General features: G+C 58.4%; 49 protein-coding genes, 3 tRNA genes and 3 pseudogenes (2 of these 55 only partly in view). 46 read left to right on the top strand and 9 right to left on the bottom strand.

The genetic code is table 11. From position 1 onward, the window contains the following. From HXX25_RS04180 to HXX25_RS04190, 3 genes are all read right to left on the bottom strand, one after another. Nucleotides 1-2,054 carry the 5' portion of an autotransporter outer membrane beta-barrel domain-containing protein gene (locus HXX25_RS04180; RefSeq protein ID WP_187167260.1) on the bottom strand. It extends 1,150 nt beyond the left edge of the window, so the window shows 2,054 of its 3,204 coding nt (coding positions 1-2,054); the start codon lies at nucleotides 2,052-2,054; its stop codon lies beyond the left edge, outside the window. Nucleotides 2,055-2,214: 160 nt separating this feature from the next. Next, nucleotides 2,215-3,618 (bottom strand): type I glutamate--ammonia ligase, encoded by a 1,404-nt coding sequence (gene glnA / locus HXX25_RS04185; RefSeq protein ID WP_187167261.1) that lies wholly within the window; start codon nucleotides 3,616-3,618, stop codon nucleotides 2,215-2,217. Nucleotides 3,619-3,671: 53 nt separating this feature from the next. Continuing rightward, nucleotides 3,672-4,010 (bottom strand): P-II family nitrogen regulator, encoded by a 339-nt coding sequence (locus HXX25_RS04190; protein WP_187167262.1) that lies wholly within the window; start codon nucleotides 4,008-4,010, stop codon nucleotides 3,672-3,674. 96 nt (nucleotides 4,011-4,106) lie between these two features. On the opposite strand from HXX25_RS04190, the gene HXX25_RS04195 reads away from it, so the two are divergent. Then, a complete protein-coding gene (locus HXX25_RS04195; RefSeq protein WP_187167263.1) occupies nucleotides 4,107-5,639 on the top strand; it encodes an NAD(P)H-hydrate dehydratase in 1,533 nt (510 codons plus the stop codon). A 29-nt stretch (nucleotides 5,640-5,668) separates the two neighbouring features. After that, a complete protein-coding gene (locus HXX25_RS04200; protein WP_187167264.1) occupies nucleotides 5,669-7,948 on the top strand; it encodes an NADP-dependent malic enzyme in 2,280 nt (759 codons plus the stop codon). Nucleotides 7,949-7,994: 46 nt separating this feature from the next. Here the strand turns inward: HXX25_RS04200 and HXX25_RS04205 are convergent, their stop codons facing one another. Beyond that, nucleotides 7,995-8,375: an endonuclease domain-containing protein gene (locus tag HXX25_RS04205; RefSeq protein ID WP_187167265.1), complete on the bottom strand. Its 381-nt coding sequence runs from the start codon at nucleotides 8,373-8,375 to the stop codon at nucleotides 7,995-7,997. A 217-nt stretch (nucleotides 8,376-8,592) separates the two neighbouring features. Between HXX25_RS04205 and HXX25_RS04210 the strand changes: the two genes are divergently transcribed. After that, nucleotides 8,593-9,933 carry an MATE family efflux transporter gene (locus HXX25_RS04210; protein WP_233346874.1) on the top strand — a complete coding sequence of 447 codons (1,341 nt, stop codon included), beginning with the start codon at nucleotides 8,593-8,595 and terminating at the stop codon, nucleotides 9,931-9,933. On the opposite strand, the gene HXX25_RS04215 is transcribed toward HXX25_RS04210, so the two are convergent. Continuing rightward, nucleotides 9,911-10,516: a methyltransferase domain-containing protein gene (locus HXX25_RS04215; RefSeq protein WP_187167267.1), complete on the bottom strand. Its 606-nt coding sequence runs from the start codon at nucleotides 10,514-10,516 to the stop codon at nucleotides 9,911-9,913. The genes HXX25_RS04210 and HXX25_RS04215 overlap by 23 nt on opposite strands. A 123-nt stretch (nucleotides 10,517-10,639) precedes the next feature. Here HXX25_RS04215 and HXX25_RS04220 point away from each other — a divergent pair, with 123 nt between their 5' ends. The 11 genes from HXX25_RS04220 (at nucleotide 10,640) to HXX25_RS04270 (ending at nucleotide 20,730) form a co-directional block, all read left to right on the top strand. Further along, nucleotides 10,640-10,822: a hypothetical protein gene (locus HXX25_RS04220; protein ID WP_187167268.1), complete on the top strand. Its 183-nt coding sequence runs from the start codon at nucleotides 10,640-10,642 to the stop codon at nucleotides 10,820-10,822. A gap of 59 nt (nucleotides 10,823-10,881) precedes the next feature. Continuing rightward, nucleotides 10,882-11,637 (top strand): polyphosphate kinase 2, encoded by a 756-nt coding sequence (gene ppk2, locus HXX25_RS04225; protein ID WP_187167269.1) that lies wholly within the window; start codon nucleotides 10,882-10,884, stop codon nucleotides 11,635-11,637. A gap of 60 nt (nucleotides 11,638-11,697) precedes the next feature. Further along, a tRNA-Leu gene (locus HXX25_RS04230) sits at nucleotides 11,698-11,777 on the top strand. Between the two features lie 435 nt (nucleotides 11,778-12,212). Further along, entirely contained in the window at nucleotides 12,213-13,757 is a 1,545-nt protein-coding gene (tig, locus tag HXX25_RS04235; protein WP_187167270.1) for a trigger factor, read from the top strand. Between the two features lie 137 nt (nucleotides 13,758-13,894). Then, nucleotides 13,895-14,524 carry an ATP-dependent Clp protease proteolytic subunit gene (locus tag HXX25_RS04240; protein WP_187167271.1) on the top strand — a complete coding sequence of 210 codons (630 nt, stop codon included), beginning with the start codon at nucleotides 13,895-13,897 and terminating at the stop codon, nucleotides 14,522-14,524. A gap of 159 nt (nucleotides 14,525-14,683) precedes the next feature. After that, a complete protein-coding gene (gene clpX, locus HXX25_RS04245) occupies nucleotides 14,684-15,970 on the top strand; it encodes an ATP-dependent Clp protease ATP-binding subunit ClpX (protein ID WP_187167272.1) in 1,287 nt (428 codons plus the stop codon). A 160-nt stretch (nucleotides 15,971-16,130) separates the two neighbouring features. Then, nucleotides 16,131-18,539: an endopeptidase La gene (lon, locus tag HXX25_RS04250; protein WP_187167273.1), complete on the top strand. Its 2,409-nt coding sequence runs from the start codon at nucleotides 16,131-16,133 to the stop codon at nucleotides 18,537-18,539. A gap of 127 nt (nucleotides 18,540-18,666) precedes the next feature. After that, nucleotides 18,667-19,827 carry a prephenate dehydratase domain-containing protein gene (locus tag HXX25_RS04255; protein WP_187167274.1) on the top strand — a complete coding sequence of 387 codons (1,161 nt, stop codon included), beginning with the start codon at nucleotides 18,667-18,669 and terminating at the stop codon, nucleotides 19,825-19,827. 22 nt (nucleotides 19,828-19,849) lie between these two features. After that, a tRNA-Val gene (locus HXX25_RS04260) sits at nucleotides 19,850-19,925 on the top strand. A gap of 163 nt (nucleotides 19,926-20,088) precedes the next feature. Further along, the gene (locus HXX25_RS04265; RefSeq protein WP_187167275.1) at nucleotides 20,089-20,325 is read left to right on the top strand and encodes a GIY-YIG nuclease family protein; all 237 of its coding nucleotides are present in this window, start codon (nucleotides 20,089-20,091) and stop codon (nucleotides 20,323-20,325) included. Nucleotides 20,326-20,653: 328 nt separating this feature from the next. Then, nucleotides 20,654-20,730: transfer RNA gene (locus tag HXX25_RS04270), tRNA-Asp, on the top strand. Nucleotides 20,731-20,793: 63 nt separating this feature from the next. On the opposite strand, the gene HXX25_RS04275 is transcribed toward HXX25_RS04270, so the two are convergent. Then, nucleotides 20,794-21,996, bottom strand: a complete 1,203-nt coding sequence (locus tag HXX25_RS04275) for a hypothetical protein (RefSeq protein WP_187167276.1) — start codon at nucleotides 21,994-21,996, stop codon at nucleotides 20,794-20,796. Nucleotides 21,997-22,135: 139 nt separating this feature from the next. Here HXX25_RS04275 and HXX25_RS04280 point away from each other — a divergent pair, with 139 nt between their 5' ends. Further along, nucleotides 22,136-22,834: an IS6 family transposase gene (locus tag HXX25_RS04280; protein WP_187167277.1), complete on the top strand. Its 699-nt coding sequence runs from the start codon at nucleotides 22,136-22,138 to the stop codon at nucleotides 22,832-22,834. Nucleotides 22,835-22,885: 51 nt separating this feature from the next. On the opposite strand, the pseudogene HXX25_RS04285 reads toward HXX25_RS04280, so the two are convergent. Next, nucleotides 22,886-23,230 (bottom strand): annotated as a pseudogene (locus tag HXX25_RS04285) (transposase); the annotation flags it as partial. 144 nt (nucleotides 23,231-23,374) lie between these two features. On the opposite strand from HXX25_RS04285, the gene HXX25_RS04290 reads away from it, so the two are divergent. Beyond that, the gene (locus HXX25_RS04290) at nucleotides 23,375-24,298 is read left to right on the top strand and encodes an endonuclease/exonuclease/phosphatase family protein (protein ID WP_187167278.1); all 924 of its coding nucleotides are present in this window, start codon (nucleotides 23,375-23,377) and stop codon (nucleotides 24,296-24,298) included. Between the two features lie 114 nt (nucleotides 24,299-24,412). Here the strand turns inward: HXX25_RS04290 and HXX25_RS04295 are convergent, their stop codons facing one another. Continuing rightward, nucleotides 24,413-26,059 carry a hypothetical protein gene (locus tag HXX25_RS04295; protein WP_233346876.1) on the bottom strand — a complete coding sequence of 549 codons (1,647 nt, stop codon included), beginning with the start codon at nucleotides 26,057-26,059 and terminating at the stop codon, nucleotides 24,413-24,415. A gap of 550 nt (nucleotides 26,060-26,609) precedes the next feature. Between HXX25_RS04295 and HXX25_RS04300 the strand changes: the two genes are divergently transcribed. The 26 genes and pseudogenes from HXX25_RS04300 to HXX25_RS04425 all read left to right on the top strand — a co-directional run bounded on the left by HXX25_RS04300 (nucleotide 26,610) and on the right by HXX25_RS04425 (nucleotide 52,096). Further along, nucleotides 26,610-27,335 carry an endonuclease/exonuclease/phosphatase family protein gene (locus HXX25_RS04300; protein WP_187167280.1) on the top strand — a complete coding sequence of 242 codons (726 nt, stop codon included), beginning with the start codon at nucleotides 26,610-26,612 and terminating at the stop codon, nucleotides 27,333-27,335. A 291-nt stretch (nucleotides 27,336-27,626) separates the two neighbouring features. After that, on the top strand, nucleotides 27,627-28,772 hold the full coding sequence (locus HXX25_RS04305) for a N(5)-(carboxyethyl)ornithine synthase (protein WP_187167281.1): 1,146 nt from the start codon (nucleotides 27,627-27,629) through the stop codon (nucleotides 28,770-28,772). 127 nt (nucleotides 28,773-28,899) lie between these two features. Continuing rightward, nucleotides 28,900-30,405: a SulP family inorganic anion transporter gene (locus HXX25_RS04310; protein ID WP_187167282.1), complete on the top strand. Its 1,506-nt coding sequence runs from the start codon at nucleotides 28,900-28,902 to the stop codon at nucleotides 30,403-30,405. A gap of 10 nt (nucleotides 30,406-30,415) precedes the next feature. Next, complete coding sequence (locus HXX25_RS04315; RefSeq protein ID WP_187167283.1) at nucleotides 30,416-31,285, top strand: universal stress protein; 870 nt, start codon at nucleotides 30,416-30,418, stop codon at nucleotides 31,283-31,285. A 91-nt stretch (nucleotides 31,286-31,376) separates the two neighbouring features. Then, nucleotides 31,377-32,042, top strand: a complete 666-nt coding sequence (locus HXX25_RS04320) for an SDR family NAD(P)-dependent oxidoreductase (RefSeq protein WP_187167284.1) — start codon at nucleotides 31,377-31,379, stop codon at nucleotides 32,040-32,042. A gap of 102 nt (nucleotides 32,043-32,144) precedes the next feature. After that, a complete protein-coding gene (gene yghU / locus HXX25_RS04325) occupies nucleotides 32,145-33,017 on the top strand; it encodes a glutathione-dependent disulfide-bond oxidoreductase (protein ID WP_187167285.1) in 873 nt (290 codons plus the stop codon). Nucleotides 33,018-33,281: 264 nt separating this feature from the next. Then, nucleotides 33,282-33,647 (top strand): NADH-quinone oxidoreductase subunit A, encoded by a 366-nt coding sequence (locus HXX25_RS04330; RefSeq protein ID WP_187167286.1) that lies wholly within the window; start codon nucleotides 33,282-33,284, stop codon nucleotides 33,645-33,647. A 3-nt stretch (nucleotides 33,648-33,650) separates the two neighbouring features. Beyond that, entirely contained in the window at nucleotides 33,651-34,217 is a 567-nt protein-coding gene (locus HXX25_RS04335) for an NADH-quinone oxidoreductase subunit B family protein (RefSeq protein ID WP_187167287.1), read from the top strand. Beyond that, nucleotides 34,214-34,826, top strand: a pseudogene (locus tag HXX25_RS04340) (NADH-quinone oxidoreductase subunit C). Before HXX25_RS04335 ends, HXX25_RS04340 begins: the two are co-directional and overlap by 4 nt. A gap of 26 nt (nucleotides 34,827-34,852) precedes the next feature. Then, a pseudogene (locus tag HXX25_RS14245) lies at nucleotides 34,853-36,040 on the top strand (NADH-quinone oxidoreductase subunit D). Continuing rightward, complete coding sequence (locus tag HXX25_RS04350; RefSeq protein ID WP_187167288.1) at nucleotides 36,037-36,402, top strand: nuclear transport factor 2 family protein; 366 nt, start codon at nucleotides 36,037-36,039, stop codon at nucleotides 36,400-36,402. The pseudogene HXX25_RS14245 and the gene HXX25_RS04350 overlap by 4 nt, the downstream one beginning before the upstream one ends. Beyond that, nucleotides 36,399-37,073 (top strand): NADH-quinone oxidoreductase subunit NuoE, encoded by a 675-nt coding sequence (gene nuoE / locus HXX25_RS04355; RefSeq protein ID WP_187167289.1) that lies wholly within the window; start codon nucleotides 36,399-36,401, stop codon nucleotides 37,071-37,073. The genes HXX25_RS04350 and nuoE overlap by 4 nt, the downstream gene beginning before the upstream one ends. A 2-nt stretch (nucleotides 37,074-37,075) precedes the next feature. Next, on the top strand, nucleotides 37,076-38,386 hold the full coding sequence (gene nuoF, locus HXX25_RS04360; RefSeq protein WP_187167290.1) for an NADH-quinone oxidoreductase subunit NuoF: 1,311 nt from the start codon (nucleotides 37,076-37,078) through the stop codon (nucleotides 38,384-38,386). Between the two features lie 9 nt (nucleotides 38,387-38,395). Continuing rightward, a complete protein-coding gene (nuoG, locus tag HXX25_RS04365; RefSeq protein WP_187167291.1) occupies nucleotides 38,396-40,486 on the top strand; it encodes an NADH-quinone oxidoreductase subunit NuoG in 2,091 nt (696 codons plus the stop codon). Between the two features lie 14 nt (nucleotides 40,487-40,500). Then, the gene (nuoH, locus tag HXX25_RS04370) at nucleotides 40,501-41,556 is read left to right on the top strand and encodes an NADH-quinone oxidoreductase subunit NuoH (RefSeq protein WP_187167292.1); all 1,056 of its coding nucleotides are present in this window, start codon (nucleotides 40,501-40,503) and stop codon (nucleotides 41,554-41,556) included. Next, nucleotides 41,553-42,041 (top strand): NADH-quinone oxidoreductase subunit NuoI, encoded by a 489-nt coding sequence (gene nuoI / locus HXX25_RS04375; protein WP_187167293.1) that lies wholly within the window; start codon nucleotides 41,553-41,555, stop codon nucleotides 42,039-42,041. Before nuoH ends, nuoI begins: the two co-directional genes overlap by 4 nt. Before the next feature lie 29 nt (nucleotides 42,042-42,070). After that, the gene (locus HXX25_RS04380; RefSeq protein WP_187167294.1) at nucleotides 42,071-42,682 is read left to right on the top strand and encodes an NADH-quinone oxidoreductase subunit J; all 612 of its coding nucleotides are present in this window, start codon (nucleotides 42,071-42,073) and stop codon (nucleotides 42,680-42,682) included. After that, the gene (gene nuoK / locus HXX25_RS04385) at nucleotides 42,679-42,990 is read left to right on the top strand and encodes an NADH-quinone oxidoreductase subunit NuoK (RefSeq protein WP_187167295.1); all 312 of its coding nucleotides are present in this window, start codon (nucleotides 42,679-42,681) and stop codon (nucleotides 42,988-42,990) included. Before HXX25_RS04380 ends, nuoK begins: the two co-directional genes overlap by 4 nt. Before the next feature lie 4 nt (nucleotides 42,991-42,994). After that, nucleotides 42,995-45,145, top strand: a complete 2,151-nt coding sequence (gene nuoL / locus HXX25_RS04390) for an NADH-quinone oxidoreductase subunit L (RefSeq protein ID WP_187167296.1) — start codon at nucleotides 42,995-42,997, stop codon at nucleotides 45,143-45,145. Next, nucleotides 45,146-46,639, top strand: coding sequence for an NADH-quinone oxidoreductase subunit M (locus tag HXX25_RS04395; RefSeq protein WP_187167297.1), 1,494 nt, complete (start codon nucleotides 45,146-45,148; stop codon nucleotides 46,637-46,639). An 11-nt stretch (nucleotides 46,640-46,650) separates the two neighbouring features. Next, entirely contained in the window at nucleotides 46,651-48,102 is a 1,452-nt protein-coding gene (gene nuoN / locus HXX25_RS04400; RefSeq protein ID WP_187167298.1) for an NADH-quinone oxidoreductase subunit NuoN, read from the top strand. Further along, nucleotides 48,103-48,846 (top strand): biotin--[acetyl-CoA-carboxylase] ligase, encoded by a 744-nt coding sequence (locus tag HXX25_RS04405; protein WP_187167299.1) that lies wholly within the window; start codon nucleotides 48,103-48,105, stop codon nucleotides 48,844-48,846. It abuts the gene before it with no gap. Nucleotides 48,847-48,856: 10 nt separating this feature from the next. Then, entirely contained in the window at nucleotides 48,857-49,636 is a 780-nt protein-coding gene (locus HXX25_RS04410; protein WP_187167300.1) for a type III pantothenate kinase, read from the top strand. Then, entirely contained in the window at nucleotides 49,636-51,306 is a 1,671-nt protein-coding gene (locus tag HXX25_RS04415; protein ID WP_233346879.1) for a ribonuclease J, read from the top strand. The genes HXX25_RS04410 and HXX25_RS04415 overlap by 1 nt, the downstream gene beginning before the upstream one ends. Nucleotides 51,307-51,317: 11 nt before the next feature. Further along, the gene (mce, locus tag HXX25_RS04420; protein WP_187167301.1) at nucleotides 51,318-51,731 is read left to right on the top strand and encodes a methylmalonyl-CoA epimerase; all 414 of its coding nucleotides are present in this window, start codon (nucleotides 51,318-51,320) and stop codon (nucleotides 51,729-51,731) included. After that, complete coding sequence (locus tag HXX25_RS04425) at nucleotides 51,731-52,096, top strand: DUF1467 family protein (RefSeq protein WP_233346880.1); 366 nt, start codon at nucleotides 51,731-51,733, stop codon at nucleotides 52,094-52,096. Before mce ends, HXX25_RS04425 begins: the two co-directional genes overlap by 1 nt. Here the strand turns inward: HXX25_RS04425 and HXX25_RS04430 are convergent. Next, nucleotides 52,093-52,887, bottom strand: a complete 795-nt coding sequence (locus HXX25_RS04430) for an enhanced serine sensitivity protein SseB C-terminal domain-containing protein (protein ID WP_187167302.1) — start codon at nucleotides 52,885-52,887, stop codon at nucleotides 52,093-52,095. The genes HXX25_RS04425 and HXX25_RS04430 overlap by 4 nt on opposite strands. 142 nt (nucleotides 52,888-53,029) lie before the next feature. Here HXX25_RS04430 and proS point away from each other — a divergent pair, with 142 nt between their 5' ends. The 4 genes from proS to dnaE form a co-directional block, all read left to right on the top strand. Then, a complete protein-coding gene (proS, locus tag HXX25_RS04435; protein ID WP_187167303.1) occupies nucleotides 53,030-54,367 on the top strand; it encodes a proline--tRNA ligase in 1,338 nt (445 codons plus the stop codon). Then, nucleotides 54,360-55,667 (top strand): lipoprotein-releasing ABC transporter permease subunit, encoded by a 1,308-nt coding sequence (locus tag HXX25_RS04440; RefSeq protein WP_187167304.1) that lies wholly within the window; start codon nucleotides 54,360-54,362, stop codon nucleotides 55,665-55,667. The genes proS and HXX25_RS04440 overlap by 8 nt, the downstream gene beginning before the upstream one ends. After that, on the top strand, nucleotides 55,660-56,352 hold the full coding sequence (locus HXX25_RS04445; RefSeq protein WP_187167305.1) for an ABC transporter ATP-binding protein: 693 nt from the start codon (nucleotides 55,660-55,662) through the stop codon (nucleotides 56,350-56,352). Before HXX25_RS04440 ends, HXX25_RS04445 begins: the two co-directional genes overlap by 8 nt. Before the next feature lie 240 nt (nucleotides 56,353-56,592). Then, on the top strand, nucleotides 56,593-57,671 hold the 5' portion of the coding sequence (gene dnaE, locus HXX25_RS13970) for a DNA polymerase III subunit alpha (RefSeq protein WP_255466970.1). Its footprint extends 325 nt past the window's final position; only the first 1,079 of its 1,404 coding nucleotides appear in the window; its start codon is at nucleotides 56,593-56,595; the stop codon falls past the right edge of the window.

Here is a 57,671-nt window from a genome sequence, read left to right on the forward strand (position 1 = left end):
TAGAGATAAGGGGCGTTGGCATCTTGAAGGCTGTCGATTGCCGAATTGATGACCAGATTGCTGGCTTCCAGAACGATATATTCAGCACCGTCGCCGATCAGGTTGGCGAGCGAAGCCGTGACCGTCGAACCTTCATTGAAGGTAACCGTTTCAGATGCCGTGATAAAACGGGAATTCTCATCCAGTGTATCCACCTCGAACACGAGCCGCGACCCGTCGTTGAATGTCGCCTGACGGATATTCACGCTGGACGTGTTCTGCAGTTCCAGTTGTCCGTTCTCGACGAAAATGTCGAGATCACCATCGGAATCATTAATTGCGCCGACGACAGCCGCATTACCAGTAATGCTCAGCCGGTCAGCACCGTCGCCAAAATAGATATCGCCCTCAACGAGTCCGCCCTGGATGTCGGCAAAGTCATTTCCGGACCCGAAACGGATGTCGCCGCGGACCTGCCCGGAACCCTCGCGAGCAATCTCATCCGGCAAAAGCTGGCGGAAGGTCACGTCAATTGTAGAACGAGATACATCGATCGCGGTCCGGTTGACGACGGAAACGGGAGAACTGCTTGCGGTGCCATCGGGATCACTCTGAACTTCGGTCGACAAGGATCCGACGGTCGAGAAGATCAGACCGGTATTCTCGATCAGACCAACCGTGTTGGATTGATCGACAATGGCTGTTGCGCTTCCGACACCGAAATTCTCGACAAAGAAGTTGGACGCATTGCGGATGATCGGGACATTGGCACCGGCGAGAATGATCAGGCCAACGCTGCTTGAATTCTGGCCTGTTGCTGTCGCGCGGATGCCACCGGAGTTCTCGAAGACCGCCAGGGTCGCGCCATTGCCGATTTCCACGGAGCGGGCTTCAGCTTCATTGGCGCGGGCCGAAATCAGATTTTCGTTCAGAACGCCGCCTTCAATCGTCGTCGTCCGCAAGACATTATCGATCATCGAGCCGGAGATTCTCAACGCCGTCGAATTGAATCCGTCAAAGCGGCCATCCCCGGAAATCACGCCGCGATTCACGAAGCCGTAGTTGAACGTAATGTCTTCACTGCCTTCGACATCCGGGTCGGCCCCGAGGAAGACATTGCCGATAACAATATCGTTTCCGTTTCCAAGTTCGGGGGCAATCCAGAACGCCGGGGCTGTGGTGGCCGAAGCAATGCTGGCGGTCGTGCTGTCGCCGGTATATTCCGAACCCGCAAGAAAAATTCCGTTTGCGATATTGCTGCCCACCGTGACGGCCGAACCCGATATGAGCGTGTCGTCTTCATCCAGCAGGTTTTTGAAATTGTCCGGGACATTGCCTGCATAGCGGTAAGCCGTTGAATTGACCTGGCCGGCAACAACAAAGGCACCGCCGACATCACTCCTGATACGGATGCCGCTGGAGCCCGGTCCAATCGTGGCAATGTTGCCATCTACAACAAAATCACCGCTCAACCCGCCTCCCAGATCAATACCGTAGCTGTTTTCGCCGGTCACGGAAATCGTTCCGAGGCTTGTCAGATTGCCATCGATCATGGTCAGCAGGCGGATCCCGGCCGAATTGTTTCCGACCACGTCGATCACGCCGTTCGAGGTGTTCAGGACATCACCGATGAATGCTCCGGGACCAACGATCAGAATACCGGCGCGATCGCTGGCATTGGCAAACGGACCATCATTGTCACCATCGCCATCCTCATCGTTATTCACGAGCGCGCCCGTGACGGCGATTCGGCCATTATTCGTGATACCACCCGTCGTTCCGCCATTCACGAGAACGCCGGTCGCGCCGTCATTTCCCGTGGTATCTTCAATGGTTCCGCCATTGGCGAATGTGTTGTCGCTATCGACGGTCACGGCGGGCCCCGTGCCGCCATTGTCGGTCGTGATGGACACGCGGCCATTGGAACCGATGATCAGATTGTCCGGCGCACCGTCATTGATCGTGGACGTCCGGATGCCGTCATTGCGTTCTTCATCAACCGTGGTGTCGGCAAAGACCGGAGCCGAGGCAAAGGCAGCGCAAAGCGCGGTTGAGATCAGAAAACGATTCCGCATGGACAACTCTCAATTCGTAACAATCAAAGGCGTTAAGATGCACTTGGCCGAAGGTTTAGCCGAGCAGAAGCCGTCCGTCGACCACCCAACGCTGTTTGCAAATAAAAACGGCTGAAGCCCGAAAAGGACTCCAGCCGTAATTTCGTCGATCCGGAAAAGGTCAGACCTTGTAGTACATGTCGAATTCGACCGGGTGGGGATGCATGTCGTAGCGCAGCACTTCCTCCATTTTCAGCTCGATAAAGGCATCGATCTGATCATCGTCCATGACATTGCCCTTTTTCAGGAAGTCACGGTCCGCATCCAGCGCATCCAGCGCTTCGCGCAGCGAGCGGCAAACCGTGGGAATATCCTTCAATTCCTCTGCCGGCAGATCATAGAGATCCTTGTCCATGGCATCGCCCGGATGAATCCGGTTCTCGATACCATCAAGGCCCGCCATCAATAGCGCCGAGAAGGTGAGGTAAGGGTTGCCGGCCGGATCCGGGAAGCGGGTTTCAATCCGCTTGCCCTTCGGCGAGGTCGAATACGGAATACGGATGGAGGCCGACCGGTTGCGTGCGGAATAGGCCAGCAGAACCGGGGCTTCAAAGCCGGGCACCAGACGCTTGTAGGAATTGGTCGTGGAATTCGCAAACGCGTTGATCGCGCGGGCGTGTTTGATGATGCCACCGATGTAGAAGAGGCAGTTTTCCGAGAGGTCGGCATATTTGTCGCCAGCGAAAAGGGGGCTGCCATCTTTCCAGATCGACTGGTGCACATGCATGCCGGAGCCATTGTCACCGACAACCGGCTTCGGCATGAACGTGGCCGTGCGGCCATAGGCGTGGGCGACATTGTGCACGATGTATTTGTAGACCTGCATATTGTCGGCCATGCGGGTCAGCGTGTTGAAGCGCATGCCGAGCTCGTGCTGGGATGGTGCGACCTCGTGGTGATGTTTTTCCGGCTCCAGACCCAGTTCGGTCATGACGGCCAGCATTTCGGAGCGCATGTCTTGCGCGCTGTCGATCGGCGGGACCGGGAAATAACCGCCCTTGGGTCCCGGGCGGTGGCCCATATTGCCGCCTTCCATCTGACGGCCGGAATTATACGGGCCTTCCTCGGAATCAAAGGCATAACCCGTGTTCTGCTGGTCCGTTGACCAGCGCACATCGTCAAACACAAAGAATTCGGCTTCCGGACCCACATAGACCGTGTCGCCAATACCGGAAGACTTGAGATAGGCTTCGGCCTTCTTGGCGGTCGTCCGCGGGTCGCGGCTGTAGGCGTTGCCCGTGCCGGGCTCCAGAATGTCGCAGAACATGTTCAGCGTCTTGTTCTGGAAGAAGGGGTCAACGGTTGCGTTCTGGACGTCCGGCATCATCGTCATGTCGGAATCATTGATGGCTTTCCAGCCATTAATGGACGAGCCATCGAACATCACCCCGTCTTCGAAGAAATCATCATCGGCCATGGAGGCGTCAAATGTGACATGGTGGAGTTTTCCGCGCGGATCCGTGAAGCGCAAATCTACGAACTCGATTTCTTCGTCTTTGATTTTCTTTTGAATGTCGTTTGACATTGGGGGTAGGCTCCCTTTTTGGGGCTGCTGGGATTGAGGGGTGAAGTCGGACCCTAAATGGCATTCTCATCGGCTTCGCCGGTCCGGATGCGGATCGCCTGATCAACGGGGGATACGAAAATCTTGCCATCGCCAATGCGTCCGGTGCGGGCGGCAGTCTGGATGGCTTCGACGATCGCTTCGACGCGGGATTCGGGGGCAATGATCTCCAGCTTCACCTTGGGCAGAAAGTCGATGACATATTCTGCGCCGCGATAAAGCTCCGAATGACCTTTCTGGCGGCCAAAACCCTTGGCCTCGGTTATGGTCATTCCCTGCACACCGATCTCCTGGAGCGCATCGCGCACATCATCCAGTTTAAACGGCTTGATGACGGCTTCAATTTTTTTCATGGCCCCCGCTCACGATTGTCGACGTATGTTGAAACGTGCGAGAATCAAACCCGCCACGCTTTACGCACTTGCAGCATAAACGGAATTTGATCGAAAATGCATCCCCTCGCAAACAAAATTCTTTCCGTAGACGGTCATCGGGCTGCAGATTCTTTTGCAATTGAAAACGGTGTTGCCGGATTAGCGCTGATGGAAAGGGCCGGGCAGGCAGTGGCGCGGGAAGTCACAAGGCGTTGGGCGCCGCGTCCTGTCATCGTCCTTTGTGGTCCCGGTAACAATGGCGGCGACGGTTTTGTCATGGCCCGCCAGCTGGCCGAAGCGGGCTGGCCGGTTGACGTTGCTCTGCTCGCCGATGATGCGGATTATGGCGGAGATGCTGCCGCCATGCTCTCGAAGTGGCAGGGCCGCACTCTGCCCATGGCTCAGGTCGACTTGGCTCAATATGAACTCATTATCGACGCTATCTTTGGCGCTGGTCTGTCGCGGCCGCTTTCCGGAATTGCCTTTCAACTGGCGCACAAGCTGGATGAAGCGGGCGGCCCCATCATCGCGATCGACATTCCCAGCGGGGTTGTCGGCGATACGGGCGAAAATGGCGGGTGCTGTTTCAGGGCCGACCTCACAGTCACTTTCAACTGCCTCAAGCCGGCGCATGTGCTCGAGCCCGGTCGGTCACTGTGTGGCGAAGTGGTTCTGGCAGATATCGGCATCCCGGATGGATGGGAGGACGGTATCGAGGCTGAGGCAGAGCTGAACGCGCCATCGCTATGGCCGCGCCTGCCACTTTCTGATCCCGGCCACATTCACAAGCACCAGAAAGGACGGCTGTGTGCGGTCAGTGGTCCATCGACCGCGACCGGCGCAGCGCGCCTGGCGGCGTCAGCGGGACTGCGGTCCGGGGCCGGGCTGGTGACCCTTTTGAGTCCGCCATCCGCCCTGCAGGTCAACGCCATGCATCTGACAGCGGTGATGCTGGACAGGTTTGAAGATGCCCAAAGCCTGATCGATGCACTGGACGCGCGCCGCGCGACGGCAACCATCATCGGTCCCGGATGCGGCGTGGGGGAGCAAACCCGCCAACTCGTTGTGGCCGCTGCGTCCCGTGAGGGCTCCCTGTTGCTGGATGCCGATGCGTTGACCAGTTTCGAGGAGGATCCCGGAAGTCTGTTCTCGCATTTGCGCACACATGACGTTCTGACGCCGCATGAGGGTGAATTCCGCCGCCTTTTCCCGAAGCTCTTCAGTCACCATCGCAGCAAGATTGAACGGACCCGCATGGCGGCCGGGCTTGCCGGTTGCGTGGTGCTGTACAAGGGCTCGGATACGGTGATTGCGTCGCCTGACGGGCGGGTTCGGGTCAATACCCATGCCAGCGTTCACCTCGCCACAGCCGGGAGCGGGGATGTCCTGGCCGGAATTATTGGCGGCCTGCTGGCGCGCGGATTTTCATCCTTCGATGCCGCCTCCATTGGTGCCTGGGTCCATGGAGAGGCCGCGATCCGTCTTGGGGCAGGGCTGATCGCAGAGGACCTGCCCCGCATTTTGCCCGAAGTATTTGCAGATGTGTCGCGCCGCCGCCGGATTTTCGCCATGCGGGCGGCTTTAAACGCGCGCCACAACAACGCATAAAGAAACCGAATCTGACAGATTGAGTCGAAATGCCTGACCATTCAAAACGTGACGACCTCTCGGCCTTCGATCGTGAAGCGCTGGATTTCCACAGCCGGCCCACGCCGGGCAAGCTGGCCCTGCAACCCACAAAGCCGATGTCGACGCAGCGGGATCTGTCGCTGGCCTATTCGCCGGGCGTTGCTGTTCCGGTAAAGGAAATCGCGGCCAATCCGGATGCGGCGTATGACTATACGTCCAAGGGCAATATGGTCGCCGTGGTCTCCAATGGCACCGCCATTCTGGGCCTTGGCAATCTGGGGGCCATGGCCTCCAAGCCCGTTATGGAAGGCAAGGCGGTTCTGTTCAAGCGCTTTGCCGATATCGACGCCTTCGATGTCGAGGTCGAATACACCGATCCGGACCAGTTCGTGGAATGTGTGGCCGGTTTCGGCAACAGTTTCGGTGGCATCAATCTGGAAGACATCAAGAGCCCGGAATGTTTCGAGATCGAGCAGCGCCTGCGCGAACGGCTCGACATCCCGGTCTTCCATGACGACCAGCACGGCACGGCGATTATCGCCGCGGCGGGCCTTCTGAATGCCTGTGAACTGACCGGCAAGAAGCTGAAAGACCTGAATGTGGTTCTGGTCGGGGCTGGCGCGGCGGGCCTGTCCGTGATCGAGCTGCTCCAGTCCATGGACGTGGACAGGGACAAGACCATCGTCGTCGATATTGATGGCGTCGTCTATGAAGGCCGCGAGGGGCTTTATCCGCGCCTCGCGACGCAGGCGGTGAAGACGAAACTCCGCACGCTTGAAGAGGTCGTGAAAGGCGCCGATTGTCTGATCGGCCTTTCGGCTGCCGGCGTGATCAAGCCGGACATGGTCAAGTCGATGGCGAAAAATCCGATCATTTTTGCCATGGCCAATCCGGAACCGGAAATCCGCCCGGAAGTGGTGAAGGAAATCCGTCCGGATGCCATCATGGCGACAGGCCGGTCGGACTTCCCCAATCAGGTCAATAACGTGCTGGGCTTTCCCTATATCTTCCGGGGTGCGCTGGACGTGCGGGCCCGCACGATCAATGAAGAAATGAAAATTGCTTGCGCCAGGGCGCTGGCCAATCTGGCGCGGGAAGATGTGCCGGATGAAGTCGCCGCAGCCTACGGCAAGGGCCGGATGAAATTCGGTCCGGACTATATCATCCCGACGCCGTTTGATCCGCGCCTGATCTCGCACATCCCGCCAAGTGTGGCCCGCGCCGCCGTCGATTCCGGCGTTGCCCGGATAGAAGCGCGCGACGATGAGAACTATCGCCAGTCACTCGCCCGCCGCGCCGACCCGACCGCTGCCTTGCAGCAGCGCGTGGCGGCGGCGATCCGGGCGGATCAGAAAACCATCGTGTTTGCCGAGGGCGAAGCGCCCAGCGTCATCCGCGCCGCTCATGCCTTCCAGACCCAGGGGCTGGGAAAGGCGATTCTTGTCGCCCGCGAGAATATCGCCCACGAAAACATGCGCGAACTCGGCGTCCCGGAAGATTCGCTTGAAATCTGGAATGCACGCCTGTCGGATCACAATTACGACTATGCGCAATATCTCTACAAGCGCCTGCAGCGAAAAGGCTATCTGAAACGGGACGTGCAGCGGATGGTCAACACCAACCGCAATGTCTTCTCCGCCTGCATGGTCAAGATGGGGCAGGCGGATGGCATGGTCACCGGCGTCACGCGCCACACCAATGTCGCGATGGATGATATCCGTCTGGTGCTGGATCCGGTGCCGGGCGGCCGCATTGTCGGCATCAATGCCGCCATTTCCCGCGGCCGGACCTTGCTGATCGGGGACGTCATGGAAACCGAGTTTCCCTCATCCGAAGAGCTCGCCGACATTGCCGTTGAAATGGCGGCCACGGCGCGCCGCTTCGGCCTGACACCGCGCGTCGCCTTCCTGTCCTATTCCTCCTTTGGCAATCCGCCAGGCGAGCGCACCGAAAAAATGTCGGGCGCGGTCCGCCTGCTGGACGCGCGGGGCGTGGATTTCGAATATGAAGGCGAGATGGCGGCCGATATCGCGCTCGACCCTGACCATCATGAGCTCTACCCGTTCTCCCGCCTGTCAGAGCCCGCCAATGTGCTGGTCATGCCAGCCGTGCATTCCGCCTCCATCGCCACGCGCCTGTTGAAAGCGGCGGGCGCGGCGACGGTGATCGGGCCGATACTGGTCGGGCTGGAAAAATCGGTTCAGGTCGCGCGTCTCGGCGCCAAGGTGTCCGACATCGTCAATCTGGCGGGGCTGGCGGCGTATGATCCTTCAAGGGCAGCGCTGTAGTTGTACTCTTTTCCCTCTCCCTTGAGGGAGAGGGGGAGGATGGCTTTCATTCCTGAAAGCAATCCTCAGGGTGAGGGGGCGGCTGGACGTGCTGCAACGCTCGCAAGGCATCCGCGATCTGGTCAAAAACACCGTCCATGGATTCATGCACCTCGACATTCCACAACCGGATGACAGTCCAACCCGCTGCTTCAAGCTTGAGTGTCCGAACGTCATCCTTCGCATTCTCGAAATGCTGCCCGCCATCGATCTCGATGATCAGTTTCACCTCGAAGCACGCGAAGTCAGCAATATACCCCTCGATGGGTTGTTGCCGCCGGAACTTGAAGCCGAGTGGCCGCTCGCGAAGCATGTTCCACACCTTGCGTTCGGCATGTGTCGCATCGCCGCGCAATCGCCGGGCCAACGGTGTCAGACGCTCTGGCACGCGCCAAGGTTATCACAAAGACCCCTCACCCTGACCCTCTCCCTCGAGGGAGAGGGGAATTTTACCTCACACCCGCCTCATCACATCGTGAGGTGCAATCGCGCGCGAACGCTCCTATATCCGACCTTCGAATGAGGGGAATTTGATGGCTGGGCGCGCATCTCGTGACATGACGACAGGACCAGTCTTTGGTCACATTTCAAGAATGATGATCCCGATGAGTTTCGGAATCGTCGCCATGATGCTGACCGGCGTCATCGACACCTACTGGGTCGGTACGCTCGGCACGGCTCAACAGGCTGCCGTCCAGATGAGCTTCCCGGTCACCATGCTGGTCATGAGTGTCGCCATCGGCCTCGGGGCCGGAGCGGTGTCCGTTGTTTCCCGCGCGGCCGGTGAGAAAGACGATAGCGTCATCAAGCGCACAGCGACGGATGCCCTGTCACTGTCCATTCTGGCGGTCGGCGCGGTCTCTATTCTCGGCATCCTCTTCATCGAACCCATTTTCCGCACGCTTGGCGCATCGGAAACCATGATGCCGCATGTGCTGGACTATATGTCGGTCTGGTTCGCTGGCATTGTTCTGATTGTCGGCCCGATGGTCGCCAGCAATATCCTGCGCGCGCTCGGCAATGCGGTGTTGCCGTCGATGATGATGATCGGCGCGGCGGTCGTGAACATGGTGCTCGACCCCTTCTTCATTCTGGATGAATTCATGGGTCTGCCGGGCCTCGGCTGGGGCGTCTCGGGCGCAGCGCTGGCCACGGTGGCGGCCAATGCGGTGACCTTTATCCTGATCAGCCTTTATCTGGTGTTCCGCGAGAAGCTGATCGACTTTTCCTGGAACGGGTTTGACGATCTCTTCCATAATTGGGGCGAGATCGCCCGCGTCGGTGCGCCCGCAGCGGCCTCGAACACATTCAATCCCTTTGCCCTGACGGTTGTCATGTCCGGCCTCGGCATGGCGCAATTTGGCGATGCGGCGGTTGCCGGCGTCGGTGTGGGCGCGCGCCTCGAAGCCTTCGCCATTGTGCCTCTGTTTGCCCTGTCAGCCTCGATCGGACCGGTCACGGGGCAAAACGGTGGAGCGGGGATTACATCGCGGGTCCGCGAAGCCTTCGCCAAGAGCTTCCTTTTCTGCATCATCTGGTCGCTGTCTCTGGGCGCGGTGATCTTTCTGACCCAGCAATGGCTGGCACCTGCCTTCCTGCCGAGCGATATGGGTCAGGACGTGGCGCGCACTTACTGGTCCTTCGTCACACTCACCATTGGCGGGTATGGCATCACAATGGCGGCCAGCGCCGGTTTCAACGGGCTGGGCCGCCCATCCTTCGGCGTCATGATCACGTCCAGCCGCGCGGTGATGATGGCGGTCTTCGCGGTCACGGGTGGTATGGTCATGGACGCCCCCATCGGCGTGATTCTCGGAATTGCACTGGCCAATATCCTGTCCGGCGTCGGCACGGCAGGCTATGTCCTGTTCCGTGCGCCCATGGAGGCCCGCAAGCGCCGTATGCGCAAGGCACCGGAACCGGTCAGCGCCGCGTCAGAATCGTAGCCAGTTCCGGTTTTCCGCTCAGTGACGGGTGCGGATAGGGGACGGGCTCGCCGTCCGGCCAGACCCATCGATCCTCCGGAAACAAGTCCTGCATCGCCGGGATGGCGCAGCCATAGGGCGGGCCGCCCGGCTCCTCTTTTTGCATGAAGAGGGCGAACAGCTTGCCGCCCGGCTTCAGCCAGGCATGGACCGCCTGCTCGTATTCCTCGCGCAAACGCGGCGGGATGGCGCAAAGGAAGGTCTGCTCGTAGACGGCATCCAGTGGCGCGTCCGGTCGCCAGAGCAGGATGTCGGCCTCGATCAGTTCGGCTGACAGCCCGGCTTTCTCCAGATGAGCTTTTTGCCAGGCCAGCGCCGTTTCCGAGAGATCTGCGCCAATGGCGGCCTTGCCCTGAGCTGCGAACGCCTGAAGTTCGTGCGAGCGCCCGCATCCCGGCACAATCACGCGCGCCACATCATCGAACGCGCCATTGTCGCGCCAATCCTGGAATGCCGGATGCAGACCTTGCCGTTCCCAGGGTGTGGTCTCGTCGCGAAAACGCTGGTCCCAGTCCATCGGTGTGCGTTCTGAAGTTTTGGTCATGGCGCTCGCTTTCCACAGAATTTGTCCCCGATTATTTCCGTTCAGGTTGAAACAATCGAGCGTTGGCAACAGTTTACGGATCGGGTTGGGGATTGGCGGCATGATCAAGGAGGCTGACCTGACATGCGGGACGCCATTCGCACAGGCATAGCGCTCATCTGTCTGACCATCGCCATCTGCCTGGCTCTGGTTTTCGGACTGGCCTACATGCGGGGCGAAGGATGGTTCGACGGGCCCGGCGAGCGTTCGCTTTTCATCCAGCCGGAACCCGGCGAAACAGAAAGCGGGGATGCACCTGACCGCTAGCGCTGGTCCTGAACCCTGTTTTGGCCCAGTTTGCAGAAGCCAGAAACGGAGAGGTCGATTTGGACAAGGAGACATATCGCGCAGCATTGCGGCAGGCGCAGATCAACCTCGTCGATTTACAACGGCATGTCATTTCCCGGGGAAAGCGCCTTTTGGTCATCCTCGAAGGCCGCGATGCCTCCGGCAAGGATGGCACGATCAAGCGCATCACCGAACATCAGAGCCCGCGCGAAACCCGGGTCATCGCACTCGGCAAACCCAGCGAGCGCGACCGCTCATCCTGGTATTTCCAGCGCTGGACCTCTTTTCTCCCGGCGGAGGGCGAAACCGTTCTGTTCAACCGCTCCTGGTATAACCGCGCCGGCGTCGAGAAAGTCATGGGCTATTGCTCGGACGCGCAATATGAAAGTTTCCTGTCGGATGTCGGGTCGTTTGAAAAAATCCTGATTGATGATGGGCTGATGCTGCTAAAATACTATCTGGATATTTCAAAACGGGAACAGATTGAGCGTCTGGAAGATCGTCGCCAGAATCCGCTGAAAACCTGGAAAATCAGTCCGATTGACGCCGTCGCCGTGGAAAACTGGGATGCCTATTCAGCCGCCCGCAACCGCATGCTGATCGAGACTTGCCAGCCCTTGCCCTGGCGGGTCGTGAAAGCGGACGACAAGCATGTCGCACGGCTCACAGTGATCCACGATATCCTCCGGACGATCGATTGCGGCGGCTATTCCCACCCGGTGCCCGAACACGACATCAATCATCTGCGATACTGGGGCCAGCCCGACATCAGCCGATCATTCCTGGTGCCCTGAGCAAAAGCGGTTGCACGGCCCGGCAATCTGGCATTATGAACCCGGCCACCGGAATACTGTGCGGGTGTGGCGGAACTGGTAGACGCGCTGGATTTAGGTTCCAGTATCTCACGATGTGGAGGTTCGAGTCCTTCACCGTAGTTATCTGCGCGCCAAATTTGATCCGCTGGATCAAATTTAGGCGCGGAATGCCCCGGCAGGGGCCGTCGCTCTCTTCGAGAGCTTCGGCTCGGCCAGCCAGCTCCTTTTTGGTTGTTTCCGTTGCGCGCCCCCCGGGCCCTTGTCATCGTCGGTCGTGCTACGGGCCGTGCTCACATGAAACACGCTCAGGGCTGGGGCGCTGGCGGGTTTGATCACTCACGCGCACCGAACGTCAGAGCGAAAGCTGTCGCGCCGTAGCCTTGGCGAAGTCGGGCTACCACGTTTCATCCACTAAAAACGCTGTATGGATGCGGCAGATGAACCGGATACAGAAGCGGCGTTGCGTGAATAAAGCGGGCATGACATAACCCGCGCCTTCAACGCGGCGGAGTCGCATTGCCCCGCTGATCGCCAACCTTGCCAGGACCGTTTAAATGCAAGTTACAGAAAAAGCCGCCGAAGGCTTGAGCCGCACTTTCGAGATTGTGATCCCGTCCAAGGATCTGCAGGCTCGCCTCGACGCCAAGATCATGGAAATCCGCCCGCAAGTGCGCCTGAAGGGCTTTCGCCCGGGCAAGGTGCCGGCGGCGCACATCAAGAAGGTCTTTGGCGAGTCCATCCTCGGCGATCTTCTGAATGATGAATTGCTGCCGCAATCCATCGATTCCACGCTGAAAGAGCGCTCCATCGAGCCTGCCTCCCAGCCGCGGATTGAAATCAAGAGCGATCCCAAGGCTCTGGTCTCCGGTTCCGACTTCGAGTTCAAGATCGAGCTGGACATCATGCCGTCCTTCGAGGCGCCGGACCCGAAATCGCTGAAAATCACGCGCCCGGTGGCCGAGGTCGAAGACGCCCAGATTGACGAGGCGCTGGCCGAACTGGCGAAGGAAAGCCGCGCGTTTGAAGAGAAAAAAGGCAAGAACGCCAAGGCCGAAGACGGCGATGCTGTTCTGGTCGACTTTGTCGGCAAGATGGATGGTGAAGTCTTCGAGGGCGGCTCTGCGCAGGATGCGCGCGTCGTCATTGGCGATGGCGCCTTCATCCCGGGTTTTGAAGAGCAGCTCAAAGGCGCCAAGAAGGGCGACGAGATCGAGTTGAAGGTTACCTTCCCGAAGGATTATCAGGCTCAGAATCTCGCCGGCAAGGAAGCCGTTTTCGAGACCACCGTCAAAGCGGTTGAAGCCCCGGCCGAGTCGAAGATTGATGACGAGCTGGCCAAGCGCTTCGGTCTGGAAACGCTGGACTCGCTGAAAGATGCCCTGAAACAGCGTTTCGAGCGCGAACATGCAGCCCAGTCACGCATGCGCGCGAAGCGTTCGCTTCTGGATTCTCTCGACACCGACAAGGAATTTGATCTGCCGGCGTCAATGGTGGATGCCGAGTTTGAAAACATCTGGCGCGAAGTCAGCCATGCCATCGAGCACGGACATCTCGATGACGAGGACAAGGACAAGTCGGAAGACGAGCTGAAAGCCGAATACCGCACCATCGCGGAACGCCGCGTGCGTCTGGGGCTGGTGCTGGCGAAGATTGGCCAGAAATCCGGTGTGCAAGTCACGCAGGAAGAAATCGCCCGTGCCATCAACCAGGAAGCCCAGCGCTATCCGGGTCAGGAACAGCAGGTCGTTGAGTTCTACACAAAGAACCCGAACGCTGTCGCTCAGGTTCGCGCGCCGATCTACGAGGAAAAAGTCGTCGATTACGTGCTCGAACTTGCCACGGTAACCGATGCGCCGGTCTCTCGCGAAGCCCTGTTCTCTGACGAGGACGATATTCTGTCCGGTGCCAAAAAGCCGGCCAGGAAGAAGGCGGACGCCAAGAAATCTCCGGCCAAGGCCAAGAAAGCCCCGGCCAAGAAAGCCGCTGCAAAGGCGGAGGACAAGCCGGCTGCCAAGAAGGCGCCTGCCAAGACCGCAGCGGCCAAAAAGCCAGCTGCCAAAAAGGCGCCTGCAAAGAAAACAGCTGCCAAGAAAAAGTAGTGGCCGTTAACCTTTGCTGACATCGATAAGACGCCCCGCCTTGCGCGGGGCGTTTTGCGTCGCGATAGTCATGTCCAGTCTGAATAGCCGAATCGGACGGGCGTCCTGCCCGGACCACAAGCCTGCTGGAGCGCGCGATGAAAGATCCTCAAGAAGTGATGATGAACCTTGTTCCCATGGTCGTGGAGCAATCCAGCCGCGGTGAACGCGCCTACGATATATATTCGCGGCTTCTGAAAGAGCGCATCATATTTGTGACCGGTCCTGTCGAAGACAATATGTCGAGCCTGATCGTGGCGCAGCTCCTGTTCCTGGAATCGGAAAACCCGAAGAAGGAAATTGCCATGTACATCAATTCGCCGGGCGGCGTGGTCACGTCGGGCATGGCGATTTACGACACGATGCAGTATATCCGCAGTCCCGTCGCGACCGCCTGCATGGGCATGGCCGCGTCCATGGGCTCGCTGCTGCTGTGCGGCGGACATCCCGACATGCGCTCGGCCACACCGAATTCCCGTATCATGGTGCACCAGCCATCCGGGGGCTTCCGTGGTCAGGCATCCGATATCCAGCGCCATGCCGAGGATATCATCAAGACCAAGAAACGACTGAACGAAATTTACGTAAAACACACGGGTCAGACCTATGATGAGGTCGAGGCGAAACTGGATCGCGACACCTTCATGTCCTCGGAAGAGGCGAGGGACTGGGGGTTGATCGACCACGTTTATGCCACCCGCGAGGACGCAACTGGCGGCGCAGGCTGAGGCCTTTGCCACTGATCCGGGGCTGTTCTCACGGGTTGGCAGTGGAGCGATTTGGGTGTGTGATTACGTTTCGCTAACATTCGGCACCGATCTTGCGGGGGTCGAACAGGAAGCGCGAAGCGATTGTGTGACGTGTCGGAGTGACGAACAGGTGGGGAAATGAGCAAGTCATCAAATAACGGCGGCGAAGCCAAGAATACGCTCTACTGTTCGTTTTGCGGCAAAAGTCAGCACGAAGTTCGCAAGCTGATCGCCGGACCAACCGTCTTCATTTGCGATGAATGTGTCGAGCTTTGCATGGACATCATTCGCGAGGAAAACAAGACCTCGCTGGTCAAGGGCAAGGAAGGCGTGCCCACGCCGACCGAGATATACAAGGTCCTGAACGATTATGTCATTGGCCAGGATTGGGCCAAGCGCGTTCTTTCGGTCGCGGTCCACAATCATTACAAGCGTCTCAATCACGCCACCCAGAATCAGGATGTCGAGCTGTCGAAATCCAACATCCTGCTGATCGGGCCGACCGGTTGCGGTAAAACGCTTCTGGCCCAGACGCTCGCGCGGATCATTGATGTACCGTTCACGATGGCCGATGCCACCACGCTGACCGAGGCCGGTTATGTGGGCGAGGATGTCGAGAATATCGTTCTGAAATTGCTTCAGTCCGCCGACTACAATGTCGAACGCGCCCAGCGCGGCATCGTCTATATCGATGAAATCGACAAGATTTCCCGCAAGTCCGACAATCCGTCCATCACCCGTGATGTTTCGGGTGAGGGCGTGCAGCAGGCCTTGCTGAAGATCATGGAAGGCACAGTCGCTTCCGTGCCGCCGCAAGGGGGCCGCAAGCATCCGCAGCAGGAATTTCTGCAAGTGGACACGACCAACATTCTCTTCATCGTCGGCGGTGCATTCGCAGGCCTCGAGAAGGTGATCTCACAACGCGGCAAAGGCTCCTCCATCGGCTTTGGTGCGGATGTGAAGGACGCCGATGATCGCCGCACGGGCGACATTCTGCGTGAATGTGAACCAGATGATTTGCAGCGTTTCGGTCTGATTCCGGAATTCGTAGGCCGTTTGCCGGTGATCGCCACGCTGGAAGATCTGGATGAAGACGCTCTGATCGAGATCCTGACCGAGCCGAAAAACGCACTTGTGAAGCAGTATCAGCGCCTGTTCGAGATGGAAGGCGCGACGCTGACCTTCACCGAAGACGCCTATGCTGCCATCGCCAAGAAGGCCATCACGCGTAAAACCGGCGCGCGCGGTCTGCGCTCGATCATGGAAGGCATTCTGCTGGAGACCATGTTCGACCTTCCGGGCCTTGAAGGTGTGGATGAAGTGGTTGTCAACGCAGATGTGGTCAATGGCGGTGCGAAACCGCTCTTTATCTATGTCGAGAACGAAGCGTCAGAGAAAAAAGACAAGCGGCCAACCGCCTCCTGACTGTTTCGCGCAGATAAGCGGTTGAATACCGGCGCGGCGACAACCATTTAGATTTCAAGCTGGGAAAGCTGTGCAAGACGCGTAATCGGCGCGCTTGCAAGGCTGCGAATCGTATCAGCATGATGCGACGGCGGCTTATTTGTCAGGAGTTCAGACGCATATGACCGAGACCAAAATCCTTCCGCTCTTGCCCCTGCGCGACATTGTTGTGTTTCCACACATGATCGTGCCGCTCTTCGTCGGCCGCGAGAAATCCGTCGCCGCGCTGGAAGAGGTAATGCGGGCCGACAAGCAGATTTTGCTCGCCACCCAGAAAAATGCCGGCGACGACGATCCGTCGACCGGGAATATTCACACCATCGGCGTCCTGGCGTCTGTCCTGCAATTGCTGAAACTGCCCGACGGCACGGTCAAGGTGCTGGTCGAGGGTGGTTCACGCATCGAAATCGAGCGCTTCCTCGATAATGCCGCCTATTTCGAGGCTGAAGCGACGCTCCTCAATGAGGATATCGGCGACGCCGCCGAGATGGAGGCGCTGATGCGTGCCGCGGCCGTGAAGTTTGACGACTATGTCAAACTGAACAAGAAAGTGCCGCCGGACGCTCTGGCGACCATCAAGGAAGTCACCGATCCGGCGAAGCTGGCCGACGCGATTTCCGCACACCTTGCCGTCAAGATTGCCGAGAAACAGAACCTTCTGGAACAGCGCGATGTGGCGCGCCGTCTGGAGCAGGTGATGGGCCTGATGGAAGGCGAGATTTCGGTTCTGCAGGTCGAGAAGAAAATCCGCAGCCGCGTCAAACGCCAGATGGAGAAGACGCAGCGCGAATATTATCTCAACGAGCAGATGAAGGCGATTCAGCGCGAGCTGGGTGAGCCCGATGACAGCCGCGAAGAGATGGCCGAGATCGAGGCAAAGATCGAGAAGACCAAACTCTCCAAGGAGGCTCGTGAAAAGGCGGATGCGGAATTCCGCAAGCTCAAGCAGATGAGCCCGATGTCTGCGGAAGCGACGGTTGTGCGCAATTACCTCGACTGGATGACGTCTCTGCCGTGGGGCAAGCGCAAGCGCATCAAGCACGATCTCAAGAAGGCCGAGGACACGCTGAATGCGGACCACTATGGCCTCGACAAGGTCAAGGAGCGCATTCTCGAGCATCTGGCCGTGCAGGCACGCGCCAAGAAGCTGAAGGGCCCTATACTCTGTCTGGTGGGCCCTCCCGGTGTCGGCAAGACATCGCTTGGCAAGTCCATCGCCCGGTCAACCGGGCGTGAATTCGTGCGGATGTCGCTTGGCGGCGTGCGTGATGAAGCGGAAATCCGCGGTCACCGCCGGACCTATATCGGTTCCATGCCGGGCCGTATCATTCAGGCGCTGAAGAAGAAGAAATCGACCAACCCGCTTTTCCTGTTGGACGAGATCGACAAGCTGGGCGCGGACTATCGCGGCGACCCGTCGGCGGCCTTGCTGGAAGTGCTGGACCCGGAACAGAACTCCACCTTCGCAGATCACTATCTGGAAGTGGATTATGATCTGTCCGACATCATGTTCGTCACCACGGCGAACTCGCTGAACATGCCCCAGCCGCTTCTCGACCGGATGGAGATCATCCGGATCGCGGGTTATACCGAAGACGAGAAGGTCGAGATTGCAACGCGGCATTTGCTGCCCAAGCAGATCAAGAACCATGCGCTCAAACCGGAAGAGTTTTCGGTAGAGGAGAGCGCCATCCGCGATCTGATCCGCTATTACACGCGTGAAGCGGGTGTCCGCAGCCTGGAACGTGAACTCGCCAATCTCGCCCGGAAATCCGTGCGCAAGATTGAAGGCGGCGAAACGAAGTCCGTCACCATCACGTCGGACAATCTCGGCGACTTTGCGGGTGTCCGCAAACATCGCTTTGGCGAAACCGAGGGCGAAGACCAGATCGGTGTGGTCACCGGTCTCGCCTGGACCGAGGTGGGTGGCGATCTCCTCACTATCGAAGCCGTCAAGATGGCGGGTCGTGGCAAGATGACCGTCACCGGAAATCTGCGCGATGTGATGAAGGAGTCGATTTCGGCGGCCAATTCCTTCGTGCAGGCGAGGGCGCCCAAGCTGGGCGTGAAGCCCACTGTCTTCCGGGCGACGGACATTCACGTCCATGTGCCGGAAGGCGCAACGCCAAAGGATGGCCCGTCTGCGGGTATCGGCATGATGACCGCCATCGTGTCGGTGCTCAATCAGATCCCGGTCCGCAAGGATGTCGCCATGACGGGTGAGATTACATTGCGCGGCCGTGTATTGCCCATCGGTGGACTGAAGGAAAAGCTGCTCGCAGCCCTTCGCGGCGGCGTGAAAACCGTGCTGATCCCGTCCGAGAATGAAAAGGATCTTGCCGAGATTCCCGACAATGTGAAGGCCGGTCTGACCATCGTTCCGGTATCCACGGTCGAGGAAGTCCTGGAGAACGCTCTGGTGAGCCCGATTATTCCGGCCGAATGGACAGAGGCGGATGATGCGGCTCTGGCCGCCCTTTCGACCTCACCACCAGGCGGCACGGCAGCAGGCAGCCCCATTGCCCACTGACCGGCAATAGCGAACAGACAAAAACGCCGCTCCGGAAACGGGGCGGCGTTTTTTATTGTGTTGCAACCGCGCCTTTCCATTTTTGCTGCACCTGCTAACGATCACGCAGAAGCAGGATGGGCCGGACATGCCGAAAAATACGCTGGAGAATTTGCGCGCCGAGATCGACGACACGGATCGCGATATTTTACGTCTGTGTGCAAAGCGGGCCTCGCTTGGCATTCAGGTCGCCCGCGCCAAGGCGCAGAGCGGTGCCGCTGTGCGCGACACGGCCCGGGAGCGGGACGTGCTCCGGGCGGCCATCGAGAATGGCGCCGCACTCGGGCTCGACCCGTCCGCCGTCGAGCGCCTTTACCAGACGCTGATCGAGCTCTCCCTCAGCGGTCAACGCGCCGAACTGGATGCACGGGCGGTCGAAGCGGAAGGCGAGGCGCGGGTGGCCTATCTGGGCGGTCCCGGCAGCTATTCTCATTTTGCGGCGCAGGCCCACTTTGCGGGCCGGCATTCGGCCATGGCACCTGTCGTGCGCCGCGATTTTGGATCCATTGTTCGCGCTGTTGAAGAGGGAGAAGCCGATTACGCCTTCCTGCCGATTGAAAACACCACGACCGGCAGCATCAACGAAGTCTATGACCTCCTTCTGGACACACAGCTGGAGATCGCCGGAGAGCATCATTACCGCGTCCGGCATTGCGTCGTCGGCCGGGGCAAATCGCTGAGTGGCATTTCCACGATTTACGGCCACCCGCAGGCTCTGGCCCAGTGCCGCCGATTCCTGTCGGGGCTTGAGGGGGTCACCCAGCGCTTTGCCAGCTCGTCGACGCGGGCGCTGGAACACGCCATGGAGGAGGGCGGCCAGACCGCTGCGATTGCCGGCGCCGATGCGGCCCGCCTGTTCGGTCTGAATGTGATTGATGACCAGGCCAGCGATGCCGGTGAAAACTACACGCGTTTCGTTTCGCTCGCGAAATCGCCCAAACCGCCAGCGCCCGGCCTGCCATGCAAGACCACCATCGTCTTTGCCACCAAGCACACGCCCGGCGCACTCGTCGACGGATTGGCCGCCTTCCGGGACGGGGGAATCAATCTGGCGCGGCTGGAAAGCCGTCCGGTCCCCGGCGCGCCGTGGGAGGAGATGTTCTTCCTCGATATCGAGTCCAATATGAACACACCGGAGTGCAAACGCGCCCTGACCGAGCTCGAAAACTGCACAACGCGGCTGCGCGTGCTCGGGTGTTACGGCGCAGATCGGCTGGCACCGTCATCGGTACTTCACGAACGCGAATAAAGAGTCTATCTAGCGATCAACCGGGCGGTTAGCTCAGCTGGGAGAGCATCTCGTTTACACCGAGAGGGTCGGGGGTTCGAACCCCTCACCGCCCACCATTCCAAGACGGTCTGCCGTGGCAGAAAATTTGATCCGGTGGATCAAATTTAGGCGCGGAATGCCCCGGCAGGGGCCTTCGCTCTCTTCGAGAGCTTCGGCTGGGCAAGCCAGGAGCAAGAGCGAAGGCTGTCACGCCGTAGCTTCAGCGGAGGCGGACCGGATTTGCATTTCGTCTATGTTCTCGAATCCGAAAGCGGTCACCACTTCTATGTCGGTCTGACGGATGACGTCGAGCGACGGTTGGCAAAACACAACTCCGGATCAGTATCACATACCGCGAAATTCAGACCTTGGATCCTTCGGACATTCATTGCTTTCAATGAAAGACAACGCGCGGCTGATTTTGAAAAATATCTCAAATCAGGATCGGGACGGGCCTTTGCGCGCAAGCGGCTCTGATAGCGTATTCGCTCGCTGGCGCGAGCTTCGGCTGGGCAAGCCAGCATCTGACCGAGCGAAGGCTGTCACGCCGTAGCTTTAGCGGAGGCGGACGCCTTTTCATTGTTTCCTTTGCGCGCGGCCCGGGCACCTTAAGTGTGGATGATCCGGCCAGATTGAAGAGCGGATTGGGCAATAGATTGTGCCAAACGCCGGGCCAGACCCATCACAGCCGAAAGCGGGGTAAGCGTATCGCTGCAATGGTCTGCACAACACCGCCAAACCCGCTTGACCACTGCCACGGCCTTGCGTAGACAACCGGCCTTCCCGAAAGGGATGGAATGGCCAAGCGGGTGTAGCTCAGTTGGTTAGAGCGCCGGCCTGTCACGCCGGAGGCCGCGGGTTCGAGTCCCGTCACTCGCGCCATTTCCTTCAATAAAATCAATATATTGTAGGAAGTGGCGCGCGCCGTTCCGACTTATTCCGAATCTATTTTTCATCATTGTTCCGACTCTTGGCTTCTTTTTCGGCTTTGAGCAGGTTTCGTCCAGAAGCTCGGTTGTCCCGAATCTTCATTCCGCGGGCTACAGTCGGTGGTGTGTAAGTGGCTTCGAGAAACCCATTCTTGTGAAGACTGTTAGCGAGAAGTTCAGCGCGATCCTCTGCCGATGCACCACCCAAGTCGGCCTCGAGATTTCCAGATCGACGGATATCTTTGAAGGTGCGTTTGTCGCCCGTGAAGACAAGGCTGCGGACCTTGCGGAAGTCTTTCGCGAAGGTGTCTTTATTTTTAAATGGTGCACCAGATTGCATCCGGATGATCGGCTCTTCATCACCCAGTTCTACGTCCAGCGATCCGATATATTCTGAGATCGCAGACATTAGGTTACATGAAACAAAGGGGAGGGCTTGTTTGCCGGTTTTCAGACGGTTGGTGTCAACGTAACCATCGCCCGCCTGCATTAGTTTCAAACGACTTTTTGACAGACAGCGAACGTCGCATGGTGACAATAGCGTTTCCCAACCGATCTGGATGGCTAGTGCCATGCCATGATAACCGTTGTCAGCCGCCGCACTGATCAGCAGATCAATTTCATCGGCAAACCAATATGCCGACGACCCTTTAGCTTGAGAATTGCTGATCCTTCCGATCGGCGCTTTGGTAAACACGCCTATTGCTTCAGCCTGTGAGAGTAATGAACGCCAGACCTTCAGGATGCGAAATCGCATGGACGGTGACAATTGGCCGGATTGTTCCAACAGCTTCATTTCCCGGTGGAAAGAAGCACTTTTGGCCGCGGTAATATTCAAAATCGGTGTGTGAGCGAAACGTTTTTCGATTTTAGGCCAAGCTCGATCATAATCCTCTCGCGTTCGCGGGGCCATATCCGCCCACACGTCGCTCTTCTTCCATTCGGTTACGAAATGGCCAAACGATCCTATTGGGTATCGCGGCCGCTCAGGGGCATCTTTGGGAACGGTCTTGCCCAGATCACGACATAGCAAATGATATAGCCGTAAGGCTTCCTGTTCGGCGTTGTCACCTGCTAAACCCAATGGGATTGTGGATTTTGGCGTTCCGTCATGACGGAACCAACCCGCACTTTTTGCTCGAACTGGTCCCGGTTCGAAAAATGCCCGGTTTCGACGAAGACGATAGTATTTCAATTTCGTGGACGGCTTCGTGGTCATCCGAAGACCTGCTCGAGGGTCCTGTCAGAGGAAACGGCCTGTTATCGGGTTGACCGATAATTTGGGCGCATGAAGAACCCGTTCCGAGGCGTTGTCAGAAGAAACTCGTTGTTAGCGGCTGAGCCGGTATTTTCGGCGAATGAGAAATCCGTTCCGCTATTTCAAAACGTCACCTGAGGTCATCCGACTTGCGGTGATGATGTATGTTCGGTTTCCGCTGTCGCTTCGGAATGTCGAAGACTTGCTCCACGAGCGTGGCATCGATCTGAGTCACGAAACGGTGCGGTTCTGGTGGAACCGGTTCGGCCCGATGTTCGCCTCCGAGATCAGACGAAGACGAGCCGAGCGAATGCGCGCCTGGGCACAGTGGCAATGGCATCTGGACGAAGTTTTCGTGAAGATAAACGGCAAGACGCACTACCTCTGGCGCGCCGTCGATCATGAAGGCGAAGTACTGGAAGCGTATGTGACTAAACGCCGGGATCGCCATGCTGCATTGAAGTTTCTGCGCAAAGCGATGAAGCGATACGGCAACCCGGAAGCCATCGTGACTGATAGATTGAAGTCCTATCGAGCCGCGATGAAGGTCCTCGGAAATGAAGACAAACAGGACGTTGGGAGGTGGCTCAACAACAGGGCCGAAAACTCACATCTTCCGTTTCGTAGACGCGAACGGGCGATGCTCAGATTCAGGCGAATGCGAAGTCTTCAGAAGTTCGCCGCCGTCCATTCCTCCGTCCACAATCACTTCAATTTAGAGCGCCACATCAACGACCGAAACTGGTTCAAAGAGAACCGGCAAATCGCGCTGGCCGAATGGCGGCAGCTCGCCGCCTAGCCCTCGACTTCCCTGGAAAACGGAGACCAGTTCGCTTTTGTCTGACACCACCCTTTTTTTGAGCAGACGGTTCTCCAGCGTCAGATCAGCCACGCATTCTTTGAGATCACGCGCCTGATGGCGCAGATCCTTGACCTCATCGCTGGTGGCTGCACGCGCAGTGTCACCGGCAAGCCGGCGTTTGCCAGCCTCCATGAACTCCTTCGACCATGTGTAATACAGGCTCTGCGCAATGCCTTCCTTGCGGCATAGCTCGGCGATGCTGTCGTCACCGCGCAGGCCTTCCAGCACGATCCTGATCTTGTCTTCAGCCGAGAAGTGTCGCCGCGTTGCCCGGCGGATGTCCTTTACCTCACGATCTGCAGGCTTTTTGGACTTTGTAGATTTGGCTCTCATCTTCATTCCTTGGTCATTACGACGAGAACCAAATCCTCCTTAAATCACAACCCCAATTCTGTGCCATAGGTGCTGACGGGGAACATTCGGCGCTATGACCTGCGACCCGCATGATCCCGCAATCGAATGGGAAGCGAAACTGTGATGATGCTCCGCAAAACAGCGCTATTTTTTGTCACCCCGCTGTGTATTCTGGTATCAGGCTGCACTGCTCCTTTAACGGATCAACCCGTCACCCCCTCATCATCATCCAACGACACAGTCCGTCTGGCAGCATGGAATGTCGAACACTTGGCGGATGACAATGGCGAGGGGTGTCGGGCACGGACCGATGACGATTATGCGGTGATGCGGACCTACATCGATCAAGTGGACGCCGATATCTGGTTCCTACAGGAGGTCGAGAACGAGGCGGCAATTGCACGTGTGTTCGGTGATGGATGGGCGATTTACGTCGATGATCGCGCCATTCCCGATACCAATTGGCCCGCCTGTTACGACAATCCTGATCAACGCCTTGGAATGCAAAGAACCGCCATCGTTGTTCGCGATGGCATCGAGCATCGGCGGCTACCTGACCTGAACACGTTGGATGTTGAAGGGTACGGTGGGCTTCGGCCGGGGGTTCGTGTGACCCTTGAAGGAGATCATCCAATTGAGCTCATCAGCCTTCACCTGAAATCAGGTTGTTTCACTGGGCAGGACCGAGATGCTTGTCCCATTCTGTTTGAACAGCTCGGCGTCTTGGAAACTTGGATCGATCAACGATCTGCGGATGGTCATCGAGTGATCATGGCAGGGGATTTCAATCGCCGTCTGGAAGCCCCCGGTGATGAATTTTGGAATGATCTGAATGATGGGAGCCCGTCACGGCTTCACATTGCCGGCGAGGGGACTGGTCCCCGCTGTAATCCACGATATCGCGAATTCATCGACTTCATCGTGTTCAACGATGCGGCATACGATGCCTATGTGATGGGCAGCTTCAACGAGATAACATTTGCAGAAGAACCGGATCGACAACCGTCAGATCATTGTCCAATCGCGGTTGATGTTCGGCGGGATTAGCGTTGGATTGCAAGTTGCCGACGGCAGTTGGAACGGGGTGGCTCTCAATAAACGAGGGAGCCGAGGGTTGCAGATCAAACCGACGGCGATCGGTAAAACCCAATAGGGCCCAACCTACATCTCTTGCGATTGGCGTTTTCGAAAATGAATTGTGTAGCCAACACTTCCCGACTGCACGACGACAATGAAATTATCTTTGGTGCAATCCGCAACGAATGCATGTTCCGTGACCACTTCTGTAGTGCCTCCGTTTCCATCGGGTAATCGCAAATTCCCAAAACCCGATATCGGTGATGCGAACAAACCATTGCCCACGAATGTCTGATCCATGGCGCCACCCGTGGCGCTGATGCCGCCCACGCCGGGCGTGACGGAATATTCCAATCCGGCAACTACATCTGCTTCTCTACTTGAATGAACCAAGGAAATCGAAAAGTCGGGTGATTGGCCGTCTGTCGGTGGCATGCCGAGAAAGGCATCGTAAACGTCGTCCATTTCAGCATTCAACAACTCTGGACAGCTATGCCCTCTGCGCGTCATGGCCATCAGACGAGATGTATCACTGAAGATCGATCGTGAACTGGGCGCAGACAGCCCGTCGGATTGAGTTGCCTGATAAACATACCGTCCGCGGAACCCGGAATTTATGCGATAGGGAAATGTCAGGTCCCCTGTACCCGTGTTAAACCTGAGTGTGATGTATTGAAGATATTCAAAGGTTCCCGCGAAGGTCGGGTTATTGGCATCGGCAAGATCGTAATTGCCTTGAACGATCACTACCTGATCTCCAAAACGTGTCGGCATGTAGCCCAGACCCAAGCCATCTTCATCGAATGCGATAATGCCGTCTCCCTGAAAACGGCCGCCGGGATCATTTTCTTCATCCCGGACCCGAAACGCATAGGAGCCAAATAAGGGAATTGCTGTTTCGCTCACCGACGTTTCCGGTGCCGTATAGGCAACTGAACTCGCGCCTCTTAGGAGTTGGTCGTCGGTCGGCGTGCCCTGATCGCGAAATTCGACCGAAACCCGAATGAATTCTGGATAGAAGGGAATTCCATAGTCGGGGTCGGATCGAACAAATATCGAGAATGTACGAGCGGTTCCGCCAATCGCCATATCGACAGAACCTGCGCGGGCGGCAAGGCACGCCCCCGTCGCTGGATTGGACTCGCAAATCTCAATCAAAACATTTGTATTCACTGTTGGTCCAACCAACACCGGTCTAGCCGTTACATTGGCGATCCCTGAGCCGATATTGATAACCGCGCCACCCGCAGCATTCGCACCGCCCGTCGTTGGTATACGCAACACGCCGTCGCCCGAAGGCGTGGCGAGAATCGTCACCAAATCGGGCGGAGAACCGGCCTCCGCCGTCAAATACAGGTCATTTATGCCCGGGCGGCCGAGAGCCTGTCCATTGTCACAAACAAAAACGAAGGGGATCGTTCCGGCAAATGGCGCATTAGGCGTGACCGCCAGCAAAAAGCCTTGTTGCCCATTAGAGGGAATATCGACGGGGGTATCAGGCATACCCGTTAGCTGGTTTGAGCCATTCACTGTTTGATACTGGAGCACCGTCGGGCTGTCATCGTCATACGATGTTTCCGCCCGGCAATTGGTGGCGGTCGTATCTCCGACATTCATGACGGTGGCAAATACAGTGGCGGGGGAACCAACCGCAACGGATCGAGCATCTGGTGCTGTCGCTGCTTCCAATTCCGGTGCGGCTTCAGCCGCAGCGAATGTCACTGCAAACAAGGCCCAAACGATTGACGAGTACATCATCCTGCACCTCACCACCAATAATCTCTACGACTTTTTGTAAAAACAGAAGCTTTAATTTCAAGAGAGGCACCATTTGGATGGAATAGGCGGCAAATTGAGTGAGCAAAATCTCACCACACACTGGGAAGACATGGAGCGCAGATTACGATGGAGATGGGGTGCTGGTGAGATTGGCAATCGAATGCAACCACTATGCTCCGGGACTATTCCGGGACTCTTAATCACATTTTATCCGTTTCAGGACCAATTGTTCCAGTTCATTCCGTTTCACGAATGTTCCGATTAGCCTGTAATAGCGTGCAATACGGCCTTATTCAGGGTTGTCACAGATGGTCAGACAGAAGCTTCCCAAGCTCATGCTGAATCGGTGAAGACACTTTCCGCGAACGCTATCGAACAATAACGGCCAATTCGACACCATATGACCTTGCCAACATATTGATTTTGCTTGCTTGTAGCCGAACCTCCGGGCCCACTATGCCCCGACATTGAACAAACAGCGTTGCCCTGACATCATTGCGGCATGACCAGCAATCTGTCCCTTCTAAATTGGAACATCGAGCGCCATGGTCCGCAGACTTGGCAGGCAAAATCCCTTTTGTCGGAAATTGTCGAGATCAAGCCCAACATTGTCTGCCTGACAGAAGCACATGACGCATCCGCATCGGACCTAGGTGGCCATTCTGTCGGCGTTGTTGGTCAGAATTGGAGTCCAACCAGCCACTCCGAACGGAAAGTTCTGCTGTGGAGTCGGCGTGAGTGGAGCGACGTCGACATGCATGATGATCTGAATGAAATCGGGGCAGCCATCACGGCAACGACGTCAACCGAGTTCGGAAAGGTTCGTGTAATGGGATTGTGCATCCCGTATCATCGCGCAACGCCTTTCGGGTCTGCCGAACGGGTAAGGAACTGGGTGCAGCATGGCCTATTTCTCGGCGCGTTGTATGAATGTTTGACGGGCTCTGCCGAAAATCGGCCAGACATCATCGTTGGCGATTTCAATCGTAAACTTCCATCAGCATGGGGATCAAAGTCGCTGTTGGAAAAGTTGGAAGAAACGTTTTCCGATTACACGATCGTGACCCGCGGAAAACTACCTCCATTAGATAGAAAGACGGTCTGCCACGTGGCCGTGAAGGCGGGATTGGAATGTCAGGCCATCAGCCTTCTAGATGCGAATGATGCATCTGGTAGAGCACGAAGCGATCATAATGGAGTGCTTGTCGAACTGGGCCAGCCAAATTGATTGCCGTTCCGACTCAAACCGCTCTGAAAGCCTGAAAAGTGTGAATTTCGGTACATTTAGTCGGAACGGTGTATTGAAATCATTGATGTTTCACCGGCCTGTCACGCCGGAGGCCGCGGGTTCGAGTCCCGTCACTCGCGCCATTTCCTTCAAGAAAGCCGCCCCGACCGGGCGGCTTTTTTCTTGCTCATTTCCGGCGTGCCATTGCTATTGCCCCGGAAAGGGCGCACCCAATGGGACTGGACCCGCCACGGGACATGACCGGCGCGATGGATCCTCAAAGGACAATCAATGAGTCAACTCACTTTAGGGGTCATCGGGACCTCTAAAAAGGACGACGAACAACGCCTTCCCATCCATCCGGACCATCTGCGGCGACTCCCCGAAGCCTGCCGCAAGCGCCTGGTCTTCGAAGAAGGCTATGGGGCAGTATTCGATATTTCCGATGCTGAAATCGAAGCTCAGGTGGGCGGCATGGCCTCGCGGCGTGATCTGCTCGCAAATCTCGGCCATGTCATTATCGCAAAACCCGTACTGGCGGATCTCGAGGAGCTGCGCGAAGGCGGACTCTTGTGGGGATATCCTCATTGTGCCCAGCAGCGCGCCATCACCCAGACAGCCATCGACCGAAAGCAGACGCTGATAGCATTCGAGGACATGTTTGTATGGGGCAGAGCCGGCCAGATGGGCCGTCACACCTTTTACAAGAATAACGAGATGGCCGGCTATTGCGCGGTTCTGCATGCGCTGCGCCTGAAGGGCATAGACGGACATTACGGCAATCAGCGCAAAGTCATCATCTTCAGCTTTGGCGCGGTGAGTCGCGGCGCGATTTATGCGCTCAAGGCGCACGGTTTCCGCGACATCACGATTTGCATCCAGCGCCCGGATCACGAAGTGCGCGAGGAGGTGCTCGATTGCCATTATGTCCGCATCCATGAGGGCGGCGAAGGGCAGGCACGCATGCAGGTGATCGAGCATGACGGTGGCACCAGTGACCTCTGTGATCTGATCCGGCAGTCCGACATTATCGTGAACGGCACATTTCAGGACCCCGACCATCCGATTGATTTCGTCACCGAAGCAGAGAAGGATTGCCTGAAGCCCGGTTGCCTGATCATTGATGTCAGTTGTGATGAAGGCATGGGCTTTTATTTTGCCGTACCGACAACCTTCAAGGAGCCCATGATCCGCGTTGGCAAGGTCGATTATTATGCGGTGGATCACACGCCCAGCTATCTCTGGGAAAGCGCCACGCGATCCATCTCCGCGGCGCTGGTTCAGCACTTGCCCTCCGTCGTGAACGGGCGCGAAAGCTGGCAGGAAAATGAAACCATCCGCCGCGCGATCAATATCGACCGGGGCGTCATAGTGAAGCCGGGTATTCTCACCTTCCAGAATCGCGGGACGGAATACCCGCATTTGTCCGCCGCATAATTCACCGTCCTGAATTCGCATAGCCGCCGCCCACCATCACCGGTTTCCATCAGAAGCTGGCTCTGTTAGACGCGCCGCTCTTTTGCGACGCGGCGATTATCGCCCCGCTTATTCCGGACCGGACGTTATGCATTTTCTTCGACTCGACGCTTTTGACTGGACACGGACCCGGCTGGAATGGTTTGGCAATATCCGCGGTGATTTGCTCGCCGGGCTTGTGGTGGCCCTGGCGCTGATCCCCGAAGCGATTGCCTTTTCGATCATTGCCGGTGTGGATCCCAAGGTCGGTCTTTATGCCTCCTTCTCAATTGCCGTCCTGATTGCCTTTGTGGGTGGCCGCCCCGGCATGATCTCGGCGGCCACGGCGGCGACGGCGGTGCTCATGGTGACGCTGGTGCGCGACCATGGCCTGCAATACCTGCTGGCTGCGACGGTGCTGGCCGGTGTGATCCAGATTGGGGCCGGTGCGCTGAAACTTGGCAATCTGATGCGCTTTGTATCGCGCTCGGTGCTGACCGGCTTTGTGAATGCGCTGGCGATCCTGATCTTCATGGCGCAATTGCCGGAACTGATCGGCGTCACCTGGCTGACCTATGTGCTGGTCGCGGCCGGGCTGGCGATCATCTACATCCTGCCGCGCTTTACGAAAATCATTCCGTCGCCGCTCGTCTGTATTCTCGTGCTGACAGGCCTGACCATGTATTTCGGCTGGGATGTGCGCACCGTTGGCGATATGGGCGAATTGCCGGACACGCTGCCGGTTTTTCTGATCCCGGACATTCCATTCAATTTCGACACGCTGATGATCATCTTGCCGTATTCGGCGGCTGTGGCCGCGGTCGGCCTGCTGGAATCACTCCTGACCCAGCAAATCGTCGATGATCTGACCGACACACCATCCGACCGGAACCGCGAATGCGTGGGGCAGGGTACGGCCAATATCGTCACCGGCTTTCTCGGCGGTATGGCCGGGTGCGCGATGATCGGCCAGTCCATGATCAATGTGAAATCCGGCGGACGAGGGCGCTTGTCGACTTTTTCGGCAGGCGTCTTTTTGCTTTTCATGATCCTTGTGCTGGGCGACTGGATTGCGGCCATCCCCATGCCGGCATTGGTCGCCATCATGATCATGGTCTCCATCGGGACCTTCTCGTGGTCGTCCGTAAAATCGCTCCGCTCGCACCCGCTTTCGTCCAGCGTTGTCATGCTGGCCACGGTTGCCGGCGTGATCCTGACCCATAATCTGGCGATTGGCGTGATGGTTGGTGTCTTCCTGTCGGGCATTTTCTTTGCCTGGAAGATTTCGCGGATATTCAGGATTTCCTCGACCCTGGCGGATGATGGCCGGTCGCGGACCTATGCCGTTGAGGGCCAGCTCTTCTTCGCGTCCACGGAAGCCTTCACCAACGCCTTTGATTTCAAGGAAGCCCTCGACGAAGTGACAATCGATCTCACATCAGCGCACATCTGGGACATTTCCAGCGTGCAGGCGATTGATCTCATCGTCTTGAAATTCCGCCGCGAAGGCATGACGGTCCATCTGGTCGGCATGAATGAAGCCAGCGAGACGATCGTTGATCGCCTGGGCGAGCACGACAAGCCGGGCGCCATTGACCGCGCCGCAGGGCATTAGGAGCCATATCATGGACCGCATTATCACACTGATTGACGGCTCGGCCTATAGCGAATCTGCCTGCGATCACGCCGCCTGGGTCGCCGAGAAGACCGGATTCGGCATAGATCTTCTGCACGTCATCGATCACCGGCCGGGGCGATCCGGCCCGGTCAATCTGTCTGGAAACCTGACGCTCGGTGCGCGGTCAGAGCTTCTGGAGAAGCTGACTCGACACGATGAGGAAGGCGCGCGGCTGGCTCGCGAACGCGGCCGGCTGATCGTCGATGCGGCCAAAGCCCATCTGGAAGACAAGGGTTGTCAGGATGTGCAGATCAAGCTGCGCAATGGCGATTTGCTCGACGCCGTTCAGGATGTCGAGAACGATGCCCGGGTCATCATTATCGGCAAGCGCGGGGAGCATGCCGATTTTGCCCGGTTGCACCTGGGTTCCAACCTCGAACGTGTGGTGCGCATCGCGCATCGTCCGGTTCTCGTCACATCGCGCGCTTTCAAAGCGCCAAAGCGGGCGACCATCGCGTTCGATACTGGCCCCAGCGTCGCCAAGGCCGTCGATCACATCGCCAGGGGACAATTGTTCAAGGGCATGGAGATCCATCTGCTCCATGTCGGCGAATCGAGCGAGGCGCTTGTGAAAGCGATGGAAGCCGCCGCCGCAAAATTGCGTGAGGCGGGTTATACAGCGGCGTTCGAGATCGTGGCGGGAGATCCCGATACGATCTTCACGGAAAAGTCGAAAGCCGGTGAGATCGAGTTTCTGGTGATGGGCGCCTATGGCCATTCGCGCCTTCGCAATCTCATCATCGGCAGCACAACCACCCACATCATCCGCGCCTGTCCGGTGCCGATTCTGTTGTTCCGCCCCGATATGAGTGCCTGACAATTTGGAAACAGGCTTTTTCCATTCACCTGCCTTTTGAATCGACTATCGGCTGCCCAGATCGGAGCTATCGAAACAAAAGAGGTGAGTGATGTCAGGCAAACGAACAGCATTGGTTACAGGCGGCAATCGCGGCATCGGGCTCGCCATTGCCAAGGGGCTCATCGCGCAGGGGCTGGATGCCGTCATCGGCGCACGAAACGCCGATGAAGGGGCGAAGGCTGCTCAGGCGATCGGCGCGCGTTTTGTCCAGCTTGATGTCAGCGATCCATCCGGAATGGATGCGGCTCTCGCAGAGGCCGGTCCGCTGGATGTGCTGATCAATAATGCCGGCGTTCTCTCTACCGACCCGGTTCTGGACAATCCGCAAGCCTTTGATGACGCCATCGCCGTTATGCTCAAGGGACCGTATGAGTTGATCCGGCGCGTTGCGCCCGGCATGGCCGAGCGCGGCTATGGCCGAATAGTGAATGTGTCATCGGAATGGGGCTCATTTGCCTCCGGTCTGGCAGGGCCAGGGCCGTATGGTCTGGCCAAGGCCGCACTTAACGGATTGACCGTGGCCGCAGCCCGCGACCTTCCGTCCAGTATCAAGCTCAATTCCATGTGCCCCGGCTGGGTGCGCACGCGCATGGGAGGCGAAGCCGGCTCGAAGTCGCCGGAGGAGGGCGCTGATACGGCCATCTGGCTGGCAACGCTGGACGACGACGGCCCGACGGGCGGGTTTTTCCAGGACCGCAAACCTTTAGCCTGGTAGGGTATTCACGTTGGTTTGATTGGGCGTAGGTTTAATCCCTGCGCCAACTTCCTATATCCCGCATCACATCGCCGCTGAACCCGAAATGGAAGAGAGCACATCATGGCCGATACGCATTCATGGACACCGCCGAAAGTCTGGACCTGGGAAAAGGGCAATGGCGGTCGCTTCGCCAATATCAACCGGCCGACGGCGGGCAAGACGCATGACAAGGATCTGCCCGTCGGCAAACATCCGCTGCAGCTTTATTCGCTGGCAACGCCGAACGGTGTGAAGGCCACGATATTGCTGGAAGAATTGCTGGCAAAGGGCCATGAGGCTGCGGAATATGACGCCTGGCTGATCAATATCAATGAGGGCGATCAATTCTCTTCCGGCTTCGTTGAGGCCAATCCGAACTCCAAAATCCCGGTGCTGGTGGATCATTCCACCCAAACACCCCAACGCGTCTTCGAGTCCGGCTCCATCCTCGTCTATCTGGCCGAGAAATTTGGCGAATTCCTGCCTACCGACCCGGCCAGACGCGCCGAGACCTTCAACTGGCTGTTCTGGCAGATGGGCTCGGCGCCTATGCTGGGCGGCGGCTTCGGGCATTTCTACGCCTATGCGCCGGAGAAATGGCAATACCCGATTGACCGCTATGCCATGGAAGTCAAACGCCAGATGGATGTGCTCGACCGCAATCTCGCCGACCGGGAATACGTCATCGGCGATGAATACACGATCGCGGACATGGCGATTTTCCCCTGGTATGGCGCGATGGCCAAGGGCCTGCTCTATGATGCCGGTGAGTTCCTGTCGGTCCACGAATACAAAAATGTCATCCGTTGGGCCGACCATTTGTATGCCCGTGATGCGGTCAAACGCGGCCGCATGGTCAACCGCGCCTGGGGCGAACCCTCAAGCCAGTTGCTAGAACGCCATGAGGCTTCGGATTTCGAGACAAAGACGCAGGACAAGGTCGCGACGTCCTGATCCGGCCCGGAATCGATTGAAAGAGCCGCTCCCCCGGGGGCGGCTTTTTTGATTCCGCGGGGACAAACTTGCAAGCCATTCTCACCTAACGGCACTTCAAGCACTTGCGCGTGGATTTCGCACAGAAAAAGCCGCCTTTTCGCCTTGCGAGCGATGTCGGCTCGCACTAGCTTCCGGCCCGACCGTGTGGGGGCTATTGGTCAGGCCTGACTCGCTATTCTGCGTAGGCCGGCCCCTTACATTAGCTGATCGGGGCGATCCGTCATGAATGCGCTTCTGCTCGAATACTTGCCGATTATCATTTTTCTGGGAATCGCGGCTGCGATGGGTATCGGCTTCATGCTGGCCGCCTGGGTTCTGGCGCCGTCCAGCCCTGATCCGGAAAAAGTTTCGACATACGAGTGCGGGTTTGAAGCGTTTGACGATGCCCGAATGAAATTCGACGTCCGTTTTTATCTTGTCGCAATTCTGTTCATTATCTTTGATCTGGAAGTGGCCTTCCTCTTTCCGTGGGCAGTGACGTTGGGCGAGACCGGTCTTTTTGCTTTCTGGTCGATGATGGTGTTCCTCGGTGTGCTCACCGTGGGCTTCATCTACGAGTGGAAAAAAGGCGCGCTGGAGTGGGAGTAGATCATGGCTGAAAACACCATCATTCCTGCGGGCTCTGCCGGCCGTGCCGCTACCCCGCATTACGACGCGAAAAAGCATGATCCGTTTTTCGACGGCGTCTCCGATGCGCTGGCCGACAAGGGTTTTGTTGTCGCCGCGGCCGATGACCTCATCACCTGGGCCCGCACGGGCTCGCTGATGTGGATGACATTCGGTCTGGCCTGTTGCGCGGTCGAGATGATGCAGGCGGCGATGCCGCGTTATGACGTCGAGCGCTTCGGCTTTGCGCCGCGCGCTTCCCCGCGTCAGTCCGACGTGATGATCGTCGCCGGCACGCTCACCAACAAGATGGCCCCCGCGCTTCGCAAGGTTTACGACCAGATGCCGGAGCCGCGCTATGTGATCTCCATGGGCTCCTGCGCCAATGGCGGTGGCTATTACCACTTCTCCTACGCCGTTGTGCGCGGCTGTGACCGGATTGTTCCGGTGGACGTATACGTGCCGGGTTGCCCGCCGACCGCCGAAGCGCTGGTCTATGGCATTCTGCAGCTTCAGAAGAAAATCCGCCGGGAAGGGTCGATCGAACGATGAGCGAGCGATTGAACGAACTTGGCGAACACATTTCGGCCCAGCTGGATTCCGCGATCCGTGAATGGTCGGTGGATACTGGCGAGCTGACCATCACCATGGCAGCGCCGAATATCGCGAAGCTGATGGAAATTCCTGCGCGATGACCGTGCCTGCCGCTTCACCACGCTGATTGATATTTGCGGAGTCGATTATCCGCAGCGTGGCGAGCGCTTCGAGGTCGTCTATCACCTCCTGTCCATGCCGATGAACCATCGTATCCGGATCAAGACCTCGACCGATGAGGAAACCCCGGTGGCTTCGCTGTCGGACATCTTCCCGGTCGCCAACTGGTTCGAGCGTGAAGCTTTCGACATGTTCGGCATTGTCTTTTCCGGCCACCCGGATCTGCGCCGCATCCTCACTGATTACGGCTTTACCGGCCACCCGCTGCGCAAGGATTTCCCGCTCTCCGGCTATGTCGAGGTACGTTGGGACGAGGAAGAAAAGCGCGTCGTCTACGAACCGGTCGAGCTGGTTCAGGAATACCGCGACTTCGATTTCCTCTCGCCGTGGGAAGGTGCCAAATACGTCATTCCCGGCGATGAAAAAGCCAAGGGGGAGGGCGCGTAATGTCCGATCTGACCAACCCCGACAACATGGAACAGCTCGACGATCGCAAGTTCACGATCAATTTCGGCCCCCAGCACCCGGCGGCTCACGGCGTGTTGCGCCTCGTGCTGGAACTGGATGGCGAGATCGTCGACCGCGTCGATCCGCATATCGGCCTGTTGCACCGCGGCACCGAAAAGCTGCTGGAACACAAGACCTACCTGCAGGGCATCGGCTATTTCGACCGCCTCGACTATGTCGCGCCGATGAATCAGGAGCATGCCTTCTGCATGGCGGTGGAAAAGCTGGCCGGCATTCCGGTGCCGCGCCGCGGCGAGTATATCCGAGTTCTCTATTGCGAGATTGGCCGCATCCTCTCGCACATTCTGAACGTTACCACGCAGGCGCTGGACGTGGGCGCGCTGACCCCGCCAGTCTGGGGCTTTGAAGAGCGCGAAAAACTGATGGTCTTCTATGAGCGTGCCTCCGGCTCGCGCATGCACGCGCACTATTTCCGCCCGGCGGTGTCCACCAGGATCTTCCGCCGAAGCTGATCGACGATATCGAGGAGTGGTGCGAGGACTTTCCACGTGTTCTCGACGATATCGACGGGACCTGCTGACCGAGAACCGGATCTTCAAGCAGCGCAATGCCGATATCGGTGTGGTGAGCCAGAAGACGCGCTGGACTGGGGCTTCTCCGGCGTGATGGTGCGCGGCTCGGGCATGGCCTGGGATCTGCGCCGCGCGCAGCCCTGAATGCTATGACGAGTTCGATTTCCTCGTGCCGGTCGGCAAGAACGGCGATTGCTATGACCGCTATCTGATCCGCATGGAGGAAATGCGCCAGAATCGGCAAGATCATCCATCAATGCATCGAATGGCTCGCGGGCACCCGAGGGCCGGCGAGGTCCTCCTTGACCGGGCAAGGTGACGCCGCCCAAGCGCGGCGAGATGAAGCAGTCGATGGAAGCATTGATCCATCACTTCAAGCTCTATACCGAAGGCGTCCACGTCCCGGCGGGCGAAGCCTATGTCGCCGTCGAGGCGCCGAAGGGCGAATTCGGTGTCTACCTCGTCGCCGATGGCACCAACAAGCCGTATCGCGTCAAGATCCGCGCGCCGGGCTTTGCCCACTTGCAAGCCATGGATCACATCAATCGTGGTCACCAGCTGGCGGACGTGTCCGCTATTCTGGGCTCGTTGGATATCGTGTTCGGGGAAATCGACCGATGACGGGTTCCACGACCAGTGCCGCCGCGCTCGCAGAGGCCCAGCTTGTGGCTTACAACGCCCGCGATCTTGATGCCTTTTGCGCCTGCTTTGCGCCAGATGTTGAAATCTACAATTTTCCGGATCATCTCGTTCTCAGGGGCGCAGGGGCTTTCCGGGCTCGCTACGCCGAGCGGTTCAAGGCTCCCGGACTGACGGCCGAGCTTTTGAGCCGGATGGTTTTGGGCAATACCGCGATCGACCACGAACGCATCTGGTTTGAAGGGCGCGAGCTCAGCACTCCCGTGGAGGCGATCGCCATATACAGTGCGCATGAGAGCCTGATCTCGCGCGTTGATTTCATCAGGGAAGGGACGCCGCAATGAGCGCTCGCAAGATTGCTCTGGACCAGCCGGAAAGCTTCTCGTTTTCAAAAGATTCCGAGAAAGAAATAAAGTTCTGGTTGAACAAGTATCCGAAACCCAAGAAGGCCTCTGCCGTCATTCCCATGCTGTGGATTGCGCAAAAGCAGGACGGCTGGGTGTCCGAACCGGCCATGCGCGAAATCGCGGATCGTCTGGGCATGCCGAAAATCCGGGTGATGGAGGTCGCAACCTTCTACACCATGTTCAATCTGGCCCCGGCAGGTGATCATCTGATCCAGCTTTGCGGCACAACGCCGTGCTGGTTGCGCGGTGCGGACGACCTCAAAAAAGTCTGTGCGGACAAGATCGGCCCCAAGGGCAAAGTCACGGCTGACGGCAAACTGTCCTGGATGGAAGTAGAATGCCTGGGCGCGTGTGCGAATGCGCCAATGGTGCAGATATCCAATTCGGCGGGCGATCATTATTATGAAGACCTGACCGGCGAAACGATGGGCAAGATTATCGACGATCTCGCTGCCGATAAAAAGCCGAAGCCGGGTTCGCAAACCGGTCGTTCCTGTTCAGAGGCCGAAGGCGGTTCGATGGCGTTGACTGATGGCGCGCTTTACGACGGTTCGCTGGCCAAGAAGGTCAAGCTGCCCAACACCAAACCCAAGAAGGAAAAGGCCTGATCATGGTTCAACTTCTTGAAGATAAAGACCGTATTTTCCTGAACCTGTTTGGCCGGGAAGATCCGGGTCTGGACGGCGCAAAGAAACGCGGCGCGTGGAATGCGACCAAGGACATGATCGATATGGGTCCGGAATGGATCGTCGATCAGGTCAAGGCGTCCGGCCTGCGCGGCCGTGGCGGCGCCGGTTTCCCGACCGGTCTGAAATGGTCCTTCATGCCCAAGGAAGTGGGTGCCCGCCCGCATTATCTGGTCGTCAATGCCGACGAATCCGAACCGGGCACCTGCAAGGACCGCGAGATCATGCGCAATGATCCGCACCTCCTGATCGAAGGCTGTCTCATTGCCTCCTTCGCGATGCGCGCCAAGGCCTGCTACATCTATATTCGCGGTGAATATGTCGACGAACGCATCGCGCTCGAAAAGGCCATAATGGAAGCGTATGACGCCAAGCTGATCGGCCAGAACAATATCCATGGATGGGACTTTGACTGCTACGTCCACCATGGTGCCGGCGCCTATATTTGCGGCGAGGAAACCGCGCTGCTGGAAAGCCTGGAAGGCAAGAAGGGTCAGCCGCGCCTGAAGCCGCCATTCCCGGCCAATGCGGGCCTTTATGGCTGCCCGACGACGGTCAACAATGTGGAATCCATCGCCGTGGCACCGACCATTATCCGCCGCGGCGCGGAATGGTTTGCGGGCTTTGGCCGACAGGGCAATACCGGCACCAAGGTGTTCTCGATTTCCGGCCATGTGAACAAGCCTTGTAATATCGAGGAGGTCATGTCCATCCCCCTGAAAACGCTGATCGAAACCCATGCGGGCGGCGTGCGCGGTGGTTGGGATAATCTCAAAGCCATCATCCCGGGCGGCTCGTCCGTGCCGTGTATTCCGGCCGATACCTGCACCGATATCCTGATGGATTTTGATGCGCTGAAGGATGTGAAATCCGGCCTCGGTACAGCGGCGGTGATTGTCATGGATAAATCCACCGACATCATCAAGGCGATTGCCCGCATCTCCTATTTCTACAAGCATGAAAGCTGCGGCCAGTGTACGCCGTGCCGTGAGGGCACAGGCTGGATGTGGCGCGTGCTGGAACGCATGGCACGGGGCGAAAGCTCGACCGACGAGATCGACAAGCTGCTGGACGTCGCCAGTCAGGTGGAAGGCCACACGATCTGCGCGCTCGGCGATGCCGCGGCCTGGCCGGTGCAGGGCCTGATCCGCCATTTCCGCCACGAGATCGAAGACCGCATCAATACCTATCGCGCCGGCAAGCCCGTCGCGGTGTCACACATGGCCGCGGAGTAGGAGACACCGATGACTGATAATCTCCGCACCATCATCATCGACGGCGAGGAAATCGACGTCCCGAACCACTACACGCTGCTGCAGGCAGCCGAGGCGGCTGGCAAGGAAATCCCGCGTTTCTGCTATCACGAGCGCCTGTCAGTCGCCGGCAATTGCCGCATGTGTCTGGTCGAGCTGGTCGGCGCGCCGAAGCCGGCGGCGTCCTGCGCCATGAATGTGTCGGACATGCGCGGTGGGCCGAATGGCGAACCGCCGGCGATGAATACCGCTTCACCGATGGTGAAGAAGGCGCGCGAAGGCGTCATGGAATTCCTGTTGATCAATCACCCGCTCGATTGCCCGATCTGCGATCAGGGCGGCGAATGTGACCTGCAGGATCAGGCCATGGCCTATGGCCGCTCCGGCACGCGCTATACCGAGAACAAGCGCGCCGTTGAAGACAAGAATATGGGCCCGCTGATCAAGACGATCATGACCCGTTGCATCCAGTGTACGCGCTGCGTGCGCTTTGTGACTGAAGTCGCGGGTTCGCCCGAAATCGGCATGCTCAATCGCGGCGAGGATGCCGAGATTACCACTTATCTGGAAGCCGCGGTTGAATCCGAGCTTTCGGGCAATGTGATTGATCTCTGCCCCGTTGGTGCGCTCACCTCCAAGCCCTATGCCTATAATGCACGCCCCTGGGAGCTGAAGAAGACCGAGACCATCGATGTCATGGACGCGATGGGCTCCTGGATCCGTGTCGACAGCCGCGGCCCCGGCGTTCTGCGCATCATGCCGCGCGTCAATGACGAAATTAACGAGGAATGGATCTCCGACAAAACCCGCTTCATCTGGGACGGCCTGCAGCGCCAGCGCCTCGACAAGCCCTATGCCCGAAAAGACGGCAAGCTGGCACCTGTGTCGTGGGAAGAAGCGCTCGGCGTTGCCGCAGACAAACTCTCCGGAGATGCAAAGAAGATTGGCGTCATCGCTGGCGATCTCAACTCGATTGAGGAACTGAAAGCCGCGAAAGACCTGTTCGACGCGCTTGGCGTGACCTCCATCGATGGTCGTCAGGATGGCGCAAAGCTGGGCGATGGTCCGCGCGAAAGCTGGCTGTTCAACTCTACCATTGCCGGAATTGACGAGGCCGATGCCATCCTGCTGGTCGGCACCGATCCGCGCCTCGAAGCGCCCGTGCTCAATGCCCGCATCCGCCGGGCATGGCTGGAGCGCGACGTGAAAGTTGGTGTCATCGGCGCCACAGGTGATCTGACCTATCCGTTCGAGCAGGTGGGCGATGGCCCCAAGGACCTCAAGGGTTTTGGCGGCAAGCGCTCCGGCTTCACCAAGACCCTGAAAGATGCCGACAAGCCGATGATCATTGTCGGTGCCGCAGCCCTGGCCCGCGCAGACGGCGCTCAGGTCTTGCGCGCCGCCGGCGAGGTCGCGGCCAAGGTCGGCGCAGTCAAGGATGGCTGGAACGGCTTCAACGTGCTGCACACCGCTGCTTCGCGCGTCGGCGCACTCGATCTCGGATTTGTGCCGGGCAAGGGCGGCAAATCGGTTGCAGAGATGCAGACGGGCGGTATGGACACCATCGTATTGATGGGCGCAGACGAAATCGATGCCGATTTCGGCGATGCCTTCGTAATCTATGTGGGTCATCACGGCGATCGCGGTGCGCATCGCGCGGATCTGATCCTGCCCGGCGCCACCTATACCGAGAAAAAAGGCATGTGGGCCAATATGGAAGGCCGCGTGCAATTCAATGCCCGCGCCATCTTCCCGAAGGGCGAGGCGAAAGAGGACTGGGCCATTTTCCGCGCCCTGTCCGATCGCCTGAACAAGACATTGCCGTATAATTCGCTGGAAGAATTACGGGCAAAGCTGATTGCCGATCATCCCGTCTTCGGCGGCATTGATCATGCGCCGGGCCACGCCACAGCCGCTGAATTTGATGTGGCATCGATTGGCGAAGCGGGCGATATGGGCGCCGAGCCTTTCCGGTTGGCAATCGCTGACTTCTACCTCACGAACGCAATCGCACGGGCCTCGAAAACCATGGCGGACTGTTCGGCACTCAAATCAGCGCCTCACGCGCAAGCGGCGGAGTAGGGGAGATGGAGACGATGGATCCGATTCCCTTCCTCAGCTGGCCGGTTTCCGTCGAGTGGACGCTTGTGGCGGTCGGTCAGATTCTGGCCTTCATGATCGTGCTTCTGATCTCGCTGGCCTTCCTGCTTCTGCTGGATCGCAAGGTCTGGGCCTCGGTCCAGATGCGCAAGGGTCCCAACGTGGTCGGCGCTTTCGGCTTGCTGCAATCCTTTGCCGACTTCCTGAAATTCGTGTTCAAGGAAATCGTCGTGCCCGCCGGGGCGGATCGCACGCTCTTCCTGATTGCGCCGCTGATCACCTTCATCCTCGCCTTTATCGGCTGGGCCGTGGTGCCGGTCGCGCCGGGCTGGGTGATTGCCGATCTCAATGTCGGTATCCTCTACCTATTCGCGATTTCTTCGCTTGGCGTTTACGGCATCATCATTGGCGGCTGGGCGTCCAACTCGAAATATCCATTCCTCGGTGCGCTGCGGTCTGCCGCGCAGATGGTGTCCTATGAAGTCTCCATCGGCTTCATCATCGTCACCGTCCTGCTGTTTGCGGGCTCCATGAATCTGTCGGTCATCGTCGATCAGCAGGCCGGCGGTTTCTGGAACTGGAACATGCTGGCCCTGCACACCTTGCCGGTGCCGATGTTCCTGGTGATGATCCCGATGACGGGCATTTTCTTCATCTCGGCGCTGGCGGAGACTAACCGCCCGCCCTTTGATCTTCCGGAAGCGGAATCGGAACTCGTGGCCGGCTACCAGGTGGAATATTCCTCCACTCCGTATCTGCTCTTCATGATCGGCGAATATCTCAACATCGTTCTGATGTGCGCCATGACCACCATCCTCTTCTTTGGCGGATGGCATGCGCCGTTCGAATTCCTGTCCTTCCTGCCGCCTTTCTTCTGGTTTGCCGCCAAGGTGATCTTCTTCTTCTTCATGTTCGCCATGGTGAAGGCGCTGGTGCCGCGCTATCGCTATGACCAGCTGATGCGTCTGGGCTGGAAAATCTTCCTGCCGACCTCACTCGGTGCCGTCGTGCTGGTTGGCGCTTACGTTGCCTATTCGGGAGCTGCCTCATGAGCCGTATCGCCCAAACCATTCGCGGCGCCTTGCTGATGGATTTCTGGGGCGCTTTTGTCATGGGCCTGCGCTACATGGCGCAGCCGAAAGCGACCATCAATTATCCGTTTGAAAAAGGCCCGCTCAGCCCGCGTTTCCGCGGCCAGCATGCCTTGCGCCGCTACGCCAATGGCGAAGAGCGTTGCATCGCCTGCAAGCTGTGTGAAGCGGTCTGCCCGGCACAAGCCATCACCATTGAGGCGGAACCGCGCGAAGACGGCTCGCGCCGCACGACGCGCTATGACATCGACATGGTGAAGTGCATCTATTGCGGCTTCTGCGAGGAAGCCTGCCCGGTCGACGCCATCGTCGAGGGACCGAATTTCGAGTTCGCCACGGAAACCCGTGAAGAGCTTTATTACGACAAGGAAAAACTGCTTGCGAACGGCGATCGGTGGGAACGCGAGATCGCGCGCAATCTGGAATTGGACGCGCCTTACCGCTAGGGCGGGCGCAAAAGGAAACGGGGCGGCTGATGCTGCAGGTAATAGCATTCTGGATTTTGGCGAGCGTGACGGTCCTGTCCGCTTTCTTTGTCGTGGCCGCGCGAAACCCTGTGAGGTCCGTTCTCTGGCTGATCCTTGCATTTTTCTCGGCAGCGGGCCTGTTCGTGCTCCTTGGTGCCGAATTCCTCGCCATGCTCCTGATCGTGGTCTATGTCGGCGCGGTCGCTGTGCTTTTCCTGTTTGTCGTGATGATGCTCGACGTTGATTTCACCGAGTTGAAGCAGGGCTTCCTCAGCGATCTGCCATTTGGCGCGCTGGTTGCCATCGTGCTGGTCGCGGAACTGATCATTGTCGGTCAGTCCTGGACGCAGGCGAATGTCGTGGCCCCCGCAGGTGCCAGTACCACACCGGAAGGCGTCTCCAATGTCGAGGCGCTCGGCATGCTGCTATATGACGATTATGCGTATTTCTTCCAGGCCGCAGGTCTGGTTCTGTTGGTCGCCATGATTGGCGCCATCGTCCTGACCTTGCGCCACAAGCCGCATGTGAAACGTCAGAATATTGCTGAACAGGTCGGACGCGATCGCAAGACCGCGGTGACCATGCACGATGTGAAATCCGGAGAGGGACTGGGCGAATGACCGAGATCGGGCTGTCACACTATCTCGCGGTTGCCGCGATCCTGTTCACCATCGGGGTGTTCGGCATTTTCGTGAACCGCAAGAATGTCATTATTCTCCTTATGTCGGTCGAGCTCCTGCTGCTCGCCGTCAACATCAACCTCGTGGCGTTTTCCTCCTTCCTCGGCGATCTCGCCGGTCAGGTCTTTGCCATGTTCGTTCTCACCGTCGCGGCGGCTGAAGCCGCGGTGGGCCTTGCAATCCTTGTCGTCTACTTCCGGAATCGTGGAAACATTTCGGTCGAAGACGTGAATTTGATGAAGGGCTAGAGGCATGGCACCGATCCTCATCGTCTTCGGCCCGCTTGTCGGCGCGCTGGTCTCCGGACTGTTCCAGCGCTTCATCGGTGATCGCGCCGCTCAGGTGATCACCACCGGCCTGCTGATCCTCTCTGCCGTCCTGTCGGCCTGGGTCTTCTACGACGTCATCTTCGCTGAAAACGTCCGCACCATCCCGCTCGCAACGTGGATGAGCATTGGCGACTTCCAGGCGACCTGGTCGCTGCGCCTCGATACGCTCTCGGCGGTCATGCTGGTCGTGGTGACGAGCGTCTCCTCGCTCGTCCACGTCTATTCCTGGGGTTATATGAGCGACGACCCGCATCGGGCACGCTTCTTCAGCTATCTCTCCCTCTTTACCTTTGCCATGCTGATGCTGGTGACGGCCGACGATTTCCTCCAGCTCTTCTTCGGCTGGGAAGGTGTGGGGCTGGCCTCCTATCTGCTGATCGGTTTCTGGTACAAGAAAAAGTCCGCCAACAATGCCGCCATCAAGGCTTTCGTCACCAACCGCGTCGGCGATTTCGGCTTTGCACTTGGCATCATGGCGATCTTTGCGATCTTCGGATCCATCAGCTTTGACAGCGTCTTCAGTGATGTTGAAGGCATGGCGGCGCTGACCTGGAATTTCCTCGGGATGGAATACAATGCGATCGAGCTGATCGCCTTCCTCCTCTTTATCGGTGCGATGGGCAAATCCGCGCAATTCTTCCTGCATGTCTGGTTGCCGGACGCGATGGAAGGCCCGACACCCGTTTCCGCGCTGATCCACGCTGCGACCATGGTCACGGCCGGCGTCTTTCTCGTCTGCCGCTGTTATCCGCTGTTCGAAGCTGCACCGATGGCTTCGGCCTTCATGACGGTGATCGGCGCGACGACGGCGCTCTATGCGGCAACAGTCGGTCTTGCCCAGAATGACATCAAGCGCGTCATCGCCTATTCGACCTGTTCCCAGCTCGGCTACATGTTCTTTGCCGCAGGCTTGGGGCTGTATTCTGCGGCCATGTTCCACCTCTTTACGCACGCCTTCTTCAAGGCGCTGCTCTTCCTCGGCGCGGGCTCGGTTATTCACGGCCTGCATCACGAGCAGGACATGCGCAAAATGGGCGGCACGTTCAAGGCGCTCCCCGCAACCTATCTCCTGATGGTCATCGGCACGCTGGCGCTGACCGGCGTGGGAATTCCGGGCACGCCGATCGGCTTTGCCGGCTTCTTCTCCAAGGACATGATTATCGAGGAGGCCTTCATGATGGGGCAGGAGGGCGTACCCTTCGGCATGCTGGCCTTCTGGGTCGGCGTGATCGCCGCCGGCCTGACCAGCTTCTATTCCTGGCGTCTGATCTTCATGACCTTCCACGGCAAGTTCCGCGGTGAGAAAGAGGTCATCGACCACGCGCATGAAAGCCCGCCGGTGATGATGATTCCGCTGGTGCTTCTGGCGGTCGGCGCGCTCTTTGCGGGCGTCGCCTTCAAGAACCAGTTTGTCGGTCAGAATGCCTTCACCTTCTGGGAAGATTCTCTGCCGGCAGGCCCCTATGCCGAGGGAAATTATGGCGATGCATATCGTGCCTCGCTCGCCGTTGAGGTCATGGCGGGCCATTCCGAGCTGGAAGCCGGTTCTCTGGATGCCGCAGTAGACGAGGGTGATGCCCATTCACCGTCGCAAACGGCCGCCGATCACGGTGATGACGCGGCTCATGCCGGTGACGCCGAGCATGGCGAAGAGGGCGAATATCATGGCGGCCACCATCCGCCCACCTGGGTACTTTGGACGCCGCTCTTCGTGACCGCCTTCGGCTTTGCGCTGGCCTGGTTCCTCTACATTCGCCATGCCGGCTTTGGAGCGCAGCTCGCGGCCCGCAGGGGGCCGCTGCACAGCTTCCTGCTGAACAAGTGGTATTTCGACGAACTCTACAATTTCGTCTTTGTCCGCGGCGCTGCGGCGCTCGGCGATCTGTTCTGGAAGGTGGGCGACCGGCGCATCATTGACGGCCTTGGCCCGAACGGCTTTGCGGCTTCGGCCATGGCGGCGGCCCGGCGTCTGTCGAAGGCCCAGTCCGGATTCCTTTATCACTACGCATTTGTCATGCTGATCGGGGTGGTGGCACTCACCATCTGGGCCATGACCGGCGCGGGAGGCGAATAGATGCTCTCTGCCGTAACCTTTGCGCCGCTGGCTGGCGCCCTCGTCATCACGCTGTTCAAGATGTTCTCGCGTGCCGAGGACTCCGCCTTCATCGAGAAGAATGCGCGCGGCGTGGCCTTGCTGACGACGCTCGTCACCTTCGCGCTGGCGATTGTGATGATGTTCCAGTTCGATCCTGAGATCGCCGGCTTCCAGATGGTCGAATATGTGCCGTGGTTCACCGAACTCGGCATGGGCTATCGTATGGGCGTCGACGGCCTGTCCGTGCTCTTTGTTTTGCTCACGGCCTTCCTGATGCCGATTGCCATTCTGGCGAGCTGGAAAATCGAGAAGCGCGTCGCCGACTACATGATCGCCTTCCTGATCCTGGAAACGCTGATGATCGGCGTCTTCTGCGCTCTGGACATGGTGCTCTTCTACTTCTTCTTCGAAGGCGGCCTTATCCCGATGTTCCTGATCATTGGCGTCTGGGGCGGCGCCAATCGCGTCTATGCGGCCTTCAAATTCTTCCTCTATACGCTGCTCGGTTCGGTGCTGATGCTCGTCGCCATGGTCTTCATGTATTTGCAGGCCGGCACCACGAATATCGAGGTCTTGCTGACCACACCGTTTGCGGCCGAAGTGCAGACTTGGCTGTGGCTGGCCTTCTTCGCGTCCTTCGCGGTGAAAATGCCGATGTGGCCGGTGCACACCTGGTTGCCGGACGCACACGTCGAAGCGCCGACAGCAGGGTCCGTTATTCTGGCCGGTGTTCTCCTGAAAATGGGCGGGTATGGATTCCTGCGATTCTCCATCCCGATGTTCCCGGATGCGACGGCCTATTTCACGCCGCTCGTCTTCGTCCTGTCGGTGATCGCCATCATCTACACCTCGCTGGTGGCTTTCCGGCAGACCGACATCAAGAAGCTGATCGCCTATTCCTCGGTCGCCCATATGGGTCTCGTGACGATGGGTCTTTTTGCGATGACCGAGCTGGGCGTGCAGGGCGCGATCTTCCAGATGCTCTCGCACGGCGTGATTTCCGGCGCGCTCTTCCTCGCCGTCGGCGTGATCTATGACCGTATGCACACGCGCGAAATCGCCTTCTATGGCGGGCTCGTTCACCGGATGCCGGTATACGCCGCCATTCTGGCGCTCTTCACTATGGCCAATGTCGGCCTGCCGGGCACATCCGGCTTCGTCGGTGAAATCATGGTCATGATCGGCACATTCCAGGTGTCGACCTGGGCCGCTGCAGGCGCTGCCATCGGGGTGATCCTGTCGGCCGTTTATATGCTGACCGCCTATCGCAACCTGGTGCTGGGCGACCTGACCAATCCGAAGCTGGCCGAGATCAACGACATGAATGTCCGCGAATGGGCGATCTTCACGCCGCTGATCATCGCGACCATCGTTCTCGGCTTCTTCTCGACGCTGATCACGGATGTAACCGCAGCATCGGTGGAGCAGCTGATTTCCAATTATCAGGCGGCCCTTGCCGCCAGCGCACAGTAGGGACCGAAGCGATGAACCTTTCAACGCTCACCGCTGAATACTCACTCTTCGCTCCGGAGCTGGTTCTGGCGATTGGTGCGATGGCGCTGTTGATGCTCGGCGTTTTCATAAAGGATAACGACAAGGCCGCCGGGTTCGTCGCGCCATTGACGGCGGGTTTGCTGGTCGTTGCGGCGCTGGTGGCGGCCTTCTTCGTGCCGGCGGAAGGCGGGCAGGCGTTTGCAGGTGCATTTGTGTTTGATCCGCTGGCCTTGTTTTCCAAGGTTGCAATTTTCGGATCGGCCGCTGTGGCTCTGCTCTTTGCGGTGCCGTATCTGAAGGCAGAGCGTCTCGCCAGGTTTGAATACTTTGTCCTGATAGCGCTGGCCGCACTCGGCATGTCGATGATGGTGTCGGCGAACGATCTGATCTCCATGTATATGGGTGTCGAGCTGCAATCGCTCGCGCTTTATGTTCTGGCGGCCTTCAATCGCGACAGCCTCCGGGCCTCGGAAGCGGGCCTCAAATATTTCGTGCTGGGCGCGCTGTCCTCCGGTTTGCTGCTCTACGGAGCCTCGCTGGTCTACGGGTTTACCGGCGCGACCGGATTCAACGAGATTGCCATTTCCGCCGCCTCGGGTGAGGTCTCTATCGGCCTCCTGTTCGGCCTGGTTTTCATCATCTGCGGACTGGCCTTCAAAGTGTCAGCGGCCCCCTTCCATATGTGGACGCCGGACGTCTACGAAGGCTCACCCACACCGGTGACCGCCTTCTTCGCGACCGCGCCGAAATTTGCGGCCATTGTCTTGCTGGCCCGTATTCTGCTGGAGCCGTTCGGCGCGATGACGGATCAGTGGCAGCAGGTCATTACGGCAATTGCCGTCCTGTCCATGGCCGTCGGGGCCTTCGGAGCGCTGACCCAGAACAATATCAAGCGTCTGATGGCCTATTCCTCCATCGGTAATATGGGCTATGCGCTCGTCGCGATTGCGGCGGGCACCGAGATCGGCTTGTGGGCGCTTCTGGCCTTCATGATCCTTTACGTGATCGGCCTCATTGCGGCCTTCGGTGTCATTCTGTCCATGCGCACCAGCGAAGGCATGGTAGAACAGGTCGAGGATCTGGCGGGGCTCGCCCAATCCCATCCGGGTCTGGCCTGGACGATGACCGGGGCCATGTTCTCCATCGGTGGCTTGCCCTTCCTGGTCGGCTTCTTCGGGAAACTCTTTATCGTCTACGCCGCGCTGCAGGCCGGGTTGGTATTCCTGCCGATTGCGCTCGTGCTCTTTTCGGTCGTCGCGGCTTACTATTATCTGCGAATTGTACGGGTGATGTGGTTCTCCGATCCGATCGTGAAATTTGTCGGTCCGCCGGCAACGACCGCGTGGATCACCAATATCGCCGGGATAGCGACGGTGGCGCTCATCGTTCTTGTGCCTCTGCTATATCAGTTCGCGCAGGGTGCCGGTTTCGGACTGCTCTAGATGACATCTGCGGGCGTCCGGACCGAATGGCTGGACGCAATTGATTCCACGAATGAAGAAGCGCGCCGCCGGTTCAAGGCGGGCGAAATCGGGCCACTATGGGTTGCCGCGCGGCGGCAAACCGCAGGCCGCGGACGACGCGGCCGGAACTGGGCTGATCTGGACGGCAATCTCTATTGCTCGGGCATGTATTCGCTCAAATGCTCACCGGGGGAAGCGGCGCAATTGTCTTTTGCCGCCGCTATCGCGGCTGCCGAGGTCTGCCAGTCCGCACTTTCTGGTCATAGCGTCAAGGTGAAGTGGCCCAATGATGTCTTGATTGGCGGCCGGAAAGTTTGCGGCATTCTTCTGGAGTCCGCGGACGCACCGGGGCAGGTCGTTCAGCTGGTTGTCGGCATCGGCATCAACCTGGCCGCCGCGCCGGACATTCCGGATCGACCCGCAATCAGCCTCGCCGACCTCGGCGCAACGGTGGACGCTGATTCCGCCCTGGAAAGGCTGGCCAGGCGTTTTGAGCATTGGCGATCCGTGTGGGCGAGGGAAGGCTTCACGCCGATCCGCGACGCGTGGCTGTCCCGGGCCCATGGTGTCGGTCAGCGTTGTCTTGTGCGGCTGGAGACCGAAACGCTGGAGGGTGTCTTCACAGACCTTGCATCGGACGGATCGCTGAAGCTCGAGCTCGCCGGCGGCCAGTCGCGCCTTATTTCAGCGGGAGATGTATTTTTCCCCGGGGCTTTGGGTTAGACCGTTCCTCATGTTTCTTGCAATCGATTGTGGTAATACCAATACGCTCTTTGCCGTCCATGACGGGGCGGATTGGCGCGCCCAGTGGCGCACGGCCACTCATTCCACCCGCACTGCGGACGAACATGCCGTCTGGCTCAGCCAGATCATGGATATGAACGGGTTGAGCTTTGGCGATATTTCCGCCTGCGTGATTTCGACCGTCGTGCCTCAGGCATTGTTCAATCTGCGCAATCTCTCGCGTCGTTATCTCAACGCCGAACCGCTGATCATTGGAGAACCCAATGTCGAGCTGGGGGTTCAGGTGCGATTGCCGCGCCCGCAGGAGGCAGGTGCCGACCGTCTGGTCAATGCGCTCGGCGCGCGAACGAAATATGATGGCGCGCTGCTTCTCATTGATTCCGGAACGGCGACCACATTTGACGTGGTTTCCAGCGACGGCGCCTTCGAAGGCGGCATCATTGCGCCCGGTGTGAACCTGTCGATGAAAGCCCTGCACGAAGCGGCGGCACGTCTGCCGCGCATTGAAATCCGCCAGCCGGACCACATCATCGGCAAGGATACGGTGTCGGCCATGCAATCGGGCGTCTTCTGGGGATATGTCGAGCTGATCGACGGCCTCGTGCGCCGGACGCGTGAGGAATATCCCGAAGAGCTGACGGTTATCGCTACGGGCGGTGTCGCCTCGCTCTTCGAAGGCGCAGCCCGGTCAATCGATCATTTTGATTCCGACATGACGATTCGCGGTCTGCATGAGGTCTGGCGTCTGAATGGCGGTGGAGCTCGATAATGGCTAACGATAACGGGCTTTACTTCCTGCCACTCGGCGGTTCAGGCGAGATCGGCATGAACCTCAATCTCTACGGCTATGGGCCGGAAGAGAACCGGAAATGGATCATGGTCGATTGCGGCGTCACCTTCGGGGACCTGACCACGCCGGGCGTCGATATCATCATGCCGGATCCCGATTTCATCGAGGAACGCGCGCATGATCTTCTGGCGATCATCCTGACCCATGCTCACGAAGACCATATGGGCGCGGTTGCCCACTTATGGGAACGCTTCCGCTGTCCGATCTATGCAACGCCATTCACGGCATGGCTGATGGTGGACCGGCTCAAGGAGAAGGGCCTCCACAAGCAAGCCATCGTGAATGTCGTGCCGCTGGATGGCCATATCAATCTGGATCCGTTCGACATCAGCTTCGTCACACTCACCCACTCCATCCCTGAGCCGAACGGGCTGGCTATCCGGACACCGGAAGGCCTGATCCTGCACACGGGCGACTGGAAGATCGATCCCGAACCCCAGATCGGAGAGGCCACCGACATCAATGCGCTGACCGCCCTTGCCGAAGAGGGTGTGCTGGCCATGGTGTGCGATAGCACCAATGTCTTCACAGCCGGAGAATCCGGCTCGGAAGCCGGGGTTCGGGCAAACCTGATCGAGCTGGTCGGTGAGCTGAAGGGCCGCGTTGCCATTGCGTCCTTCGCCTCCAATGTCGCGCGGATGGAATCGGCCATCGTGGCCGCCGAAGCCAATGACCGCCGGGTCTGTCTGGCCGGGCGTTCGATGCATCGTATGGCGGCCGCCGCCAAAGCCGTTGGCATGTTGAAGAATGCCAAACCCTTCATTGACGAAGATGATGCCGCCCAATTCCCGGCCGAGAAAATCCTCTATCTGTGTACCGGCAGCCAGGGCGAGCCGCGTGCGGCCTTGTCCCGCGTGGCGCGCGGTGATCACCGCTCCATCAACCTGACCACCGGAGATACCGTGATTTTCTCGTCCCGTGTCATTCCGGGGAATGAGGCGGGTATTTTCGAGCTCCAGAATCAGCTCGCTGAACGCGGCGTCGACATCATCACCGAGCGCGACCGGCATGTTCACGTTTCCGGCCACCCGTGCCGCGACGAACTTCGACAGATGTATGCCTGGGTCAAGCCACGCATCGCCATTCCGGTGCATGGCGAACGCCGCCATCTGGTCGAACATGCCGAATTCGCCAAATCGCTGCAGGTTCCGCATGCCTTGCCGGGCCGCAATGGCGATATGATCCGTATCACAAAGGACGGCGCCCATGTTGTGGACGAGGTCAAATCCGGACGCCTCTACGTCGACGGAAATCTGCTGACCGAAGCTGAAAACCCCGCCATTCGAGAGCGCCGGTCCATGGCCTTTGCCGGGCATATTACTGTTGCGATGGTGATTGACGGGCAGGGCGCGCTGATCTCCGGGCCGGACGTCCGCGCATTGGGCTTGCCCGAAACCCGCGAACGATCCGAAGAACAATGGCTGGATCTCATAGGCGAAACAGCGGAATCCGCTTTTGACCGGATGAAGCGCCGGGATCGCTGCGATGAGGCGGAAGTCGAGGAGATGGTACGACGTGGCGTACGCCGCGAGCTCAGCCATCTCTGGGGCAAGAAGCCCCAGGTGGATATTATGGTACTCACCGCCTGAGGAGAGATGGAATGAAAGTCGGACGTCTCAATCACATTGGAATCGCGACACCGGACATCACCGCGACGCGCGACACTTATGGCGCGCTCTACGGGTTGGACAAGGTGACGGAAATCAAGGACTTCCCGCAACTGGGTGTAAAGGTCTGTTTTGTGAATACCGGCAATACCGAACTGGAATTGCTGGAGCCATCGGGACCGGAAAGCCCGGTCAACAAATTCCTCGAGAAAAACCCGAAGGGGGGGCAGCACCATCTGTGTTTCGAGGTGGCGGACATTATCGCCGCCCGTGATGCCATGCAGGCCAGCGGCGCAACTATTCTCGGGACGGGAGAGCCCTATATCGGCGCTCACGGCGTGCCGGTTGTGTTTGTTCACCCGAAGGACACCCATGGTGTTCTGATTGAATTGATGCAGGAACCCTGATGACACCGATAAAAATCGCTCAGATCTCGGTGGTCGCGATCGCGGCCCTCGCCTGGTTGTTCCAGTTGATCCGCCCGGGCGAGGGGATGGACTTCGTCACCGGCCTGGTGGTTTATCTGATTGTCTGGTGGATCGCGCTGTTTGCGGTCCTGCCATTCGGCATTACCGGGCAAGCGGAAAGCGGGGACATCATTGAAGGCACGGATGCCGGCGCGCCTGTTGTTGCGAACTTCAAGAGCAAGGCCTGGATCACGACTGTCACGGCCGCCATCATATGGCTGATATTGTTCGTGGTTCTGGAATTCCAGCTGATCTCGCTGAACGACATACCCTTCCTTCCCGACGAGCACGCCTGGGACGCCTAGCTCTTTACGAAAAAACCTCTGAGCCGCTGTCCCCAGCTCCGTTCGTAGAACGGCGCGATGTTCACTGTCCGGAAATACTGGTCCACCAGGCTGTTGGCGTCTCCCAACACCACAATATCAACCGGCAGGTCCTCCGGCGCGGTGTCAGGTATGACCATCTGCATTTCCCGTATGAGCCGGTCCATGCCGCCGTCAGTGTCCAGCGCGATCACCAGGCTGAGCGGCTTGTCCTGCGTTTCCACCAGCATCTGAGCGTAGAAAGCGCGCTTTATCGCCCCATGCCGTGAAAAAAGCCGTGTCAGAGCGTCGATCAATTCGACGGGCTCATCCTCCGGCGGGCTGATTTGCACTGCGACGCCCTTGTCCAGCTGGTATTCGCCTGTTCCGGAGATGGGCGTGCCATCCAGAAGGTGAGTGATTTCCGCAGGCGTGAATTCCTTGGCGATATCCTGTCCGGGATTGAGGACAAGAAAATTGCCGCGCGTGGAATCGAGGAGCTCACGCGTTCCGATCGAAAGATAGGGCGTTTCACCGGAGACCGCTTCATTCAGCGCCTCCAGCGAGGTGAAGAAGGGGATGTAGGGCTGGCCGTCTTCGAATTCGAAATTGGCGAGCGATATCGTGTCGCCCTCCGATATCCGGAACTCGCCGTCGGGAAGGTCGGCACTTACATCCCCGATCACATAGATGCGCGCCTGCAGCAGCGCTGCGTAGAAATCGGGCCGGGCAACAGGATCGTCTGCCGCTTGCAGCATGGCCGTTTCAAGATCATTACGCGGAAATTCGGACATTTCTTCCCCTCTGACATGGCATGCCAGAATTTGCGCTCAAGCAACACCCGGATACCTGCGATGACGCGCAACCGCCTTGCTCCATCCGCCAAGCCCGGTTAAGCGTCAGAGTCGAAATTCAGACCGTTGCGGAACCCCACCCATGCGCCTTTCCCGTTATTTCATCCCCGTTCTGAAGGAAACCCCTTCCGACGCCCAGATTGTCTCGCACCGGCTGATGCTGCGCGCTGGCCTGATCCGTCAGGAAGCCGCCGGAATCTATGCCTGGTTGCCGTTGGGTCATCGCGTCTTGCGCAAGATCGAGCAGATTGTCCGCGAGGAGCAGGACCGGGCAGGGGCGGCCGAAATGCTGATGCCGACCCTGCAACCCGCTGATTTGTGGCGCGAGAGCGGCCGCTATGACGACTATGGCCAGGAAATGTTGCGCATTGTCGACCGCCATGAGCGCGATCTGCTTTACGGTCCGACCAATGAGGAAATGATCACCGAGATTTTCCGCGCCTATTGCCGTTCCTACAAGGACGTGCCGAAGCTGCTCTATCACATCCAGTGGAAATTCCGCGACGAGATCCGCCCGCGTTTCGGCGTGATGCGCGGCCGCGAATTCCTTATGAAGGATGCCTATTCCTTTGATCTGGACGAGGACAGCGCCCGCAACGCCTATAACCGCATGTTCGTGGCCTATCTCAATACCTTCTCCCGTCTGGGACTGAAGGCTGTACCGATGCGCGCTGACACCGGCCCCATTGGCGGTGATCTCAGCCATGAATTCATCATTCTGGCTGAGACCGGCGAGAGCGAAGTCTTCTGCCATGCGGACCTCGTGGAGATGGGCGCGCCGGGACTGGATGTGGATTTCGACGGCGATCTTCAGCCGCTGGTGGATCAACGCACGGCGCTTTATGCCGCGACCGAGGAAATGCACGACGCGGCGCGCTTCGAGGCCGAAGTGCCAGAAGGCAAACGTCTGTCGGCGCGCGGTATCGAAGTCGGTCACATCTTCAATTTCGGCACGAAGTATTCCGAGCCGATGAAGGCCGTTGTGGCGCATCCGGACGGCAAGGAACGCCCGGTTCACATGGGCAGCTATGGCGTGGGCGTATCGCGTCTGATGGGCGGCATCATTGAAGCCAGCCATGACGATGACGGTATTATCTGGCCGGAAAGCGTGGCACCGTTTGGCGTCGGCATCATCAATATGCGCGCTGACGACGACGACACCAATGCGGCTTGCGAGACAGCCTATGCCGCGCTGACCAGAGCGGGCCGGGAGCCTTTGCTGGACGATACGGCGGACCGGGCAGGGGCCAAGTTTGCACGGATGGACCTGATCGGCCTGCCTTACCAATTGGTCATTGGCCCCCGGGGGCTGAAAGAGGGCAAGATCGAAGTGAAAGTGCGTCGGACCGGAGAAAAGCACGAGTTCTCTCTGGAGGATGCCATCAACCGGCTTGCGGAAGGATCATTTACGAATGGCTGATACCCGGCTGGGTGGCGCGCGGCCCTTTGCGCCGTTCGAATTTGTCATCGCCATGCGCTATCTGCGCGCCCGGCGCAAGGAAGGCGGGATCGCCCTGATCGCGATCATTTCCTTCCTCGGCATCATGCTGGGCGTCGCCGCGCTGATCATCGTACTCTCCATCATGAACGGCTTTCGCTATGAGCTTCTAAGCCAGTTGCTGGGGGCTCAAAGTCACATCTACGTCGATGTTCGGGGTCTGACCGAGCCGGAAGTTGACGAAATCCAGCGCGATTTGACGACCATTCGCGGCATTTTGAACGTTGGGCCCCGCTATGAAGGGCAGGCGCTGTTCACGGCCAATGGTGAAACGGTTGGCGCACAGGTGATCGGCGTCCAGCCGTCCGATATTGCCAATATTCCCCGGATTTCCGCCGTACCAACTGCAGACGAAAGATACGGCCTGATTGACGGCACATTCGAAACTTTCGGCGTGGGCAATAATGGCGGTGACAATATTCTGATCGGCCGGGCGCTGGCGACACGCATGGGTGTCGTTCCCGGCGATGAGATTACCCTGTTGGCACCCAATGGATCGTCGGGTCCGTTCGGGACCGTACCGCGGCGCAAGGCCTATACTGTTGCGGGCATCTTCACCGTCGGTGTTCATCAATTCGATCAGGTCGTGACCTTCATGCCGCTGGAACAGGCGCTTTTGTTCTTTGCACAGGATGGCCCATTAACCATCGAGGCCCGCGTGGAAAACCCGGTCGAGATCAACGACACCATGGTCAGCATCCGTCAGGCCGTTGGAAATGGCGTGGCGATTTATGACTGGCGGGATCAAAGCCTGGCCTTTTATCAGGCGCTTCAGGTTGAGCGTTTTGCCATGCGCCTTATCCTGTCGGTCGTGATCCTGATTGCAGCGCTCAATATCATCACCGGGCTCATCATGCTGGTGAAGAACAAGGGCCGGGATATTGCGATCCTGCGAACAATGGGAGCCACACGTGGCTCTGTGATGCGCATTTTCCTGATTATCGGACTGATGATTGGCGCCGTCGGCGCCCTTTCCGGCGCGGCTATGGGCTTTCTGTTCGTCTTGAATATCGAGCATATCCAGAATTTCATCGAGCTGTTGACCGGCGTCGACCCGTTCAATCCGGAAGTTTACTTCCTGACGCGTTTGCCCGCGCGAATTGATCCGGGTGAAGTCGGTTTTGCCGTCCTGTTCGGACTGCTCTCGGCCTTGTTGGCCGCTTTTCCGCCCGCCTGGCGCGCCGCGCGTCTCGATCCGGTGGAGGCGCTACGTTATGAGTGAGGCCGTACTCTCCCTGCGCAATGTCGAGCGCACCTATGTATCCGGCGGCGAAGATCTGAACGTGCTGCGCGGGATCAATCTCGACCTCAAGCCGGGCGAAATTGTCGGCCTCATCGGGCCTTCAGGCTCCGGGAAATCAACCCTGCTTCATATTGCCGGCCTCCTCGAGCCGCCAGATGCGGGCGAGGTCACTCTGGCCGGTATTGATGCGGTCAACGCCAATGATGATATGCGAACCGCGCTGCGGCGGAATTTTGTCGGCTTTGTCTACCAGTTCCACCATTTGCTGCCGGAATTCGATGCGCTGGAAAATGTCACCCTGCCGCGGCTGATCCATGGCGAATTGCGCCACAAGGCCATGCCGGAAGCACAGCGTTTGTTGACCGCACTCGGTCTCGGCGAACGCCTGACTCATCGGCCGGCGGAACTATCCGGCGGCGAACAGCAGCGTGTCGCCATTGCCCGCGCCTTTGCCAATTCTCCAAAACTCATTCTGGCGGATGAACCGACCGGCAATCTGGACCCGGCCACGTCCGAAGCTGTGTTTGACAGTTTCCGCCGGGCCGCGCGTGACGAGGGGGCTGCCGCTCTGGTCGCCACCCACAATATTGCGCTTTCAGAGCGCATGGATCGCGTTCTGACGCTCGAGAACGGCAAGCTCGTTTCATTCCAGGCTCCTGTTTAATCACGGCATTTCTGCGTTAACCAAAAACTTCTTGGCAACCGGAACAAAACGTGAAAGAACATAACCAGAACGAACAACCGATACGGAGCTGGTTATGAGACGACTTCTTGCTGATGCAACTTCTGCTGCTGCCATTCTTGGCTTTGGCTGGATGATTTTGATGTGGACATCCATTCTCCTCGCCTGACCTTTTCGGGCAGGCTCTGCTAGGAGTGAGTCGGGACCGAAGGAGCGCGTGGCATGAGCGAAGTATCAGGAGATATCGGACAGGGCTTTGTCCATCTCCGCAATCGCTCGCCCTATTCGGTTCTTGAAGGCGCCATCCCGATCAAGAAAATGGTGGCGCTGGCCGGGGCGAACAACATGCCCGCCATCGGTCTCACCGATACGAATAATCTCTTTGGCGCACTCGAATTTTCAGAAGTGCTCTCCGGAGCGGGCATCCAGCCCATCACCGGCTGTACGCTCTCGATCCGCCTCGGTGAGCCTCGTCCCGGAGATGCCGCGCGGCCGGATGGCACGATTGCGCTGCTCGTGGCGAATGAGGCCGGGTATCGCAACCTCCTGAAGCTGACGAGCGCCGCCTTCCTTGAAGTTGGCCCCACCGAACCGGCGCACATCACCGCAGAAAAACTGTTTGCGCATACAGAGGGCCTGATCGCGCTGACCGGCGGGCCAGACAGCGTGCTCAATCGGCTGGTCGTGGACGATCACAAGGATGAGGCCGGCAATTGGCTATCGCGATTGCAGACGGCTTATGGCGACCGCCTTTATATCGAATTGCAACGTCATGGCCGCCGCGAAGAGTTGATCGCGGAAAACTGGCTGGTGGAGCAGGCCTATGACCGTGATTTGCCACTAGTCGCGACCAATGAATGCTTCTTCCCGGACCGGGACATGCATTCCGCCCATGATGCGTTGCTCTGTATTGCTGAAAGCCAGTATCTAACGGTCGAGGATCGCCGCCGGGTGACGCCGGATCACTTCTTTGCCTCCGGCGAGGAAATGCGGGCCCGTTTCACCGATCTGCCCGAAGCCATAGCCAATACGATCGAGATTGCGCGGCGTTGTTCCTACCGGCCGCGTACCCATGAACCCATTCTGCCGAGCTTCCCGACGGAAGTTGGCCGCGATGAACTGGAAGAACTGCGCGCGCAGGCGGAAGTGGGTCTGAAGGCTCGCCTGGAGGTCGTTGATCCCGCCGCGCCGGTCGAGGACTATGAGGCGCGTCTGAAATTCGAGCTCGAAGTTATCGGTTCGATGGGCTTTCCCGGATATTTCCTGATCGTGTCCGACTTCATCAAATGGGCCAAGAACCA

Source organism: Hyphobacterium sp. CCMP332, from assembly GCF_014323565.1.
Taxonomy (GTDB): domain Bacteria; phylum Pseudomonadota; class Alphaproteobacteria; order Caulobacterales; family Maricaulaceae; genus Hyphobacterium.

Coding starts and splice junctions, on each gene's coding strand:
- glnA (WP_187167261.1), bottom strand. CDS start 3,618: ATGTCAAACGACATTCAAAAGAAAATCAAAGACGAAGAAATCGAGTTC.
- HXX25_RS04190 (WP_187167262.1), bottom strand. CDS start 4,010: ATGAAAAAAATTGAAGCCGTCATCAAGCCGTTTAAACTGGATGATGTG.
- HXX25_RS04195 (WP_187167263.1), top strand. CDS start 4,107: ATGCATCCCCTCGCAAACAAAATTCTTTCCGTAGACGGTCATCGGGCT.
- HXX25_RS04200 (WP_187167264.1), top strand. CDS start 5,669: ATGCCTGACCATTCAAAACGTGACGACCTCTCGGCCTTCGATCGTGAA.
- HXX25_RS04210 (WP_233346874.1), top strand. CDS start 8,593: ATGAGTTTCGGAATCGTCGCCATGATGCTGACCGGCGTCATCGACACC.
- HXX25_RS04215 (WP_187167267.1), bottom strand. CDS start 10,516: ATGACCAAAACTTCAGAACGCACACCGATGGACTGGGACCAGCGTTTT.
- HXX25_RS04220 (WP_187167268.1), top strand. CDS start 10,640: ATGCGGGACGCCATTCGCACAGGCATAGCGCTCATCTGTCTGACCATC.
- tig (WP_187167270.1), top strand. CDS start 12,213: ATGCAAGTTACAGAAAAAGCCGCCGAAGGCTTGAGCCGCACTTTCGAG.
- HXX25_RS04240 (WP_187167271.1), top strand. CDS start 13,895: ATGAAAGATCCTCAAGAAGTGATGATGAACCTTGTTCCCATGGTCGTG.
- clpX (WP_187167272.1), top strand. CDS start 14,684: ATGAGCAAGTCATCAAATAACGGCGGCGAAGCCAAGAATACGCTCTAC.
- lon (WP_187167273.1), top strand. CDS start 16,131: ATGACCGAGACCAAAATCCTTCCGCTCTTGCCCCTGCGCGACATTGTT.
- HXX25_RS04255 (WP_187167274.1), top strand. CDS start 18,667: ATGCCGAAAAATACGCTGGAGAATTTGCGCGCCGAGATCGACGACACG.
- HXX25_RS04275 (WP_187167276.1), bottom strand. CDS start 21,996: ATGACCACGAAGCCGTCCACGAAATTGAAATACTATCGTCTTCGTCGA.
- HXX25_RS04280 (WP_187167277.1), top strand. CDS start 22,136: ATGAGAAATCCGTTCCGCTATTTCAAAACGTCACCTGAGGTCATCCGA.
- HXX25_RS04290 (WP_187167278.1), top strand. CDS start 23,375: ATGATGCTCCGCAAAACAGCGCTATTTTTTGTCACCCCGCTGTGTATT.
- HXX25_RS04300 (WP_187167280.1), top strand. CDS start 26,610: ATGACCAGCAATCTGTCCCTTCTAAATTGGAACATCGAGCGCCATGGT.
- HXX25_RS04305 (WP_187167281.1), top strand. CDS start 27,627: ATGAGTCAACTCACTTTAGGGGTCATCGGGACCTCTAAAAAGGACGAC.
- HXX25_RS04310 (WP_187167282.1), top strand. CDS start 28,900: ATGCATTTTCTTCGACTCGACGCTTTTGACTGGACACGGACCCGGCTG.
- HXX25_RS04315 (WP_187167283.1), top strand. CDS start 30,416: ATGGACCGCATTATCACACTGATTGACGGCTCGGCCTATAGCGAATCT.
- HXX25_RS04320 (WP_187167284.1), top strand. CDS start 31,377: ATGTCAGGCAAACGAACAGCATTGGTTACAGGCGGCAATCGCGGCATC.
- yghU (WP_187167285.1), top strand. CDS start 32,145: ATGGCCGATACGCATTCATGGACACCGCCGAAAGTCTGGACCTGGGAA.
- HXX25_RS04330 (WP_187167286.1), top strand. CDS start 33,282: ATGAATGCGCTTCTGCTCGAATACTTGCCGATTATCATTTTTCTGGGA.
- HXX25_RS04335 (WP_187167287.1), top strand. CDS start 33,651: ATGGCTGAAAACACCATCATTCCTGCGGGCTCTGCCGGCCGTGCCGCT.
- HXX25_RS04350 (WP_187167288.1), top strand. CDS start 36,037: ATGACGGGTTCCACGACCAGTGCCGCCGCGCTCGCAGAGGCCCAGCTT.
- nuoE (WP_187167289.1), top strand. CDS start 36,399: ATGAGCGCTCGCAAGATTGCTCTGGACCAGCCGGAAAGCTTCTCGTTT.
- nuoF (WP_187167290.1), top strand. CDS start 37,076: ATGGTTCAACTTCTTGAAGATAAAGACCGTATTTTCCTGAACCTGTTT.
- nuoG (WP_187167291.1), top strand. CDS start 38,396: ATGACTGATAATCTCCGCACCATCATCATCGACGGCGAGGAAATCGAC.
- nuoH (WP_187167292.1), top strand. CDS start 40,501: ATGGATCCGATTCCCTTCCTCAGCTGGCCGGTTTCCGTCGAGTGGACG.
- nuoI (WP_187167293.1), top strand. CDS start 41,553: ATGAGCCGTATCGCCCAAACCATTCGCGGCGCCTTGCTGATGGATTTC.
- HXX25_RS04380 (WP_187167294.1), top strand. CDS start 42,071: ATGCTGCAGGTAATAGCATTCTGGATTTTGGCGAGCGTGACGGTCCTG.
- nuoK (WP_187167295.1), top strand. CDS start 42,679: ATGACCGAGATCGGGCTGTCACACTATCTCGCGGTTGCCGCGATCCTG.
- nuoL (WP_187167296.1), top strand. CDS start 42,995: ATGGCACCGATCCTCATCGTCTTCGGCCCGCTTGTCGGCGCGCTGGTC.
- HXX25_RS04395 (WP_187167297.1), top strand. CDS start 45,146: ATGCTCTCTGCCGTAACCTTTGCGCCGCTGGCTGGCGCCCTCGTCATC.
- nuoN (WP_187167298.1), top strand. CDS start 46,651: ATGAACCTTTCAACGCTCACCGCTGAATACTCACTCTTCGCTCCGGAG.
- HXX25_RS04405 (WP_187167299.1), top strand. CDS start 48,103: ATGACATCTGCGGGCGTCCGGACCGAATGGCTGGACGCAATTGATTCC.
- HXX25_RS04410 (WP_187167300.1), top strand. CDS start 48,857: ATGTTTCTTGCAATCGATTGTGGTAATACCAATACGCTCTTTGCCGTC.
- HXX25_RS04415 (WP_233346879.1), top strand. CDS start 49,636: ATGGCTAACGATAACGGGCTTTACTTCCTGCCACTCGGCGGTTCAGGC.
- mce (WP_187167301.1), top strand. CDS start 51,318: ATGAAAGTCGGACGTCTCAATCACATTGGAATCGCGACACCGGACATC.
- HXX25_RS04425 (WP_233346880.1), top strand. CDS start 51,731: ATGACACCGATAAAAATCGCTCAGATCTCGGTGGTCGCGATCGCGGCC.
- HXX25_RS04430 (WP_187167302.1), bottom strand. CDS start 52,887: ATGTCCGAATTTCCGCGTAATGATCTTGAAACGGCCATGCTGCAAGCG.
- proS (WP_187167303.1), top strand. CDS start 53,030: ATGCGCCTTTCCCGTTATTTCATCCCCGTTCTGAAGGAAACCCCTTCC.
- HXX25_RS04440 (WP_187167304.1), top strand. CDS start 54,360: ATGGCTGATACCCGGCTGGGTGGCGCGCGGCCCTTTGCGCCGTTCGAA.
- HXX25_RS04445 (WP_187167305.1), top strand. CDS start 55,660: ATGAGTGAGGCCGTACTCTCCCTGCGCAATGTCGAGCGCACCTATGTA.